45 protein-coding genes, 2 pseudogenes, 1 riboswitch and 1 other annotated feature (1 of these 49 only partly in view) are annotated in these 57,671 nt (G+C 29.7%); of the genes and pseudogenes, 39 read left to right on the top strand and 8 right to left on the bottom strand.

The window, feature by feature from the left end:
• The 3 genes from M4I33_RS07700 to M4I33_RS07710 form a co-directional block, all read left to right on the top strand.
• Positions 1-901, top strand: partial view of a hypothetical protein gene (locus M4I33_RS07700; RefSeq protein ID WP_257916242.1) — the 3' portion only. Its footprint begins 92 nt before the window's first position; the window shows 901 of its 993 coding nt (coding positions 93-993); its start codon lies beyond the left edge, outside the window; its stop codon occupies positions 899-901.
• A gap of 67 nt (positions 902-968) precedes the next feature.
• Positions 969-1,550, top strand: a complete 582-nt coding sequence (locus M4I33_RS07705) for a 5-formyltetrahydrofolate cyclo-ligase (RefSeq protein ID WP_257916243.1) — start codon at positions 969-971, stop codon at positions 1,548-1,550.
• An 18-nt stretch (positions 1,551-1,568) separates the two neighbouring features.
• On the top strand, positions 1,569-2,846 hold the full coding sequence (locus M4I33_RS07710; RefSeq protein ID WP_257916244.1) for an O-acetylhomoserine aminocarboxypropyltransferase/cysteine synthase family protein: 1,278 nt from the start codon (positions 1,569-1,571) through the stop codon (positions 2,844-2,846).
• 42 nt (positions 2,847-2,888) lie between these two features.
• Here the strand turns inward: M4I33_RS07710 and thrS are convergent, their stop codons facing one another.
• The gene (gene thrS, locus M4I33_RS07715; RefSeq protein WP_257916245.1) at positions 2,889-4,820 is read right to left on the bottom strand and encodes a threonine--tRNA ligase; all 1,932 of its coding nucleotides are present in this window, start codon (positions 4,818-4,820) and stop codon (positions 2,889-2,891) included.
• Positions 4,821-4,898: 78 nt separating this feature from the next.
• Positions 4,899-5,105, bottom strand: a binding site (T-box leader).
• A gap of 121 nt (positions 5,106-5,226) precedes the next feature.
• Positions 5,227-5,628, bottom strand: a complete 402-nt coding sequence (locus tag M4I33_RS07720) for an HNH endonuclease (RefSeq protein WP_257916246.1) — start codon at positions 5,626-5,628, stop codon at positions 5,227-5,229.
• Positions 5,629-5,825: 197 nt separating this feature from the next.
• Here M4I33_RS07720 and M4I33_RS07725 point away from each other — a divergent pair, with 197 nt between their 5' ends.
• A complete protein-coding gene (locus M4I33_RS07725; RefSeq protein ID WP_257916247.1) occupies positions 5,826-6,455 on the top strand; it encodes a hypothetical protein in 630 nt (209 codons plus the stop codon).
• A gap of 68 nt (positions 6,456-6,523) precedes the next feature.
• Positions 6,524-6,681: riboswitch (SAM riboswitch) on the top strand.
• 98 nt (positions 6,682-6,779) lie between these two features.
• Positions 6,780-8,081: a Na+/H+ antiporter NhaC family protein gene (locus tag M4I33_RS07730; RefSeq protein ID WP_257916248.1), complete on the top strand. Its 1,302-nt coding sequence runs from the start codon at positions 6,780-6,782 to the stop codon at positions 8,079-8,081.
• A 45-nt stretch (positions 8,082-8,126) separates the two neighbouring features.
• On the opposite strand, the gene ispF is transcribed toward M4I33_RS07730, so the two are convergent.
• Positions 8,127-8,600, bottom strand: a complete 474-nt coding sequence (ispF, locus tag M4I33_RS07735) for a 2-C-methyl-D-erythritol 2,4-cyclodiphosphate synthase (RefSeq protein WP_257916249.1) — start codon at positions 8,598-8,600, stop codon at positions 8,127-8,129.
• A 313-nt stretch (positions 8,601-8,913) separates the two neighbouring features.
• Here ispF and M4I33_RS07740 point away from each other — a divergent pair, with 313 nt between their 5' ends.
• The 6 genes from M4I33_RS07740 (at position 8,914) to M4I33_RS07765 (ending at position 14,233) form a co-directional block, all read left to right on the top strand.
• The gene (locus M4I33_RS07740) at positions 8,914-9,345 is read left to right on the top strand and encodes a hypothetical protein (protein ID WP_257916250.1); all 432 of its coding nucleotides are present in this window, start codon (positions 8,914-8,916) and stop codon (positions 9,343-9,345) included.
• A 183-nt stretch (positions 9,346-9,528) separates the two neighbouring features.
• On the top strand, positions 9,529-10,089 hold the full coding sequence (locus tag M4I33_RS07745) for an anti-sigma factor domain-containing protein (RefSeq protein WP_257916251.1): 561 nt from the start codon (positions 9,529-9,531) through the stop codon (positions 10,087-10,089).
• Between the two features lie 25 nt (positions 10,090-10,114).
• Complete coding sequence (gene rluF, locus M4I33_RS07750; RefSeq protein ID WP_257916252.1) at positions 10,115-10,945, top strand: 23S rRNA pseudouridine(2604) synthase RluF; 831 nt, start codon at positions 10,115-10,117, stop codon at positions 10,943-10,945.
• Positions 10,946-11,160: 215 nt separating this feature from the next.
• The gene (locus M4I33_RS07755) at positions 11,161-11,877 is read left to right on the top strand and encodes a DUF3298 and DUF4163 domain-containing protein (protein WP_257916253.1); all 717 of its coding nucleotides are present in this window, start codon (positions 11,161-11,163) and stop codon (positions 11,875-11,877) included.
• A 27-nt stretch (positions 11,878-11,904) separates the two neighbouring features.
• Entirely contained in the window at positions 11,905-13,281 is a 1,377-nt protein-coding gene (locus M4I33_RS07760; protein WP_257916254.1) for an aldehyde dehydrogenase, read from the top strand.
• Between the two features lie 49 nt (positions 13,282-13,330).
• Positions 13,331-14,233, top strand: a complete 903-nt coding sequence (locus M4I33_RS07765; protein WP_257916255.1) for an ROK family protein — start codon at positions 13,331-13,333, stop codon at positions 14,231-14,233.
• Between the two features lie 38 nt (positions 14,234-14,271).
• Here M4I33_RS07765 and M4I33_RS07770 read toward each other — a convergent pair whose 3' ends face one another.
• Positions 14,272-16,911 carry a cation-translocating P-type ATPase gene (locus M4I33_RS07770; protein WP_257916256.1) on the bottom strand — a complete coding sequence of 880 codons (2,640 nt, stop codon included), beginning with the start codon at positions 16,909-16,911 and terminating at the stop codon, positions 14,272-14,274.
• 375 nt (positions 16,912-17,286) lie between these two features.
• Between M4I33_RS07770 and M4I33_RS07775 the strand changes: the two genes are divergently transcribed.
• The 9 genes from M4I33_RS07775 to M4I33_RS07815 all read left to right on the top strand — a co-directional run bounded on the left by M4I33_RS07775 (position 17,287) and on the right by M4I33_RS07815 (position 29,771).
• Positions 17,287-17,958, top strand: a complete 672-nt coding sequence (locus M4I33_RS07775) for a response regulator transcription factor (RefSeq protein ID WP_257916257.1) — start codon at positions 17,287-17,289, stop codon at positions 17,956-17,958.
• A complete protein-coding gene (locus M4I33_RS07780; protein ID WP_257916258.1) occupies positions 17,948-19,363 on the top strand; it encodes a HAMP domain-containing sensor histidine kinase in 1,416 nt (471 codons plus the stop codon). The genes M4I33_RS07775 and M4I33_RS07780 overlap by 11 nt, the downstream gene beginning before the upstream one ends.
• Positions 19,353-20,132, top strand: coding sequence for a DUF3919 family protein (locus M4I33_RS07785; protein WP_257916259.1), 780 nt, complete (start codon positions 19,353-19,355; stop codon positions 20,130-20,132). The genes M4I33_RS07780 and M4I33_RS07785 overlap by 11 nt, the downstream gene beginning before the upstream one ends.
• A complete protein-coding gene (locus M4I33_RS07790; protein WP_257916260.1) occupies positions 20,122-21,090 on the top strand; it encodes an extracellular solute-binding protein in 969 nt (322 codons plus the stop codon). The genes M4I33_RS07785 and M4I33_RS07790 overlap by 11 nt, the downstream gene beginning before the upstream one ends.
• Positions 21,091-21,209: 119 nt before the next feature.
• Positions 21,210-22,535: an MFS transporter gene (locus M4I33_RS07795; protein ID WP_257916261.1), complete on the top strand. Its 1,326-nt coding sequence runs from the start codon at positions 21,210-21,212 to the stop codon at positions 22,533-22,535.
• A gap of 124 nt (positions 22,536-22,659) precedes the next feature.
• Complete coding sequence (pyk, locus tag M4I33_RS07800; RefSeq protein WP_257916262.1) at positions 22,660-24,078, top strand: pyruvate kinase; 1,419 nt, start codon at positions 22,660-22,662, stop codon at positions 24,076-24,078.
• Positions 24,079-24,422: 344 nt separating this feature from the next.
• Positions 24,423-26,102 (top strand): DUF6541 family protein, encoded by a 1,680-nt coding sequence (locus tag M4I33_RS07805; RefSeq protein WP_257916263.1) that lies wholly within the window; start codon positions 24,423-24,425, stop codon positions 26,100-26,102.
• 169 nt (positions 26,103-26,271) lie between these two features.
• Positions 26,272-27,345 (top strand): mannose-1-phosphate guanylyltransferase, encoded by a 1,074-nt coding sequence (locus M4I33_RS07810; protein WP_194191778.1) that lies wholly within the window; start codon positions 26,272-26,274, stop codon positions 27,343-27,345.
• Positions 27,346-27,527: 182 nt separating this feature from the next.
• Positions 27,528-29,771, top strand: a complete 2,244-nt coding sequence (locus M4I33_RS07815; RefSeq protein WP_257916264.1) for a glycoside hydrolase family 31 protein — start codon at positions 27,528-27,530, stop codon at positions 29,769-29,771.
• A 39-nt stretch (positions 29,772-29,810) separates the two neighbouring features.
• On the opposite strand, the gene M4I33_RS07820 is transcribed toward M4I33_RS07815, so the two are convergent.
• The gene (locus M4I33_RS07820) at positions 29,811-31,112 is read right to left on the bottom strand and encodes a glycoside hydrolase family 125 protein (RefSeq protein ID WP_257916265.1); all 1,302 of its coding nucleotides are present in this window, start codon (positions 31,110-31,112) and stop codon (positions 29,811-29,813) included.
• A gap of 21 nt (positions 31,113-31,133) precedes the next feature.
• A complete protein-coding gene (locus tag M4I33_RS07825; protein WP_257916266.1) occupies positions 31,134-31,814 on the bottom strand; it encodes a YesL family protein in 681 nt (226 codons plus the stop codon).
• Positions 31,815-32,019: 205 nt separating this feature from the next.
• Here M4I33_RS07825 and M4I33_RS07830 point away from each other — a divergent pair, with 205 nt between their 5' ends.
• The 11 genes from M4I33_RS07830 to M4I33_RS07880 all read left to right on the top strand — a co-directional run bounded on the left by M4I33_RS07830 (position 32,020) and on the right by M4I33_RS07880 (position 47,635).
• Positions 32,020-33,747, top strand: a complete 1,728-nt coding sequence (locus M4I33_RS07830; RefSeq protein WP_257916267.1) for a sensor histidine kinase — start codon at positions 32,020-32,022, stop codon at positions 33,745-33,747.
• Between the two features lie 5 nt (positions 33,748-33,752).
• A complete protein-coding gene (locus M4I33_RS07835; protein ID WP_257916268.1) occupies positions 33,753-35,273 on the top strand; it encodes a response regulator transcription factor in 1,521 nt (506 codons plus the stop codon).
• 219 nt (positions 35,274-35,492) lie between these two features.
• Positions 35,493-36,452 carry a sugar ABC transporter permease gene (locus M4I33_RS07840; RefSeq protein ID WP_257916269.1) on the top strand — a complete coding sequence of 320 codons (960 nt, stop codon included), beginning with the start codon at positions 35,493-35,495 and terminating at the stop codon, positions 36,450-36,452.
• A gap of 21 nt (positions 36,453-36,473) precedes the next feature.
• Positions 36,474-37,433 carry a carbohydrate ABC transporter permease gene (locus M4I33_RS07845; RefSeq protein ID WP_257916270.1) on the top strand — a complete coding sequence of 320 codons (960 nt, stop codon included), beginning with the start codon at positions 36,474-36,476 and terminating at the stop codon, positions 37,431-37,433.
• Between the two features lie 54 nt (positions 37,434-37,487).
• Positions 37,488-40,619 carry an alpha-mannosidase gene (locus M4I33_RS07850; protein WP_257916271.1) on the top strand — a complete coding sequence of 1,044 codons (3,132 nt, stop codon included), beginning with the start codon at positions 37,488-37,490 and terminating at the stop codon, positions 40,617-40,619.
• Positions 40,620-40,701: 82 nt separating this feature from the next.
• Positions 40,702-42,498: a glycoside hydrolase family 20 zincin-like fold domain-containing protein gene (locus M4I33_RS07855; RefSeq protein WP_257916272.1), complete on the top strand. Its 1,797-nt coding sequence runs from the start codon at positions 40,702-40,704 to the stop codon at positions 42,496-42,498.
• A 114-nt stretch (positions 42,499-42,612) separates the two neighbouring features.
• Entirely contained in the window at positions 42,613-44,061 is a 1,449-nt protein-coding gene (locus M4I33_RS07860) for an ABC transporter substrate-binding protein (RefSeq protein ID WP_257916273.1), read from the top strand.
• 150 nt (positions 44,062-44,211) lie between these two features.
• Positions 44,212-44,697 (top strand): hypothetical protein, encoded by a 486-nt coding sequence (locus M4I33_RS07865; RefSeq protein WP_257916274.1) that lies wholly within the window; start codon positions 44,212-44,214, stop codon positions 44,695-44,697.
• 16 nt (positions 44,698-44,713) lie between these two features.
• Positions 44,714-45,820, top strand: coding sequence for an ABC transporter ATP-binding protein (locus tag M4I33_RS07870; protein ID WP_257916275.1), 1,107 nt, complete (start codon positions 44,714-44,716; stop codon positions 45,818-45,820).
• A 16-nt stretch (positions 45,821-45,836) separates the two neighbouring features.
• On the top strand, positions 45,837-46,775 hold the full coding sequence (locus M4I33_RS07875; protein WP_257916276.1) for an ROK family protein: 939 nt from the start codon (positions 45,837-45,839) through the stop codon (positions 46,773-46,775).
• A gap of 272 nt (positions 46,776-47,047) precedes the next feature.
• Entirely contained in the window at positions 47,048-47,635 is a 588-nt protein-coding gene (locus tag M4I33_RS07880; RefSeq protein ID WP_257916277.1) for a zinc dependent phospholipase C family protein, read from the top strand.
• A gap of 87 nt (positions 47,636-47,722) precedes the next feature.
• On the opposite strand, the gene M4I33_RS07885 is transcribed toward M4I33_RS07880, so the two are convergent.
• On the bottom strand, positions 47,723-47,947 hold the full coding sequence (locus tag M4I33_RS07885) for a DUF3892 domain-containing protein (protein ID WP_257916278.1): 225 nt from the start codon (positions 47,945-47,947) through the stop codon (positions 47,723-47,725).
• Between the two features lie 178 nt (positions 47,948-48,125).
• Between M4I33_RS07885 and M4I33_RS07890 the strand changes: the two genes are divergently transcribed.
• Both M4I33_RS07890 and M4I33_RS07895 read left to right on the top strand, forming a co-directional pair.
• On the top strand, positions 48,126-48,479 hold the full coding sequence (locus M4I33_RS07890) for a metalloregulator ArsR/SmtB family transcription factor (RefSeq protein ID WP_257916279.1): 354 nt from the start codon (positions 48,126-48,128) through the stop codon (positions 48,477-48,479).
• 14 nt (positions 48,480-48,493) lie between these two features.
• Positions 48,494-50,881 (top strand): annotated as a pseudogene (locus M4I33_RS07895) (heavy metal translocating P-type ATPase).
• Positions 50,882-50,933: 52 nt separating this feature from the next.
• Here M4I33_RS07895 and M4I33_RS07900 read toward each other — a convergent pair.
• On the bottom strand, positions 50,934-51,764 hold the full coding sequence (locus M4I33_RS07900) for a phosphatase PAP2 family protein (RefSeq protein ID WP_257916280.1): 831 nt from the start codon (positions 51,762-51,764) through the stop codon (positions 50,934-50,936).
• A gap of 252 nt (positions 51,765-52,016) precedes the next feature.
• On the opposite strand from M4I33_RS07900, the gene M4I33_RS07905 reads away from it, so the two are divergent.
• The 6 genes and pseudogenes from M4I33_RS07905 to M4I33_RS07930 all read left to right on the top strand — a co-directional run bounded on the left by M4I33_RS07905 (position 52,017) and on the right by M4I33_RS07930 (position 57,666).
• Positions 52,017-52,658: a redox-sensing transcriptional repressor Rex gene (locus tag M4I33_RS07905; RefSeq protein WP_257916281.1), complete on the top strand. Its 642-nt coding sequence runs from the start codon at positions 52,017-52,019 to the stop codon at positions 52,656-52,658.
• Between the two features lie 257 nt (positions 52,659-52,915).
• Positions 52,916-53,698: a short-chain-enoyl-CoA hydratase gene (locus M4I33_RS07910; RefSeq protein WP_194191799.1), complete on the top strand. Its 783-nt coding sequence runs from the start codon at positions 52,916-52,918 to the stop codon at positions 53,696-53,698.
• Positions 53,699-53,743: 45 nt separating this feature from the next.
• On the top strand, positions 53,744-54,883 hold the full coding sequence (locus M4I33_RS07915; protein WP_257916282.1) for an acyl-CoA dehydrogenase: 1,140 nt from the start codon (positions 53,744-53,746) through the stop codon (positions 54,881-54,883).
• Between the two features lie 15 nt (positions 54,884-54,898).
• Positions 54,899-55,678, top strand: coding sequence for an electron transfer flavoprotein subunit beta/FixA family protein (locus M4I33_RS07920; RefSeq protein WP_257916283.1), 780 nt, complete (start codon positions 54,899-54,901; stop codon positions 55,676-55,678).
• Positions 55,679-55,702: 24 nt separating this feature from the next.
• Positions 55,703-56,704 carry an electron transfer flavoprotein subunit alpha/FixB family protein gene (locus M4I33_RS07925; RefSeq protein WP_194191802.1) on the top strand — a complete coding sequence of 334 codons (1,002 nt, stop codon included), beginning with the start codon at positions 55,703-55,705 and terminating at the stop codon, positions 56,702-56,704.
• Positions 56,705-56,817: 113 nt separating this feature from the next.
• Positions 56,818-57,666 (top strand): annotated as a pseudogene (locus tag M4I33_RS07930) (3-hydroxybutyryl-CoA dehydrogenase).
• Positions 57,667-57,671: the final 5 nt, after the last annotated feature.

The following is a 57,671-nucleotide window of genomic DNA, read 5'->3' on the forward strand; positions in this document are numbered from 1 at the left end:
TAAAGACGATATTTTAAGAGCGATTGAAGAATCACCTAAATTTAAAATTGTAGGTGATGTAGTAATGCTTAAAAGCGAAACAGAGATTTATGAAGAAGAACTTCAAAAGGAAGTTTTAAAAGAGTTAATGAATGAAAAAGAGGACGAAATTGATATTCTTGATGACTATGATGATATTGAACTTATAGAAATTCCACTTGAAACTTTAGAAGATTTGAATAACGACTTAGAAATAATAGAAGAAGTTAAAGAAACTGAAGAAATAGAGATAATCGAAGAAGAGATTGATATAGTAACCGAAGAAATAATTGAAGAAACTAAAGCAAATGAAGCTTTTAAAGAAGCTTGTGCAAGTAAAATTATTGAAGAGGTGGAAGATAAAGTGGAGCAAGTTGTTGAGAGGGTTATCGTAAAAGATACAGCATCTTTAAATGGTGCTGAAATTAAGTATGATGAATTAGTAAGATTAATTAGAGAATATAGTGCAAATACTTTAAACAAGTTATCATTATCAGATATTCATAAATTTGAGATGCAAGAAAAAGCTATTACTACTTTCTATAGTAGTAAATATAATGTTAGAATAAAGGAAAGAAACTTCTATGGAAGTGATACAAACATCTATGCTTTAATTCATAAAAAGAGAGGTATGGAAGTTGGGTATTTAGTTATATGTAACGTTTTAACAGAAGAAATATTAAATTATATGCTAGATAATTACGACGATGAAGTTGTATACTTCTTACCACTTGCAGGTTCTGAAGTTAGATTTGAAGTTGGATTAAATGAATTCTTCTTAAAAGATAGCGGAATAATATTAGATAAATATCTAGAGCATTACGAAATTTCAGATGAATGTGATTTCAATATTAAAAAAGTAGAAGTTGTAATAGGAAGATAATTTTAAGGGATGTTAAATAGAAGTATTTAGCATCCCTGATATTTTAATTAATTTTGGGGTGATACAAATGAATAAATCAAAAGAAACTATAAAATCAAACAAAAGAAATATTAGAAAAAGTATTATAGCTAAAAGAGATTTAAAAAAAGAAGAAAATAGTTTAAAAGATTCTAAAATATTTAAAAATTTAATAAGCTTAAATAGCTATAAGAGAGCAAAAAAAATATTTATTTATATTGGCTTTGGCTCAGAAATAAATACTAAAAGTCTTATAGAAATTATGCTTAGAGAAGGAAAAGAAGTTTTTGTTCCAAAAGTTTTAGAAGAAGAAATGATAGCTTTAAAAATAACTTCATTAAATAATTTAATAGAGAGTAAGTTTAAAATTTTAGAACCAATTGGGGAAAAGTCAGATATAGACGGAGAAGAGTTCGATTTAATTATAATGCCTGGGGTGGCATTTGATAGAAGTGGAAATAGAATAGGCTACGGCAAAGGATATTATGATAAATATTTAAAAGATATAAAATCTGATATAAAAAAGATAGCACTAGCTTATGAATTGCAACTTATAGAAGAGATAGAAACAGAGGAACATGATTTAAAGGTAGATTCAATTATTACTGAAAATGAAATAATAGATATATAATTTTAAGGGGGCTATATTATGATAAAAGATTGTAAAAAAGGTACTATCTGCGTGCAAGGAGGCTACGAACCTAAAGCTACAGAACCTAGGGTTTTACCTATAGTTCAAAGTACTACTTATAAGTATGATGATCCTGATTTTGTAGAAAGATTATTTAATTTAGAAGAAGAGGGGCATCTTTATTCTAGAATATCAAATCCTACAGTAGAAGCTTTAGAAAAGAAGTTTTGCATGCTTGAAGGAGGAGTTTCTGCTGTAGCTACATCTACAGGACAAGCTGCTATTTTAAATGCTGTTTTAAATATATGTAAAAATGGGGATCACATTATTTCAGCACAAACCTTATACGGAGGTACAGTAAATCTTTTTAAAATAAATTTAAAAAAGATGGGGATAGACGTAACATTTGTTAACCCTGAAGCTTCTAAAGAAGAAATATTAAGTGAAGCAAGAGAAAATACAAAGCTTATATACGGGGAAACTATAGGAAATCCAGGGTTAAATATTTTAGACTTTGAAAAGTTTAGTGAAGTTTCTAAAGCTCTAGATATACCTTTTGTAGTTGATAACACGGTAGCTACACCAATTCACTGTAATCCACTAAAACTTGGTGCAAATATCGTAGTTCATTCAACTTCAAAGTATGCAGACGGTCACGCTCAAGCTTTAGGTGGAATGATAGTAGATGGAGGTAATTTTAACTGGGAAAACGGAAAATTTAATGATTTAGTAGAAGAAGATCCTAGTTACCATGGACTTAGCTACACAAAAACCTTTAAAAATGCAGCTTATATAACTAAGTTAAGAGTTACATTAATAAGAGATTTAGGGAATGCACAGTCACCTTTTAATGCATACCTTACTAATTTAGGTCTTGAAACACTTCACTTAAGGATGATAAAACATTCTAATAATGCATTAGAGTTTTCTAAGTATTTAGAAAAACATCCTAAAATAGAGTGGGTTAATTATCCTTTGTTAGAAGGGAATAAAGAATATGAAAGAGCTAATAAATACTTAAAAGGTGGGGCATCTGGAATTATAACTTTTGGAGTAAAAGGGGGAGTAGCTTCTGCTAAAACTTTGATGAGAGAACTTAAGCTTTCTTCTTTAGTTGTACATTTAGGAGATGCAAGGTCATCGCTTTTACACCCAGCAACAACAACTCACAACCAACTAACAAAAGAAGAACAAATAAAGAGTGGAATAAGCGAAGATTTAATAAGATTTTCAATTGGGATAGAGGATTTAGAAGACTTAATAGTTGATATGGATGCGGCGCTATCTAGGATATAAAGAAAAAAGCAGTATCTGGTAACAGATACTGCTTTAATTTTATTATTTTTCTTTGTTTGCTATTTCTTTAAGGATTCTAGCTTTAAAGTCTTCGTAAGAAATTGAACCTTCGTCGTCGTTCTTTCTGCTTCTAACTGAAACAGTTTTGTCGTTCATTTCTTTTTCTCCAACTACTAAGATGTAAGGAGTTCTTTCAAGTCTAGCTTCTCTTATTTTGTAACCAAGCTTCTCAGCTCTGTAATCACCTTCGATTCTTACTCCGTATGCTTTTAAGTCGCTTACGATTGATTCAGCATATTCGTTGTATTTATCTGAAAGTGGAAGAACTTTTGCTTGAACTGGTGATAACCAAGTTGGGAATGCACCTGCATATTTTTCTATAAGCATTGCTAAAGTTCTTTCATAACATCCGATTGATGATCTGTGGATGATATAAGGTCTTTGTTTTTCACCGTTTTGATCGATGTAAGTCATATCGAATCTTTCAGCTAAAGCAAAGTCTATTTGAATTGTGATTATTGTATCTTCTTTTCCGTGGACATTTTTGAATTGAATATCAAGCTTTGGTCCGTAGAAAGCAGCTTCATCATCAGCTTCAATATAATCGATGTTTAAGTGGTCTAATATAGTTCTCATTATATCTTGAGTTTTGTTCCAAGCATCTGGATTATCTATATATTTTTCTCTGTTGTTTGGATCCCATTTTGAGAATCTGTAAGTAATGTCTTTTTCTATTCCTAGAGTAGTCATTACGTAATCTACTAAGCTAACTACGCCTTTAAATTCATCTTCTAATTGCTCTGGAGTTACAACTAAGTGACCATCAGCTAAAGTGAATTGTCTAACTCTTATAAGCCCGTGCATTTCTCCTGATGATTCGTTTCTAAATAAAGTTGAAGTCTCAGCATATCTTTTTGGAAGATCTCTATAACTGTGTTGTTCTGAGTTATAGATTGCGTATTGGAAAGGACAAGTCATAGGTCTTAAAGCAAGAACCTCGTCGTCTTTTTCTTCATCTCCAAGTACAAACATTCCGTCTTTATAGTGATCCCAGTGTCCTGAAATTTTGTAAAGATCGCTCTTAGCCATATAAGGAGTTTTAGTTAAAAGGTATCCACGTTTTTCTTCTTCGTCTTCAATCCATCTTTGAAGAACTTGGATTATTTTAGCTCCTTTTGGCATTATTAGAGGAAGACCTTGACCTACAGCTTCGTTAGTTGTGAATAATTTTAATTCTCTTCCTAATTTGTTGTGGTCTCTCTTTTTAGCTTCTTCTAAAGCTTCTAAATGATCGTCTAATTCTTTTTTCTTTAAGAATACAGTTCCGTAGATTCTTGAAAGCATAGGATTTTTTTCATCACCTTTAAAGTAAGCTCCAGCACTTCTAAGAAGTTTGATAGCTTTCATAGGTTTAAGTGACATTACGTGAGGTCCTGCGCAAAGGTCTGCGAAATCTCCTATTTTGTAAAATGAAATTACTTCATCAGAAGGTATATCTTTTATAAGTTCTACTTTGAAAGGCTCATCTTTCATAAGCTCTAAAGCTTCGTCTCTAGGTAATTCAAATCTTTCGATTTGAGGGTTTTCTTTTATTATTTTTTTCATTTCAGCTTCGATTTTTTCTAAATCTTCAGTTGAGAATGAACCCTCTTTATCAAAATCGTAGTAGAAGCCGTCTTCTATAGCAGGTCCTATAGCTATTTTAGCTTCAGGGAATAATCTTTTTACAGCGTAAGCTAAAACGTGAGAAGCTGTATGTCTTAAAGCATCTTTACCTTCTTTTGAATCGAAAGTACAGATTTCAACCTCGCTATCTTCGTTAACTTTGTGTCTTAAATCTACTACTTCGCCGTTTACTATACCGCAAAAAGCATTTCTAGCTAAACCTTCACTTATTCCTTTAGCTATATCTAAAACAGAAGCGCCAGCTTCGAATTCTTTAACTGATCCATCTTTTAAATTAATTTTTATCATTTTTAAAACTCCTTTCGTATATTTATATTTAAACATTTAAGTTCTTTACTAAAATAAAAAAACCCCGTCTCTAAAAAATATAGAGACGAGGATAATACCCGTGGTTCCACTCTAGTTATTCTTAAAAAATAAGAATCACTCAATTTGTCGTAACGTGACAAAGACGGACTTGATTAGAGTCACTCCGAGGTAGTTTTCAGGTAAGCTCAAATAAAGATAATTACAGCGATATATCTTCTCTCTGAAAGTGAGATTTCACCTTACTCTTCTCATCAACGTGTTATTTATAAGTTAATTTATATCTAATTATAGTTATTAGATTTTAAGATGTCAATAAATAAAAAAAATTTATTTTATATGCAAATAGTATAAAATTTCTTAAAATCATAAATAATAATTAAAGTAATTAAATGCTATCTAAAAGCAATTTTAATTTTATATCTTCTAATATTTCATCTGTATAAAAGGAGCCACCCATAAAAGATAGGATAATATCATCCCTGTTAAAGCCTTCTTTATACAGTTTTATATTACGCGTTAATTTTTTTATTTTATTAGAGGTTGTACTAAAAATAATCATTAGTTCTTTTATAGAATAGTATCTTTTAGTTAGAATTTTATAAAGCTTCTTTTGAAGATTAATTTTATAAAAAAGATCTGTCTCTAAAGAGTGATGGGGTCCGTTTTTACCTCTGTGATGTTCCTCGCAAAGATACATATAATTTAATTCTATATCTAAACCGCCTTCACTGCGGTGAACGATGTGATGAATATCAGCAGGTTTTTTACAAATTTCACAAAAATACAAGTTTTAGCCTCCTAAAATGCAAAATAAATAAGTATATTACAATTATAAGATAAAAATATATAAATGTATATTTTATAAATATTTTAGTAAAAAAGGGTAAAAATCAAAATAAATGGTATAATATATTATATAGATTATTTGAAAGAAAGGTGATATTTATGAGGGAATCTTACAACACATTCGATTATTGGAGTGAAATGGTCGAAAAGAACAAGACAATTAGAGGTCATATGTTCATGAACACATTACCGAGCGAAAAATCTATTTACATGCACTCATTATGCTTCTCTAATAATAACGGCATTGAAAACGTATACGCATATTTTCCTAGTGCAAAAGCTCTTTTAGGGTATATTCAGTATTCTTTCTTACAAGAATTTTTTTATAAATGGATATATGGCACAGAAAAAGTATTTACAGACGTTCCTTTTGATACTGTAAGTAATACTATAGCAGATGGTCTTAGTAAGAAAAAGATAACAAAAGAAGAAGCTGATGAAATGCTTAAAGAATACAACGAAGTAAGAGCACTTTGGGACTCTCAAGATAGTGATATCGTTAGAGGGCTTGTTAAGTTTTCAAGAAAATTCAACAAATTTTGGTTAGGTGACAGTACTAAATTCTTATATCTAAAAGTCTATAAAACAACAGACGAACTTTGTGATTTCATAGAAGATGCATTAAAAATAAATACTGATATTGAAGAAAAATTCGGTGGATTAACTGTAGAAGAGTGGAAAGAAGTTTGCTTAAAAGCTCCAAGAGACAGAATAAAAGCAGGCGAATTAAGGGAAATATTCCTTAAAAAACTTTCTGAAACTATGTAAAACTTATTCTAAAAAAGTTGACAACTATATATATCATTGTTAGAATGAAAATCATAGAAAATTTAAAAGTCTTATCAAGAGTGGTGGAGGGACTGGCCCGATGAAACCCAGCAACCTTTGTAGTTGAAAGATAGTTACGTGTAGTGAGAAATCATTATGCGCATTTAGTATATCTATCTCTATATATTGGTGCTAATTCCAGCAGGTTATACCTGATAGATAAGAGGAGTATATTGTATTGTTATTTAAGCTTCTGATTCTATCGGAAGCTTTTTTGTTTTATACAAACTCTTGATAGACTTAAACTATTTGGAGGAGATAACAATGAAAGAAAAAAAAGGAAACATTTTTGCACTTTTGCCCTTATTAGTATTTATATTATCGTACATAGGAATAGCATATCTTGCTAAAGATTTTTATGCTGTTTCAGTTATAGTACCATTTTTAATATCAGCTATCGTTGCACTTATTATGAATAAAAAGGTGAATTTCGATAAAAAGCTTGAGATATTTTGCAAAGGGGCTGGAGAGCCTAACATAATCTTAATGATATTAATATTTGTTTTAGCAGGTGCTTTTGCAACTGTTGCAAAGGCTATGGGAGCTGTTGATTCTACAGTAAACTTAGGATTATCAATACTTCCAGGTAACATATTAGTTTCAGGTATATTTATAATAGCTTGCTTTATAGCACTTTCTGTAGGAACATCTATGGGAACTATAGTTGCACTTGTTCCTATAGCAGTTGGAATTTCAGAAAAAACAGGGATTCCTGTAGCTATAATAGTTGGGGCTGTAGTAAGTGGTGCTATGTTTGGGGACAACCTTTCTATAATATCAGACACTACAATTGCAGCAACTAGAACTCAAGGTTGTGAGATGAAGGACAAGTTTAAAATGAACTTTAAAATAGTTCTTCCGGCTGCAATAATAACAGCTATAATATTTGCAGTTATAACAGCAGGTTATGACACTTATTCTATAGGGAATTTTGATTACAGTTTAATAAAGATAGTACCTTATATAGGAGTAATAGTTACAGCTCTTTTAGGAGTTAATGTAATATTTGTTTTACTTGGAGGTCTTATTTTATCAGGAGCTATAGGGATTTTTACAGGAAGCTTAGATTTAATAACATTCTTTAAGAGCGCATCAGAAGGTATAGGTGGAATGAGTGAACTTATAATTATTTCAATAATAATTGCAGGAACAATAGCACTTATAAAATATAATGGCGGAATAGAATTTATATTAGAAAAAGGCTTAAAGAAATTTAAAACAAGGATGGGAGCAGAACTTGGAATAGGTTTCTTATCTGCGATTGTAGACGCTTGTACAGCAAACAATACTATTGCAATAGTAACAGTAGGTCCTATAGCAAAAGAGATATCAGATGAAACAGGTTTAGAAGGAAAGAGAGTAGCTGGAATAATGGATATGTTTTCTTGTACAGTTCAAGGAATAATTCCATACGGAGCTCAGTTAATTTCAGCAGCGGGACTAGCCGGCTTATCACCTTTTGCTATTATGAAATATTTATACTATCCATATTTAATGGGAATATCAGCTATAATAGCTATAGTTATATATTGGAGTAGAAGAAAAGAAGAAAATAAAATTATATAAATTAAAAAGGTTTTTCACTTTTGTGAAAAACCTTTTGTTTTATGTTTAGATTTTTGTTAGTAAAGTTATACTTTGAGAAGAGATTCCAAGTCCTTCACCAGTAAAACCTAAGCCTTCTTCAGTCGTAGCTTTAACATTAATTTTATCTAAATCAATATCTAATGCTTTAGAGATATTTTCTCTCATACTTTGTATGTGAGGAGCCATTTTTGGTCTTTGTGCTATTATAGTTGCGTCTATGTTATTTATTGAGTAATTATTTTCTTTTAATAATTTACCTACATGTTCTAATAATTTAATACTAGAAATTCCTTTATATTTAGGATCAGTATCTGGGAAATGTTTTCCGATATCCCCAAGTGCAGAAGCTCCAAGTAAGGAATCCATAATAGCATGAACTAAAACATCAGCATCTGAATGACCTAAAAGACCAAGTTCGTAAGGAATTTTAACTCCTCCTAAGATAAGGTCTCTTTCTTTAACTAATTTGTGGACATCATACCCTTGACCTATACGCATATAATCACCTCTTATGTGTTAATTATTTCTTCTATAAGTTTAACATAAAAGAAAATTATAAATAAGTATAGGTAAGATACCTTTCGCCTTTTATATCTAAAATCAACATATATAATATTTGAATTCATATTAAACCTATAAAACATTGATTAATATATTATATAAATATTTCCAAAAAGTGATTATTATTTTATTTTTAATGTTAATTTATTTAAAATAAGAAGATATTTAAGGTATAATTATTACATAATAGCTTAATAAAAAATATAAAAATTTATATATAGACAACGTTTTTTGGGGGGAGGGTTTGTGCGTGGAAAAATTCGAAAAGAATAAATACAGTTTTAGCGAAGATTCACCGGCCTTATTTGCAGTTGGTGAATCTATAGACGCGGCTAGAAGAAAACAAATAAATGAAATAATAAACGAATTATATGATTATAAAGTTTTACTTAAAGACCTTGTAGTATTAGAGCCAAGCATTAAACAAAGAAATATAATTTTAAATTTAGCTCTTTATATAACAAGTAACTTAGAAATATTAGAAAAATTTCAAAAAGATAAAGAGTTACCTATAAGAGAATTAAGAAGAACTACCTTTATATCTAAAAGTTTTGTTGAAAGATGGAATGATTATTTAATTGCATATATAGTTATATTTGCAAATCCTTATTATAAATTAGTTCAAGACTATCTTAGAATAACGGAAAATGGACAAATCATAGAAATAGAAGAGGTAGAATAAGTAAAAGAAACATATGAAAGCGATAATAAAGTAGTTAGCTTAGATGTTGAAAAAAAAGAAGAAGATAAAGATAGTGAAGAATCTGAAGAATCTAAAGAAGAAATAGATGAAACTTTAGATAATGATACTTAAAGTGATTTTGATAATGTTATAAGTATTACAAAAGGAATAGAAAATAAAGGTATGGTTTTATCTCTAACTAAAAGAATTATGTATCTTTTAACTAGTGTTGGAGAATTCAAAAAAGTTAAAAGGGATAAAGATTCAAAAGTTGGAAGAGAAGGCTTTGGAACTAAGAAAAAGAGTTTAAAGGATTTTAAAATCCCTATAGCTATAGTTATTCTTTTAATAATAACTGGAGTTTCTGTTTTTTATCATCAATATAAAAAGATAGATAGCACGATTTTAATAAAAACTACATCACAAGTTAAGCTTGATGTTAATCCTTTTGGTAGAGTAATCTATATTTATTCTTCAACGGACAGAGGAAAAGAAATGTTAAATGAATTAGGAGGCTTAAACGAAGATTTTGATGAAGTTTTAAGAAATGTGCTTAAGTATTCTAAAGATAATGGTATGGTGCCAGAAGGAAGAATATTTGTATCTATTACTGGCGACCCTATAAAATATGGTATGCTTGAAAAAACAGGAAGGTATATTATAGATAATAAAATAGAATTAGTAATAAATAATGCAGGAACAGAGCACAAGCTAAATGAAATAATGCAAAAAGAAAATAGTTAAACTTAAAATTTATCGAGGTATATTAATGAGCAAAAGAAGATTTAAAAATAATAATAATTCAAATATTGAATATAAACCTAAAAAAACTAAAAAGCCTAAAGTAGATGCTAAAAAGATAATAGTTCACGAAGATAGAAGTGAAGAAATAAGGCTAAATAAATATATAAGTGAAACTGGAATTTGTTCTAGAAGAGAAGCAGATAAACTTATAGAGTCTGGAAGAGTTTATATAAATGGTGAGAAAGCATCTATGGGAACTAAAGTTAAATCTTCAGATAAGGTAAAAGTAGATGGAAAGCTTATTTCAAAAGAAGAGGAATTAGTTTATATAGTTTTAAATAAACCAGTTGGAATAACTTGTACTACAGAAAAGAAGATAAAAGGTAATATTGTTGATTTTATAAATCACGAAAAAAGAATATTTAATATAGGAAGGTTAGATAAAGATTCAGAAGGATTAATTTTTATGACTAATGACGGAGATATAGTCAATAAGATTTTAAGAGCTGGAAACAACCACGAAAAAGAATATATAGTAACAGTAGATAAAAAAATAGATGAAAATTTTATAAAGAGAATGGGTAATGGAATAAAGATTTTAGATAAAGTAACTAAAAAATGCCTTGTATCTAAAGAAAATGCATATACTTTTAGAATTATTTTAACAGAAGGAATGAATAGGCAGATAAGAAGGATGTGCGAAGCTTTAGGGTATGAAGTTAAAAAGCTTAAAAGAATTAGGATTATGAACGTAAAACTCGATGGTTTAAGAACTGGAGAGTGGAGATATATGACAGAGGGTGAACTTAAAGGAATAAATAAACTTATCAGAAGTTCATCTAAAGAAAAAGAATAATACGAACGAAAGCAACCACAAAAACTTAAATGTTTGTGGTTGTTTTTTTATTTATTGAAGAAAAGGAATAAAATTACTAACATTATTCACAATTGCCTGTGGATAACTTGTTTAAAACTTGTTGATACTGCTGTAGATAATATTTGGAAAATAGGGAATGATATAAGAAAAGATAATATTTCTAAAAAAAATGTAGAAAAAGGATAGTGGTGAAAATGAGAAAAAGGACATGTAAAGGGTTTTTGTTTTTGTGGATAAGTCTAATAACTTTACTTTTTGCACAGACCCTGTTGATAAGTGCAAATGCCCTTCAAACAGATGTGGAAATAGTTAAGACGAATGATATTGAAAGTTCTAATAAATGCTTAGAAGTTAAAGTTAAAATCCCGATTTTAGAGTCGGAAAATCTAAAACATACAAGTAACGAGATAGATATGTGGACTAAAGGGTGGATAAACGATACTAAAGTTGTTATAAATGAGTACAAAAAAACAGGTTATATCTGTAATTACCCATTTCAGCTTTACGCTGAATATTCTGTTACTGAAAACAAAAAAGATGTTTTAAGCTTTTTTATTGACTATTACCAATTCACAGGTGGAGCTCACGGTATAACTACTAAAAGAGCTTATACTTTAGATAGAAAAACAGGCTATTCATTAACTTTAGATAAATTATTTAAAAAGGGTTACGATTATAAAAAAGTAATAAATTCAGAAATTAAAAGTCAAATTTCAAAAGATAAAGAAAAGTATTTTGATAGCGGTGCTTTATTTAAAGGAGTAGATGAAAACACAAAATTTTATTTAAATGGAGAAAATTTAGTTATATATTACGGATCTTACGAAATAGCACCTTACGCGTCAGGCTTACCTGAGTTTAATATTCCTTTAAAGATGTTTAATACTAATTATTTATATTATAATAAATAATAAATCAAACTTAAGAGGTGAAAAACTATGGGGGATTTAGAAAGATCATTTAATATTCAAAAAGAATACTTTAAAAAAGGACACACAAAAGATTTAGATTTTAGAATAAATAAACTAAATCTTTTAAAAAAAATAATAAAAGAAAATGAAGAAAAAATATTAGAAGCTTTAAAAAAGGATTTAGCAAAGTCGTATTTTGAAGGATATATGGCTGAAATTGGAGTTGTTTACGACGAGATAAACCTTCACATAAAAAAGCTAAAAAGCTTTGCAAAAAGAAAGAGGGTAAAAAGTTCTATAGTTTACTTTCCATCAAGAAACTATATCTACAAAGAGCCTTACGGAGTAGTTTTAATAATAGGACCTTTTAATTATCCTTTTCAACTACTTATAGCTCCCCTTATAGGAGCGATTTCAGCTGGTAACTGTGCAATCTTAAAGCCTTCTGAAGCTTCTATAAACACAGCAAAAGCTTTAGAAGAAATAATAAATAAAAACTTTAAAGAAGAGTATATTAAAGTTGTTGCGCCTTCAGAAGGAAAAGAAGCAGTTTCTAAGCTTTTAAGCTTTAAATTCGACTACATCTTCTTTACAGGTAGTATAAAAGTCGGAAAGATTGTTATGAAAGAGGCCTCTAAAAACTTAATTCCTGTAACGTTAGAACTTGGAGGCAAAAGCCCCTGCATTATAGATAAAGATGCAAACTTAAAACTAGCTGCAAAAAGAATAGTTTGGGGAAAGCTTTTAAATGCAGGCCAAACTTGCGTAGCACCTGATTATTTAGCGGTTCATAAAGAAATAGAAGAGGAGTTTTTAAATCTTTTAGTAAAAGAAATAGAGCTTCAGTACGGTAAAAACCCTAAAGAAAGTCCAGACTTCCCTAGAATAATAAGAGAAAGTGATGTAAAAAGACTCTCTGATTATTTAAAATGCGGAGAACTTTTCTACGGAGGAGAAGTAAAGATAAAAGATAAATACGTTAGTCCAACTATCCTTAAAAACGTAGACTTAGAAAGTCCTATAATGCAAGAAGAGATATTTGGACCTATTTTTCCGACCCTAACTTTTGAAAAATTAGAAAGCATAATAGATTTCATAGAAGAAAAAGAAAAGCCTTTAGCTTTATATTATTTTTCTGAAAGTAGAGAAAAGATTGATTATATCCTAAGTAACACTTCTTCAGGGGGAGTAACTATTAACGACACTGTAATTCACGTAGCGACGCCGAGCCTTCCTTTTGGAGGAGTTGGTAATAGTGGTATGGGAGCTTATCACGGAGAAGAAAGCTATTTAACTTTTTCTCACAAAAAGTCAGTTTTAGTTAGAGGGACGTTTATTGAATTCCCTATAAGATTTGCACCTTTTAAAAACAAATTACAATTGCTTCGAAAAGTTATGAAATAAATAGAAGTTTTTAGAAGAATATGGTAATGTAAGGGTGGAGGGGATTATTATGAAAAATATATTAGCTTTTGATATAGGTGGAACAAAAGTAAAGTATGGGATAGTAAATACTGCAGGTAAAGTACTTAAAAAAGATACTTTTGATACTGATTGTTCCTCAGAAGAAGCATTCTTAAAGCCTATACTAGAAATTATAAACAAAGAAAAAGAAATACAAGAATTAGAAGGCGTTGGAATTAGTATGCCTGGATTTATAGATGCTGAAAAAGGTATTCCTACAGTTTGTTATGCAATTAAATGTATGGAAGGAAAAAGTATTACAGATATAATAGCACTTAAAACAGGTTTTAAAGCGAGTGTTGAAAATGACGGTAACTGCGCAGCTTTTGCAGAAAAGTTTAACGGAAACGCACTTAACTGTTCAGATTTCATATGTGTAACTATTGGAACTGGAATAGGTGGAGGTATTTACTTAAACGATAGGATAGTTAGGGGAAATAGCTTTAGAGCTGGAGAGTTTGGATTTATGGTTTGCGAAGGCTTAAACAAAGAAAAGATAGAAGATTCTATAATAAGTGCAAACGCTTCTACTAGATCCTTAGTTTTAGATTATATGAAATACAAAAATATGGACCCTAAAGATATAGTTGAAGGGTATGAAGTTTTTGAAAAAGCTAAAGAAGATCAAAACGTTAGAGAAATAATAAATAACTGGTATAGAAAAATAGCTTTAGGAGTTGTGAATCTATCAGCTACTTTAAACCCAGAGAAGATCTTAATAGGTGGAGGAGTTAGCGCTAGAGAAGATTTCATAAAAGAAATTGAAAGGTGCGCAAACGAAATCCCTTGGTGGAAAGATATAAGTTCTAAGATAGAAGTTTGTAAACACAGAAACGATGCAGGTCTTATAGGAGCTGCTTACAATTTTATAATAGAGTCATTAAACAGATAAAAACAAAAGGTGCCAAAATTTTGGCACCTTTATTTTTATTAGATTGAAGCTTTTTCTTCTTCTGAATCTTCTTTTTGGAAGAAATCTAAGAATACTTTAACACCTTGAATTATAACTGTAGGTAAGAATGCTAATAAGTAAATTAAGCCTATATTACCAATGTTTAAAGGTGCAACTTCAAATAATTTTTGAAGTGGTGGTACAAACAATACAGCATTTAAAAGTACAGCTCCTGTTAAGAAAGCATACCAGCTGAATTTGTTTGTAAATAAACCAATTTTAAATATAGACTTTTTACCACGACAGTTGAATCCGTGGAATAATCTAGCTAAACATAAAGTTGCAAATGCCATAGTACTTCCTACAGCTTCACCACCAACATTTAAGCCGATATGGAAAGCTACTAATGTAAATATAGCAATTACTAAGCCTTCAAGTGCGATTTCTTTTATGAAATCTTTTGTTAAGATAGATTCCTTACTATCTCTAGGCTTGTCTTTTAATAAGTCTTTAGAAGGCTTTTCAACACCTATAGCAATAGCAGGTAAACTATCTGTTAAAAGGTTAATAAATAATAAGTGTACAGGATGAAATGGTACTGGAAGTGCAGCAAGTGTTGCATATAAAACTGCGATTATTCCAGACGTATTACCTGAAAGTAAGAACTTAATTGAGTTCTTAATGTTAGAATACACATTTCTTCCATTAGTAACAGCTTTTACGATAGTTGCAAAGTTATCATCTGTAAGTATCATTGAAGCAGCATCTTTAGAAACTTCAGTTCCTGTAATACCCATAGCGATACCTATATCAGCTTGTTTAAGTGCTGGAGCATCATTAACTCCGTCACCTGTCATAGCAACGATTTTGCTCTTATTTTGCCAAGCGTTAACTATTCTTATTTTGTGTTCAGGTGAAACCCTAGCATAAACTGATATGTGTTCAAGTTTTCTATTTAATTCTTCATCTGACATTTTATCAAGTTCAAGACCTTCTATAGCCATATCGCCATCTTGTAAAATACCTATTTGTTTTGCAATAGCAGAAGCTGTGATTTTGTGGTCTCCTGTTATCATTATAGGTTTTATACCAGCTGTTATACAGTCACGAACAGCTTCAGCAGATTCAACTCTTGGAGGGTCAATCATAGAAATTAATCCTATAAAAGTATATCCATTTTCATCTTCTAATGATAAATCACGTATTTCAGGTATTTCTTTATAAGCAAAAGCTAATACTCTAAGTCCGTTTTGAGAAAGTTTCATATTTGTATTTATTATGTTTCTCTTATCTTCTTCTGTTATAGGACGTACCCCATCAGAAGTTAGTATATTTGTTATTCTATTAAGTAGTACATCAAAAGCACCTTTTGTAAATAATGTGTTTTTACCATCTATCTTATGAAGAGTACTCATAAGTTTTCTGTCTGAATCAAAAGGTATTTCTTTTAATCTTTCAAAGTTACTTATTAAATCAAGTTCTTTTACATTATATAGATGTGCTAAGTTAACAAGTGCAACTTCTGTTGGGTCACCAATCTCTTTTCCGTCTATAGAAGTAGAGTCGTTACAAAGAACAGCACTATCTAAAAGATATTTGCAAGGTTTACTATTTAAATCTAAATCTTTTGAATCTATAAGTTTTGAATCAACATATAATTCTTTAGTAGTCATTTTGTTTTGAGTTAAAGTACCAGTTTTATCTGAACATATAATTGAAACTGATCCTAAACCTTCAACAGCTTTTAAAGATTTAATAATAGCATTTTCTTTTGCCATTTTTTGAGTTCCAATAGCTAGTACAATTGTTACAATTGAACTTAAAGCTTCTGGAATAGCAGCAACAGCTAAAGCAACAGCAAACATTAATGAATCTAAAACTGGAGTGTTTCTGTAAACACTTAATCCAAAAACAACTGCACATATAACTAAGATTACAATAGCAAGCTTTTTAGAGAAATCATCCATACTTATTTGAAGTGGTGTTTTCTTTTCTTGAGTTTGTTCCATTAAAGTTGCGATTTTACCAAGTTCAGTATTCATACCAGTAGATGTGACTACAACAAGTGCACGTCCATAAGTTACAAGTGAACTTGAAAATACCATATTGATTTGATCTCCTAAAGCAACCTCGTCTTTATCTATTAAATCAGAAGTTTTAGTAACACTTTCTGACTCACCAGTTAAAGCACTTTCAGCTACTTGAAGAGAATAGTTTTCTATAATTCTTCCGTCAGCACAAACTAAATCTCCAGCTTCTAAAACTAAGATATCACCAGGGACAATGTCCTTAGATTCAATTTCAACTTTAATTCCGTTTCTCATAACTTTTGCATGAGGTGCAGAGAGTGCCTTAAGACTTCCAAGTGATTGTTCAGCCTTTACGTGTTGAACAGTTCCAAGTATTGCATTAAGAATAATTACTGCAAAAATTACTATAGTACTTTCAATTTCACCAGTTGCCATAGAAATTATTCCTGCAATGATAAGGATAATAACTAAAAGGTCTTTAAATTGTTCTAAAAATACAGTAACTAAGCTTTTCTTTTTCTTTTCGTTTAATGCATTAGGTCCATATTTTTCTTTATGCATTTCTAAAGTACTATTGTCTAGACCGTTTTTAGAAGTATTAAATTCTTTTAAAACGCTGTCTGTACTTTTATTAAAATAATTAGCCATAAAAACTCCTCCTAAATTAATTATTTATTTTAAATAGTTCATTTTAAAAAAGGGTAAATAAAAAGACTTTTAATATAAATATCCTAAAAAAAGATACTTATATTAAAAGTCTCGTAACCACTACGGTATATAACACCAGGCAAAAGCCGAGAATGTTGACGTTATATTTTTTACTACTCCCCTTTAAAAAAAGAAATATTTATTTTGTTTTACCTTTATATATTTAAGATATTCTTTTTGAATAAAAATGTCAATCGGTATAACATAAAATTAACAAAAAAACGCTTATAAATAATTTGTAAACATTTAAAATAAAAGATTTTTTTTTTATGACTTTATTGCATAATTAGAATGAAACTTACAGGAGGTTAATTTATGAAGGTATTAGTAGTAGATGATGAAGAAAGCATATTAAAAATGCTGAATATTACTTTGGAAGTTGCAGGATATGAGGTTTTATTAGCTAAAGATGCAGTTACAGCATTAGATATAATTTTAGAAAAATCACCTGATGTAATAGTATTAGATGCTATGCTTCCAGATATAAGTGGGTTTAATCTTATACCAAAAATAAAAAAAATAAAAGACATACCAATTATTATGTTAACAGCTAAATGTGATATTAATGATAAATTATTAGGTCTTAAGCTAGGTGCTGACGATTATATAACAAAGCCCTTTAATAGCACTGAACTTATACTTAGAATAAATGTAGTAAAAAAACGTATTGTTAAAAATAAAGATTTAGATAATGAAATAATAGAAGTTGGAAATATCAGAGTTTTAATAGATCAAAAGAAAGTTTTAATTAATGGAGAAGATATTAATTTAACTTATAAGGAATTCCAACTTTTAAATTATCTTTGTAAAAATAAAGGGAAGGTTTTTTCAAGAGATGAGCTTTTGATAAAGGTTTGGGGATATGATTTTGAAGGAACGACTAGAACAGTTGATATGCTAGTTAGAAGGATTAGAAAGAAACTAGGGGATGAGCAAGGTTACATAAAAACAATCTATGGATTAGGTTATAAGGTAGATGATAAATAAATTTATAAAATTAAACATAAAAAGAAAGATAATACTTATGAGTGCTGTAGTGATAATTCCTATAATTATTATAATGAGCATTTTAACTTTAAAGATTTTAAATTATAACCTTTTAAAAAGTTCTATAGATTCTCTTCTTGCAGAAAGTAAGTCAGCTCAAATCTACGCTCAAAATATTATAAATGAAAATAAAGAAGAGGATATAAATATAATAATTAAGGATTATTCGCCATTTATATGTAATGAACTTAAAGAAATGTTTGATTTAAGAGTTCAATTTTTTGATAATTCAGGTTCTTTAATTTATGACACTGATAACGGAAAAGATATTTCGAGGTATTTTGATGATATAGGGGAAGGCGTTAGTGGCAACAAAGCTTATATAGTTAAAAAGGATGAAGGAATACCTTATATATTTGTATCGTCACCCTTATTTTTTAAAGGAGAAGTTTGTGGCGCTATAAGATTTGTATATAAAGATATTGGAACCTTTAATGTAGTTAGAAACTCATTTTATGTTGTTCTTTTAGTTGCAATGATGTTTATAATTTTAGGAATATTTTTATTTAATAAGCTTGCAAGAAAAATAACAACACCCCTTGAAGAACTTACTGATTATTCAGGGGAAATATCTAAAGGCAATTATGATAAAAAGGTAAATATAAAAAGCGGGGATGAAATTGAAGTATTAGCAGATACTTTTAATGAAATGAGTGAAAATATAAAAATATATACAAGCGAGATAAAAAAGTCATATAGGAATCAAAAAGAGTTTTTTGATAATATATCTCATGAATTTAGAACTCCTTTAACATCTATAATTGGGTTTTCAGATATAATTCCAAAGCTTGAAAAAAAGGCTCAAATAGATGAAAGTTCTATGTATATAAAAAAAGAAGGGGAAAGGCTTCTAGATTTAGTTAATGAAATATTAGCTATTGCTAAAAATGAAAATGAAGCATTTCAAATAAAGAATGAGTTTATAAATATAAAAACAATTATAGAAGAAGTAGAAGGTTTACTTAGTAACAGGATAAATAATTATCATATAGTCCTTGAAGACAATTCTATTATTAATTTTGTTTATTGTGATTACAACAAAACTAAACAAGTATTTTTAAATATTTTAGATAATGCTATTAAATATAGCGGGTGTGAAGTTATTTCTATTTCTTCTGAAAAATTTAATGATAGATACGAAGTTATAATTAAGGATGATGGAGTAGGATTTGACACTGACAATCCTAAAAGTGAAAATAGTACAGGATTTGGTTTAAAGATTTGCAAAGATATAATGCAAAATCAAAATGGTGATTTTAAAATAGAGAGTGAACCTTATGAAGGAACTGTTTGTAGAGCTATATTTTATAAACATAATAAAATAAAGGAGAAATATGAAAAATAATATTAAAATAATAATAGCAAGTGGAGTTTTGATTTCTTTAATTGTAAGTATATATATTTTTGTAAGTTATAGTGAAAATTTTGATAAAGTTACTGTAGTTGAAAAGAAAGCAGACGCTTTAAAATCTATAAATACATCAATTCCAAAAGAAATAGTTATAAGCACAAAATTTTATAGGAAAACAGTTATAACAAGTAAACTTAAAATAGATGAGATTTTAGAATCAATAAATTCTATTATGAATTCAGACTATAAAAGTGATGACATATCAGAAAAAGATAGCTCAGCCTATACCGTTAAAGGAAAGATTTATTACAACAACAAAGTTGATGAATTTACATTAAATAATGTTTTAACGTTTAATGGTAAAGAATATAAGACAAGCTCCTATAAATTAAATACCTTGCATAGAAAACTATTTAATTATTTTAATACATATAAGCATATTATAGATATATTAAATACAGATAACTCGAGTGTTTATTTATTAAAGGGAGAGAAAGAGGAGCTACTTAATAAAGAAAGAAAAAATTCTCTTATAAAAAAGCTTAAAAGCTTAAAATCTATGAGTGATACAGATAAGCTTAATAATACTAGTATAAGAGATAAAAAGTTATATACATTAAAAATTAAAATTAATAACGATATAAAAAATAAAACAAATAATTTAGTTTTTATAGATATATATGAAAATTATGTAGTTGTACAGTTTTTAGCAGATGATAATGGTGAAAAAATATATATGGAGGGAAGAATAGGTGAAGTTTGAAAAATCTAAAATAATAATTATTATAGTTATCCTCTCTATATTTTTAGTTTTTTTTATAAGCAATAAAAATAAAGAAAATAATTTAAAAGATAACCATTTAGTAGTCTATTCTTGCTTAAGGGCAGAGGAAACTAAATCTATTTTAGAATTATTTAAAAAGCAAACGGGCTGTTCTTATGAGTACATACAGCTTCCAACAGAAGAAGCTGTTCGAAGAATTGAAGACGAAAAAGAAGATCCTAAAGCAGATTTGTTTTTAAGTGGTACCAGTTCAAGTTTAATAAGGCTTGCAAAATCCAAAGATATTGTAAATTATATAGCACAAGAAGATAAAAATATAGCAAGTGAATTAAAAGACCCTTACGGAAGATGGGTTGCATTTGAATTTCACCCTTTTGCTATAGTTATAAATAAAGATAGTAAGATAGATATTCCAAAAAGTTTTGAAGATTTAGGTGATGAAAAATATAAAGGAAAAATAATTATGCCAAACCCTTTAACATCAGGAACAGGGTATAGCTTTATAAATTATATTTATAATAGAAAAGAACCTAAGGAATCGGAGGATTTAATTAAAAATATAAGATCTAATGCAGACCTTTTGACAACTAGAGGTTATAATGTAGTTCAAAATGTAGCTTCAGGTGAGTACCCTATAGGAATAGCTTATTTAAGTAATATAAATCTAATGAAAAGAACAGTTTCTAATATAGAAGCTGTGGTTCCAAAAGACACAGGTATAGATATTCATGGAGTAGGAATAATAAATAAGAAAAATGTTTCTAAGGCATCAAAAGCTTTTGTTAATTTTATAATTTCTAAAGATACTCAAGAAGAACTTGAAAATATTTCTTCAGCAATACCAGCTGCCAAGTATAGTGAGTATAACAATATTTACAAATTTAAAATATTAGATGATTCTTCTGAGGGAATTGATATATGGAAACGTATAAAATAGATAAAAACATCACAAATGTTACATTTCTAATACATTTGTGATGTTTTTCTGTTATTTTGAGATATTAATATAAACGTGTAGAAAAGATTAAGTGAAAAAATTAATGAGGAGGTAATTAAATGATAAACTTTTTAAAACCTGCTAAACCTATTGCACGTTTACCAGAAGAGAAGGTAAAAAAGACATATACTAAATATCGTATTGAGATGTTTATTTTAATTATGATAGGATATATGCTTTATTATGTAGTTAGAAAAAACTTTAATATTGCATCGCCATTATTAGTAGAAAACCTACATTTCTCAAAAACAGAAATCGGATTTATAAGTAGTTCATTTGCAGTATCATACGGATTAAGTAAATTTGCACTAGGAACTTTAGCAGACAGATCAAATGTAAAAAGATTCTTATGCGTAGGACTTATAGGGTCAGCATTAGTAAACTTTGGACTTGCATTTTCAAAGTCTATTTGGTTATTTGCACTTTTAATGGTTCTTAACGGAATATTCCAAGCTATGGGGGCACCAGCATGTCACATAGTTATTGGTAAGTGGTTCCATAAAAAAGAACGTGGACTTAAAATGAGTGCATGGAACACAGCTCATAACTTAGGTGGTGGACTTGCAGGACCTTTAGGAACATTATCATTATTTATATTTGGTGCTAATTGTTATCAAAGTATATTTTTCTTCCCGGCTATAATAACTATAGTTGTAGCAGTTTGCCTTTTATTCTTAGGTGCGGATACACCAGAATCAGTAGGGCTTCCTTCAGTTCAAGAATATTATGGAGATGAAGTATTAGAAGAAGAGAAAAATGTAAATGCAAGCACATTAAGTGTTAAAGAAATAATATTTAAATATGTACTTACAAACAAGTTTATTTGGATATTAGCAATAACAAATATATTTATATACTTAGTTAGACAAGGTGTAGTTAACTGGATTCCTATATATTTAACAGAGGCCAAACACTTTACATTAGAAGATGCAAACTGGGCAATGATGGTCTTTGAGTACGCAGCAATACCATCAACTATATTAATAGGTTGGTTATCTGATGCGGTATTTAAAGGAAATAGAGCGCCACTTGGTATTATTTGTATGGTAGGTGTTATTGGAGCATTAATACTATATTGGAAAACTGATAGTTACCTATTCACAATGATTTCAATTGCAATAGTAGGTTGTTTAATTTATGGACCTGCAATGCTCATTAATATGAGTTTGGTAGACCTGGTGCCTAAATTTGCAGTGGGTTCCGCAGACGGATTTGCAGGACTTACAGCATATCTTATAGGACAAATGAATGCAGACCTTTTATTAGGATTCTTTGCTGATAAATTCGGCTGGAATGGTGCATTTATGTATATGTTAGCTGGTGCGGTTTGTGCACTAATCGGGTTAATAGTATTACAAGTTGCAGTTAAAAGAAGTAAAAAATAAAAAACATTTTAAAACTAAACAAAACCAATAATTACTTAAATTACTTTAAATTATATATTCTTAAATTGGAACTTAGCTTTAATAGTTAAGTTCCTTTTATAAAAACATGGTAGAGGTGAGAGGTATGCAAAAGTCTAAAATGATTTTTACTATAGGCCCTTCAAGTGATAATGAAGATACTATAAGAGAGTTTATAAAAAATGGGATGAGCACAGCTAGATTAAATTTTTCTCATGGAACTCATGAGAGCCACAAAAAAGTTATTGAAAAAATAAGTTCAATAAGAAAAGAATTAAGAAGATCTACAGGAATACTTGCAGATATAAAGGGACCTAAAATAAGACTTGGAGCATTTAGCTCTTTAAAAATAGAACTACATAAAGGTGATGTATTTTCTTTCTCTTGTGAAGATGATGAATTAATTGGAGATGAAGATATGTGCGTAGTTTCTTATAAGGAACTTTATAAAGAAGTAAAACCTTTTGATATTATATTAGTTGATGATGGCTTAATGGAATTTAGAGTTTTAGAGATAAAAGATAAAGATATTGTTTGCGAAGCATTAACAAACGGAGTTATATCAGACCACAAAGGGGTTAGTGTTCCTAATATAAAAATTGGACTTCCTGCAATAACTGAAAAAGATAAAAAAGATTTGGCGTTTATAGCCCAAAATGTAGTAGATTTTGTAGCAGCATCGTTTGTAAGAAAGCCTTCAGATATTTTAGAATATAAAGCTATACTTAAATCTCACGGAAGAGATGATATAAAAGTTATAGCTAAGATAGAAAGTACTGAAGGAATAGAAAATATAGATAAAATTATAGAAGTCTCTGACGGAATTATGATAGCAAGAGGCGATATGGGAGTGGAAATCCCAGTGGAAAAAGTACCTTTAGTTCAAAAAACTATAATAGAAAAATGTAATAAAGCTAATAAAATAGTTATTACAGCAACCCAAATGTTAGATTCAATGATAAGAAACCCAAGACCAACAAGAGCAGAAATCACAGATGTTGCAAATGCAATATTAGATGGAAGCGATGCGATAATGCTTTCGGGGGAGAGCGCTTCAGGTTTATATCCTATAGATGCAGTTAAAACTATGGGGAAAATAGCAAAAGATGCAGAAAAGTATTTAGACTTTCATAAGACTATGGAAAAGTTTAAAGATGAAGAGTTAAATAGTTTTAACGAACTAATAAGTTTTTCTGTTATTGAAGCTATTAGTAAATCAGATATAAAAGCAATTGTAGTTAAGATGACAAGTAGAGGGGATAAAGTTAAAAATATTTCAAAATATAGACCAAAGTCTCCGATTCTTGCTATAACAAGTGATGAAAGTTTAGCAAGGTCAATAAGTCTTGAGTTTGGAGTTATTCCAGTTGTGGAGTCTGGAGTAACTTTAGAAAACTTAGAAGAGTTCTCAAGAGATTTAGTACTTAAAAAAGGATTTGGCAAAAAGGGAGATTCTATTTTAGTTGTGAGCGAAGGTAAAGATAAACATGGAAACAATAGTACCCTAAAATTTGAAACAATATAGATTACTTATATTAAGAGAAGTTACATTTTATATGTAGCTTCTTTTTAAATTTACAAGAAATTATAAAATTATAGTTAAAATAAGTTTGAAATTTAATACGTAAATAAGGCTTTTAAATCAAAATTTAATATTTTTAATAGCAATTTTAACAAAAATGGTAGTAAAATATAATTTGTTTCTAAGGTTAAAGATAATAATGTGATTAAATAATTACCACTTTTATATTGTTATGGATATAAATATGAAATAATTTATAAGAGTAGGGGTATAATAAAATGTAGAGTTTTAAGACATTAAATCTTTAACTACAAATAAAAAATCAAAAATTTAGGAGGAAGACTTCTATGGAACAAAAGAAAAATAGTAAGGAAGGATTAATTATTTTATCTTTGATAATCCTTACTACTATTACAATCATTCCATTATTTAGTACACCTATTATAAGAGGGGATGATATATTTTTTCACCTTTTAAGAATAGAAGATATTAAAAATGGAATTTTAGGAGGCCAGTTTCCGGTACAGATAATGCCAGAATCGCTGTACGGGTATGGTTATGCAAATGGGATATTTTATCCTGATTTATTTTTATACTTTCCAGCACTTTTAAGAATTATGGGAGTAGACTTAAGAATTGCTTACGGGATATTTATGAGTCTTTGTACTTTTTTAGCTACTTTTTCTATGTATTTTTGTGTAAAGAAAATATTTAAAAATACAAACATAGCATTCTTTTCATCAGTGATTTATATTTTTGCACAATACAAAATAACAGACCTATACTTTAGGTCAGCTGTAGCTGAATATATCTCTTTTATATTTATTCCTATTATAATCTTAGGAGTTTACGAGCTTTTATATAGAGATTATAAAAAGTATTATATATTAGCTATAGGGATGAGCGCTGTAGTTTTAACTCACTTACTATCAGTTATAATGATAGCTTCTATGTGCGCACTTATTTACTTATTTAGTATCTTAAAAATAATAAAAGAGCCAAAGAGGCTAGGGTATTCTATAAGAGCTGCAGTTTTAACAGTTCTTTTAACAGCCTATTCTTGGATACCTATAATAGGGCAATTTTTAAATGGTAAGTTCAATTTAGAGGATGTAAAACCTTTTGCTTACGAAGACATAGTTAGTTTAAATGATATCTTTACTGTAAATAGAAATTCGAGATTTTTCGTTGGGATCATTTTCTCTTTATTAGTGCTACTTTATATAGGTGCAATTTTAAAGAAGAAAAATAATGGATTTGTATTTATACTTTTCTTAATAGGATTAGGTTCATTACTACTAACTATCGAAAACCCTATAGCAAAAGCGGTCTTTGAAAATATTAAAATTTTAGATAATGTACAATTTGCTTGGAGGTTTGGCCTTATAGCAACTCCACTTTTGGGGATTGTTTCAGGGTATAGTATAGGAGTTCTTATTCCAGATAGAACTAGAACTAAAACATTAATTTTAGTTTTATTAGTAATAACTTTAGGAGGAAACTTACTCCTTTATACTAAATACTACAAAAGAAAAAATATTGATTTTGATAACTTTACCTCTAAATACTCTAAGTATATAGGGGCAGGTGCAGAGTACCTTCCAGAGGGTGCTAGTGAAGACGATATAGCAAAAAAAGGTAACAAAGTAATAAGTAAAGATGCTACCTTTAAATACTCTAATTACAAGAAAAAAGGAGTTAAGATATCCTTTGACTTCAAAACAGAAAATGACAATACTATAGTAGATTTACCTCTGTTATATTATTACGGATACGATTATAAAATCATCCCAAAAGAAGGTAAAGCTATAAAAGGAAAAGTAGAAAAGAGCGAAGATTTATGCGTTAGAGTAGACCTTGGTAAAGTTAAATCAGGAACGCTTATAGTAGATTATAAAGGAACTTTCTATATGACTTTAGGAAACCTTATAACTTTAGCTACTATAATCTATATTATCTACTTTAGAATAAAAGATAAGAGAAATGGCAAGGTATCTTTTAAAAGAAATTCGAGAATATATAAGTAGATATATAATACAGGAAAAAATAAATTAAGTGATCTTAAAAAAATTCTATTAGCATTCTTAGCTAATAGAATTTTTTTTATAAATAAGACTTCTTATTTTAATATTTTGCACAAAGGGCAAAAAAGTAACATAGAATAAAGTGTAGTATTACATGGAGTTGAAAAAATACGTGATATACGGGCTTATTTTGGCTGGAGGGAAAGGGAGTAGACTCTATCCTTTATCAAGAGTAGAGAAACCAAAGCAATTTCTAAAAGTGATTAATGAGAAAAGCTTCCTTGTTAATACTGTAGAAAGAATAACTCCTTTAATTGAAAAAGAAAACATTTATGTAGTAACAAACAAAGATTACGAAGATCAAATCAAAGAGGATCTCAGTGATATTAATGAAAATAATATTATAACTGAGCCTATGAATAAGGAAACTGCAACATGTATAGGCTTATCTGCAGTTCGTCTTTTAAAAGAAGATAATGATGCTGTTATGGTTGTATTGCCATCAGATCATCATATAGAAAACGAGAAAGCTTATATCGAGACTCTATCACAAGCCGTAGATATGGCAAATAGGAGAAGATGTATAGTAACCTTAGGGATAGCCCCAACTAGACCCGAAACTGGGTATGGGTATATTGAGATGGGTGATAGAGTTAGTGGGATTCGAGCCGCTTATAAAGTTGCAAGGTTCACTGAAAAGCCAAACACAGATGTGGCAAAAGATTTCATTTATAAGGGAACTTATCTATGGAATTCAGGAATGTTTATATTTAGAGCTGATGTTATATTAAGAGAAATAGGAAAATATCTACCTGATATGTACAAATCTCTTATGGAAATATATAAACACATAGGGGAAGAGGATCAGGATGAAGTTATAGAAGAGGAATATAGAAAGATAAACGGTATATCTATAGACTTTGGAATTATGCAAAAAACTAGAAAAGCTTGTGTAATTCAATGTGACTTTGACTGGGATGATATAGGAAGCTTCTCAGCTTTAAGTAGATTTTTAGACAATAAAAAGGAGAGTAATAACGCAGTTTCAAATAATGTATATCTTGAAGAGTGTGAGAACTGTTCAGTTTTTGGAAACAAGAATCTGATTATAGGGCTCGGCATTAAAGATATCGTTGTTGTAGATGCAGGAGATGTTATTCTTGTTATGGATAGAAATAAAGACCAAGAGATAAAGCATTTGTTAAACAACTTAGAAAAGCAAGGAAAGTACTACAGATTTTTATAATGAGTGAAGATAAGGCTACTAAAACTTTAGTTTTAGTAGCCTTTCTTTTTGTGGTTTATTATAAGGAAAATGCAATAATTATATTTATAGTGGATAAAGTGTAGATACCCTTTTAAAGTGAGTGAAAGTGAGAGGTTTAGGTGCTAGAATAAGCTTGTAATTTAGTTAAAAGGAGAAGTGTTATGGGTGGGTTAAATTATAGAGAAACTCTAGATAAAAGGTATAAAAAATATAAAGGGGAACTTAGAATATTTGAAGGGTATGAAGCTTTAAATAACAAAGTTACCTTAAAGTTTAATGAAAAAGAATTAACTGTAGAATATATAAATAATTCTATAGTTAAGGTGTTTTTAGGTGAAAGAAATGAAGAGGAGATTTTAACTAATGCTGTTATATTAGATTCTTCAAAAAGAGAAATAATTAAAGTAGAAGAGACAAATGATAAAATAATTATTAAAGGAGAAAAGTTAGTCACAGAAGTGAACAAATTATCCACAGAAATCACCTTTTTAGATGTGAATAACAACATAATCTGTGAGGATTTTCAGCCTTCTTTTAAAGATGAAGAAGGAAATATATATATTTCAAAGGTTAATGATTCCCTTGCGTACTACGGTTTAGGTGAAAAAGGTGGAGAACTTAACAAAAAAGGAACTTATACAGAAAATTATAATACTGACGACCCTGAAACTACAGACGATTCAGTTATGTATTATAAAACTATTCCTTTTTACGTAGGGCTTAAAGAAAATAACTGTCACGGTATTTATTTTGATAATAGCTTTAGAAGCTATTATGATATGGGAAAAGAGTATGGAGATAGGATTTATTTTGGAGCAGTTGGAGGGCAGATAAGATATTATTTTATCTTAGGAGACGATATTAAAGATGTAGTAAAAGAGTATACAAGCCTTACAGGAAAGATGGATATGCCTCCTCTTTGGAGCTTAGGATATCAGCAAAATAGATTTAGTTATTTTTCTAAAGAAGAGGTTTATGATTTAGTTAATACTTTTAAAGAAAATGAAATTCCTTTAGATGTTATTTATTTAGATATAGATTATATGGATGGTTTTAGAGTTATGACTTTTAAAACTCCAAACTTTGAAAATGCAAAAAAACTTATAAAAGATTTAAAGGATATGGGGATTAAAACTGTAACTATATTAGACCCTGGAGTAAAGGTTGATGAAAATTATGATATCTACAAAAGTGGAAAACTTTTAAATCATTTTACTAAAAAATCAGACGGGGAAACTTTTGTTGGTGCAGTTTGGCCTGGAGATAGCGTTTTTCCTGATTTCTCTAATGAAAAATGCAGAACTTGGTGGAAAGAAAACCTTAAAAAGTTTATTAGTGAAAATGATATAGCTGGGATTTGGAACGATATGAACGAACCTTGCGTCTTTAATAACGATCACAAAACTATGCTTGAAAGCTGCATTCATAACAGTGACTTTGGAGTTATAGAACACAAGGAGTTTCATAATAGATACGGCTTTGAAATGAGTAGGTGCTCTTTTGAAGCTCAAAGAGAATTAGATAATAATAAGCGTGGATTTTCTATGACTCGTGCAACTTTTTCAGGGGGTCAGAGATACTCTTCAGTTTGGACTGGGGATAATATGAGCCTTTGGAGTCAGATGAGGATGTCTATAGTTATGAATTCTAACTTAGGGATAAGTGGTTTTTCTTTTGCTTCTAATGATGTAGGTGGATTTGGGTTAGATTGCGAGGAAGAGTTATTTATAAGGTGGATGGAGATAGGAGCATTTTTACCTATCTTTAGAAATCACTCTAATATGTATACAAGGCGTCAAGAACCGTGGGCTTTTGGAAAGAGAGCTTTAGATATATCTAAAAAGTTTATAAATTTAAGATACGAACTTATGCCTTATATTTATAACTTATTTTTTGAATCACATAAAGATGGTTTACCTGTGTTTAGACCTTTAGTTATGGAATATAAAGATGATATAAATGTTTATAATTTAAAAGAAGAGTTTATGCTAGGGGATAGCATATTAGTATCACCAGTTTTAGTAAAAGGTGAAAGAAGCAAAGTAGTATATTTACCTAAAGGTAATTGGTATAATTACTTTACAAATGAAAAGTTTGAAGGAAGTAAAAGATATAAGTTTAAATGTGATTTAGACGAAACTTTAGTCTTTGTGAGAGAAGGAAGTATAATACCAGTCTTTTTAGAAAAGTACACTACTACAGAAAAAAGACCAAGCAAAGTAACTTTTAAGGTTTATGGAGAAAACTCTAAAGGTTATTATTACTTTGATGACGGAGAAACTCTAGATTATAAAAAAGGTAAATACAACCTTTCTAAGATAAATATTAAAGGTGAAGAAATAAATATTGAATATTTAAATAAAGGATTAGAGGAAACGGAAAAAGAGTTTATCTTTATTAAATAAATTTAAAGAGGAATGCAAAAATTGCATTCCTCCTTTATTTTAAAGTTCTATTTTTTTAACTACTAATGTTTCGTATATAAAATGCGCAAATAGAGAGTTTGACCAAGCAAACCAATCACGAGTAAATTCATTTGAGTTATCTACGTTAAAACCTTCATGCATAAAGCCTGTACCTGCATCTGTAGAAATAAGAGTATTTACTAAATCTTTAATTTCTTCTTCATCGTTACTTGTAATTCCTTGCATTGATAAAGCTATATGCCAGATATATCTCTCTGGTGTATGAGGACTTCCGATTCCTTTAGCTACTTTTCCTTCGTAGTAAAAAGGATTATTTTTGCTTAAGATAAACTTCCTAGTGTTTTTATAAAGCTCACTATTTGAATCTTCAAATTCTATATAAGGAATTGATAAAAGGCTTGGAACGTTAGCATCATCCATAAAGTTATGATTACCTAAGCCATCTACTTCGTAAGCGTAAATAGCAGAAAACTCTTCATTTTTAACTACGCCATATTCTTTTATTCCTTTTAAAATTTCAGACCTTAGCTTTTTAGCACGGTTTTCTAACTCTTCGTCTTTGTAGATCTCTTTTGCTATTTCTTCAACGTATCTTAAAGCTACAGAAGCAAACATATTAGCTGGAACTAAGTAACCAAACTCACAAGCATCGTCGCTAGGTCTAAATCCTGACCAAGTCATACCAGTATAAGAAACAGGAGTTCCAAGTCCGTTATTACAAAGAGTATCTGTTTTAGAGCAGTTTAATCTTTGGAAAGAGTAGTCAGACTTTTTAGAGTGATCTTGTTCTACTATCCAAAGGTCTATTATCATATTTAAAACCTTTTTGATTTTGTCATTAAAAAATGATGAATCATTTGATTCTTTGTAGTATTTATATATTAAACGGATAGGGTAGCAAAGAGAATCTATTTCGTATTTTCTTTCCCAAACCCAAGGGCTGTCTTTTGTTATATCGTTGTCCCACTTTTGACCGTTAGGCTCTTTATTAAAAGCATTCGCATAAGGGTCTATTAAGATACAATCCATTTGTCTATTTATAAGTCCCTTAAAAAGTTCTTTTAAACAGTCATTATCTTTTACAAAAGGAAGGTAATGCTCTATTTGAGAAGTTGAATCTCTAAGCCACATTGCAGGGATATCTCCAGTTATTACAAATGTGTCGTCTTTTTCAATACTTACAGTAGTTTCTATAGTATTTATAAAGCAGTTATAAAATATATTTTTAAGCTTTTCATCTTTAATATTTGATGATATATCTTTTCCTATATTTCTTATAGTTTCTTTTATATTTGTAAGTTTAGTGTTTGTCTCGTTCATAAGTACCTCCAAAGTTTTATGTTAACTATTATTTTTTGAAATCTGTTCTAATTCATGAATTAAAGCTCTATTAAAAAATATTATTGCAAAAGCAAAAATGCTTATTATAAATAAAGACATAGTTGCAGGTGAAATCTCAAATAAGATAAGAGCTACAACAAAAAGTAGTATGTTTGTTATAGTTATTATCGGTCTAGTAAAGGTTAGTATAAATGAAGTCCTTAAAATATCTAAAGGTTTCATAGAAAACCTACTAATTAAGATATAGATATAAGGAGTAGCTGCAAAAACTAAAATTAAGATTGCAGAAAAAATACAAACTAAAATTATGCTCTTATAAATTGAAGTAAAGAACTGAATGTTTGAATAAAGAGCTAGTATTATTAAAAGCTCTGGTATCCAAATCTTTAAAGATGGAACAAAGTTAAGTTTTATTCCTTTTTTAAAGTCAGAAAAAGGTTCTAAATCCTTACTAAATACAAGCCTTCTCATGCAATATAAAAGTGCAGTGAAAGCTGGTGCAGCTGGAATTAAACAAAGTAAAAATAATGGAAAGTAGTTAAACATGTTGCTTATTCCAACAAATATGAAAAATAATATAACAGGTATATTAAAAATCATAAAAAATAAATTAAGTATAAAGAACCAAAAAATATAATTGAAAGTATCAAATATTTTATCTAAATTAAATATCTCTTGCATAAATTATCCCCTCGCCTTGAAAATGTTTACTTTTGATAACTATAGTATAAGTTATAATTCAAACTTTAATGAACTTTTTATACATAAAGTTAGAATAAATACACTAAAAATATAATATTTCCCATAAAAAAATCTTTTAACCTTAGGCTCGTTATGGTTAAATATAGGTGGTAAGGGAATAAAGGGACGGGGAGTTTAATTAAATATGAAAAAATCAATGATTTACAAAAGATTATTTTTAATCTATATGGGTGTAATTATTATACTTGTAGGAGCTTTAGATATATTTTTTATAGATAGAGTTAAAAGAAGTATATTACAAAGTAAGATGTATATTAATGAAAAGGTGACTTATGATGTTAACGATGAGCTAAATAAGATAGTGAATTCAACTAACTTTATAACTAAGATGATGTATAACGATTCATTTGTACTTAACGATATAATTCACTTTTTAAAGACTGATTTAGTTACTTATTCAAAAGATAAGCTTAATAAATTTTCAGAAAGTGAAGAGCATTTTTATAGGGGAATAGAATTCTTTACAATGAATGCGTTTACTTCGAATGAGAATTTAGAAACTATATCATTTATAAGTTACGGTAAAGAAGAAGTTAGAAATTTTAATAGAAGAAATCAAATTTCAGTAGAAAAGTTACCAAAGCTATTAAAAAATAATAGTGATAAATTATCAGATGCTTATTTTGATAAAAACACTATAAGCTTTGTTAGAAAGATAAGGGATTCTAGAAATTTAGAAGATAGAGGCTCTATAGTACTAACTTATAACTTAAATGAAATAGATAAAGTTATGAAAAAATATAATGGTGAGCATGATATTTTGATTTTAGACCCTAGTGGAAATTCAGTATATAACTCAAAAGGAGATTATAAGTACGAGCCTTATGAGTATTTTGAAAAGATAGAGGAAAGTGAGGATATTATTAATTTAGAACAAAAATATTATATAAGTAAAACTAAAGGAAATAGCGATTTACTTATAGTTTCTAAATTTAAAAAAAGTGGGGTTAAGGTTCCGACTCAATACATACATTCACTTATAATAGTAGATATTATATTACTAATTATTTCTATAGGAATAGTAATTTCAAAATTAAGAAAGTTTAGTGATAGAACAGATAGGATATTAATCGCTATGGAAAGCGTTAAAAGCGGAAAGCTAGACGTAGAGATACCGATTAGTTCAAAAGATGAAAATGATGAAATTAAATATATATCAAAAAACTTTAATGATATGTGTAAAGAGCTAAATGAAAATATAGAAAAGAGTTATAGGGCTGAACTTAATCAAAAGAAAGCTGAGATGGTAGCACTTCAAAACCAAATAAATCCGCACTTTTTATATAACACTTTAGAAGGTATAAGGATGAAAGCTATCTGTAATGGGGACAGAGAAGTTTCTAAGATGCTTTATACTTTAGCATTTTTATTTAGAAAGCAAGTAAAAGATAAGAGTGTAATTCTTTTAAAGGATGAACTTGAATATTGCACTAAATATATTGAAATCTTTAAATTTAGATATGAAGATAGTTTTGACTTTGAGATAGATTGTGATGAGGAAGTTTTAAATAATGAGGTAGTAAAATTTACTCTTCAGCCTATTATAGAGAATTATTTTGTTCACGGGATAAGGCTAGATAGGGAAGATAATTTACTGAAAATAGATATTAAAAGATATGGGGAAAACATTTTAATATCTGTTATAGATAATGGGAATGGGATAAGCGATGAGAAGCTTGAAGAACTAAATAATAGTTTAAGAAATAGAACTTACAAAGGGAAATCTATAGGACTTACAAACGCTAACGAAAGAATAGTTATAGCCTATGGAGAAGAATATGGTATAGGATTTGAAAAAAATAAGGGACAAGGGGTAATGGTAGTTGTAAAACTTCCATTTAGAGAGGAGTAAATTTTATGTATAAAGTTATGCTTGTTGATGATGAGAAATTAATAACAGAGGGACTTAAAAATTTAATCGATTGGGAAAAGTTAAATTTAGAGGTTGTAGCTACTGCAAATAATGGAGAGGAAGCTTTAAGAAAACTTAAAGAAGAAAAAGTACACATAGTTATAACAGATATTAATATGCCAGTTATGACAGGGCTTGATTTAATAAAGGAAGTTAAAGGGAAAGATAATAAAACAAACTTTATAATTTTAAGTGGATATGATGAATTTTCTTATGCAAAGAAAGCTATCGAGTATGGGGTTGATAGTTATATTTTAAAGCCAATTGACGAAGAGGAATTAGAAAAAACATTAATAAAACTTTTAGCTAGAATTGAAAAGAGCAAAAAAGAAAAGAAGGATGTTTTATATAAAAACACAAAATTACTTCAATTTATAAACGGAAAGATAAATAAAGAAGAGATTTTAAAAATTGAAGATGAATTAAATATTCCTTTAAGGGGTAAGAGCTATACAGTTAGTAGCATAATTTTAAACAAGAAAAACGAAGATGGAAAATATATAAATATAGATGAAATAATAGAAGAATATAGCGGTAAAAACTACGAACTGCTTCATAAGTTTGACGGGCAAACTATCCTTATAAATTCATGGGATTTAGATGTTAAAAATGAAGATATTTTAAAGTATTTTAATTTTATAAAGGATAAGCTTATAGAAAAGATAGAAGGTGATGTTTTTATAGCTGTAGGTGATGTAACAAAAGATATAGATCTACTAAAAAACAGCTTAAATTCATCTAACAAATTAAAAAAATATATCCTAACAGAAGGAACAAATATTTGTTTAACTTCAGAGGATGTAACAAATATAAAAGATTATAAAACTAATTTTTCAAAGGAAATAGAAAGATTAAACAAGATTATAATAGAGAAAGACGGAAGCGGGGCAAAGATGTTTTTAGAGGGGCTTATTGATGATATAGCTTTAACTCCTAAAAATATTTATGACTTATCTATAAGGGTAGTTATGCTTATAGATAAGATATCAGACGAATTTAAGGTAGATAAAAAATACGTAAAAGATAGCTTAAGTTCAAATATAGTAGAACTTTGCAGCGAAAGTACAAGAGATAGCATAAAAGCCTTTTTAGTATCAGAAATAGAAGAACTTATAAGCGTTATGTATTCTACTACAAAAAGGTACAGTCCTGTAGTTTCTCAAATAGTAAGCAATATAGAAGAGAGGTATTCAGAAGAACTTAGCCTTAAAACTTTAGCTTACCAGTATAATATAAACAGCTCTTACTTAGGTAGAATTTTTACAAAAGAAGTAGGGATGTCTTTTTCAGATTACTTAAACAAAGTAAAAAATACTAAGGCAAAAGAGCTTATTTTAGAGACAAATATGAAAATAAACGATATAGCAAAAGCTATAGGATACACTGATACTAGCTACTTCTACAGGAAGTTTAAAAAGTATTATGGTATCTGCCCGTCAACTCTTAGAGAAATGAAAAATTACTAATTATAAAGCTTTTTAAGATATTTAAAGGTATCTTAAAAAGCTTTTTTTTATTTATTAAAACAAATTATATAGAGTTTAAAGGGGAAATTTTAAGTGAAAAAATCATTTATGTAATTTGTACAGTAAATCTAGATTTATTCAACTTTCGAGGTAAATAGTGGGTATGATATATTTAAATTGACTTAGGGAACGTTTACAAGTGAAAGAGGGGGAGAATCTATGGAAAATGTAAAGAATTTAAATATTAAGAAAAAGCCTTCAAGGCTTCAAAGATTAAAAGCGAATAAAGAATTATTATTTTTAACATTACCAGGAACAATATGGTTTATATTATTTGCATATTTACCTATGTTTGGGGTTTTAATAGCATTTAAAGAGTGGAGAATCCACGGAGGGTTCTTTGAAAGTTTATTTAAAAGTGAGTGGGTTGGATTTAAGAACTTTGAATTCTTATTTCAAAGTAGTGACGCTTGGTTAATTACAAGAAATACTATCCTTTATAATATAGTATTTATTATTTTAGGAATAGTATTACCAGTAACTTTAGCACTTTTCTTAAAGGAATTATTAAATAAGAAGTTATCAAAATTCTATCAAAGTTCAATGTTTTTACCATACTTCTTATCTTGGGTTATAGTAAGTTATTGCTTATTTGCATTCTTAAGCCCAGATAAAGGTTATATGAATACAATCTTAGAGGCTTTAGGAAAAGAAAATGTGTCTTGGTACACAGAGCCTAAGTTTTGGCCATTTATAATAATCTTTATGAGTCAATGGAAGGGTGTAGGATATGGAACAGTAGTTTACCTTGCATCTATCTGCGGTATAGATAAATCTTACTACGAAGCAGCTATGATAGACGGTGCTACTAAGTGGCAACAAGTTAAATACATCACATTACCATTACTTAAACCAGTAATGATAATAATGTTTATAACAGCTGTCGGAGGAATGTTTAGATCAGACTTTGGATTATTCTATCAATTACCTAAAAATTCAGGAGCTTTATATCCAGTTACAAATGTTATAGATACTTACGTTTATAGAGGACTTACAAACCTTGGAAACATAGGAATGAGTTCAGCTGCAGCGTTATATCAATCGTTTGTAGGATTAATACTAATATTAGTTACTAATGGAATCGTTAGAAAAGTTGACAACGAAAATGCATTCTTCTAGGTTATGGGGGTTTAAAAAATTATGGAGAAACTAAAAAAACTATTTAAAAGTAAAAATAAAAACCAAAGTGATGCAGATGGAGTAAATAAATTTAACTCTATATCAAAGAAAACAAACTTTGGATTAAATATATTATTTGCAGCACTTGCAGCACTTTGTATATTACCGTTTATATTTGTTCTTATTATATCTCTTACAAGTGAGCAATCGCTTAGACTTAATGGATATAGATTTTGGCCAGACGAGTGGAGCTTAGAAGCGTATAGATATATCTTCACATCTGGAGACCAAATTTTAAGGTCTTACGGAATAACAATTACAGTTACTATTCTTGGAACATTAATAGGACTAGCTATTATGACAACTTATGCTTACGCATTATCTAGAAAAACATTTGCATATAGAAAGTTTTTTACAAAACTGATCTTTATACCGATGTTATTTTCAGGGGGAATGGTAGCGTCTTATATGGTTGTTACTAGATTCTTAGATTTAAAAAATACTATTTGGGCTCTTATAATTCCGATTTGTGTAAGCTCATTTAACATCATAATATTAAGAACGTTTTTTAAAACGACAGTACCAGACTCAATAGTAGAGTCAGCTAAGATAGATGGAGCATCAGAACTTAAGTTATTTTTAAAGATAATACGTCCGATATCACTTCCAGCTATAGCGACTATAGCACTATTTTTAACATTAGGATATTGGAACGATTGGTTTAACGCAATGCTTTATATAGATAAAGATAGCTTAATACCGCTTCAATATTTACTAATTAGGATAGAGACATCCATGGAGTTCTTAGTAAATAACGCATCTTCATTAGGATCAAGTGCGGCAGAAGCTGCATCAAAACTTCCAACTGAAACAGCAAAGATGGCGATAGTTGTAATAACTACACTTCCTATAATTTTTGCATATCCATTCTTCCAAAAATACTTTGTAAGTGGATTAACAGTTGGAGCTGTAAAAGAATAATAAATATTAAAAATAATATAGCTAATTGATTTATGAAAGGTAAGGGACAAAATTATGTATTATTTATTAGAAAGAATTGATAAAACTTGTGGGGAAATTGCAAAGCATGTTTATAGAGATGAGATATGCTTAGAAAATTATAAATATATAGATGGAAATTATCACAATATTGATTTAATTAAAGAAGTAGATGAAAGCGAATTTAGAGAATTTAAAACAGGGGATCTTTGGGGAGGAAAAGACTGCCACGGGTGGTTCAAATGCTCAGTTGAAGTTCCAGAAAGCTTTGAAGGGAAGACTATAGCTTTAAACTTCCACACTTTTGATGAAGGTTGGGATGCTACAAACCCTCAATTTATTCTTTATGTAAATGGAGAGCAAATCCAAGGAGTAGATATAAATCACAGAGAAATAATTTTAACTCATAACGCAAAAGCTAACGAGAAATACGAAATAGACTTACACGCTTACGCTGGAATGCTTGCAGACAAAAAGGCAACACTTCACGGAAAACTTGTAGTTATAGATATGCCTGCAAGAGAGTTATATTGGAATTTAAAAGTTCCAGTTGACGTTTGCAAAGAATTAGAAAAAGAAGATAAAAACAGAATAGATATGATAACTGTTTTAAACGACGCTATAAACTTAATCGATTTAAGAAGACCTAAATCAGAAGAATACGATGAAAGTGTAAGAATCGCAAACGAGTTTTTAAACGATAAGTTCTACGGAGAACTTTGTGGTCACGAAGATGTAGTTGCAACTTGCGTAGGTCACACTCATATAGACGTAGCTTGGCTTTGGACTGTAGCTCAAACTAGAGAAAAGGTTGCTAGAAGTTTCTCAACTGTCTTAAAGCTTATGGAAGAATACCCAGAGTATATCTTTATGTCAAGCCAACCTCAATTATATAAATTCTTAAAAGAGGACCACCCAGGAATTTATGAGAAGGTTAAAGAAAAGGTTAAAGAAGGAGTTTGGGAACCAGAAGGTGCTATGTGGCTAGAAGCTGACTGTAACGTAACTTCAGGTGAATCATTAGTAAGACAAATATTACACGGAAAAAGATTCTTTAAAGAAGAGTTTAATGTAGATAATAAGATTTTATGGTTACCAGATGTATTTGGATATTCAGCTGCACTTCCTCAAATCTTAAAAAAATCAGATGTAGATTACTTTATGACAACTAAGATAGCTTGGAACCAATTTAATAAGATTCCAAACGACACATTTATGTGGAGAGGGATTGATGGTTCAGAAGTATTAACTCACTTTATAACAACTACAGGACCAGGACAAGAAAAAGAATCACACTTTACAACTTATAACGGACACATCCAACCAGATGCAATAATGGGAGCTTGGAGAAGATACCAAAACAAAAATATAAATAACGACGTATTAGTTTCTTTCGGATGGGGAGACGGTGGCGGTGGAGCTACTTTAGAAATGCTTGAAAACGGAAGAAGACTTGCAAAAGGAATTCCAGGTGCGCCAAGAGTAAAAATGGGTACATCTTTAGATTACTTCAAAAGATTAGAAGAAAAAGTTTCAGGAAATAAGAAGTTACCAAAGTGGGTAGGAGAGCTATACCTTGAGTACCACAGAGGAACTTACACTTCAATGGCTAGAAATAAGAGAGATAATAGAATTTGTGAAAATGTATTTACAGCAGCAGAAAAATTAAACTCTATGTCTATGTTACTTGGAGGAGCATACCCTTACAAATGCATAAAAGATTCTTGGGAAACTATATTATTAAATCAATTCCACGATATAATCCCAGGTTCATCTATAAAAGAAGTTTATGATGTAACAGAGGTTGAATATAAAAAATTAATAGAAGACGGAAAAGAGTTAGTAGGGGAAGGTTTAGGAAATATCGCAAGAAATATAGACTTAAAAGACAGAAGCGTTGTAGTATCAAACACTCTAGGGTTTGAAAGAGACGATATAGCAACATTTGATATTCCAGAAGATATAGAAAACCCTGCAGTTTTAGATGAAGATTTAGAAGAATTAGTTTGTCAAAAGATAGAAGGAAATAAAGCTATATTCTTTGCAAAAGGAATACCAGCAAACGGACACAAATCATTTAAAATAATAGAAAAGACTAAGAATATAGCAGAAGATGTAGAACTTTCAAAAGATTTTGCAGAAAATAAATTCTTCAAAATAAAGTTTGATGAAAAAGGACAAATAAAATCATTTATAAATAAAAAAGCTAACAGAGAAATCTTAAAGCATTCTGAAGTTTTAAACGAGATCCAAGCTTTTGAAGATAAGCCAATGTGCTTTGATAACTGGGATATAGATATCTACTTTAAAGAAAAGATGTGGAAGATAGATGACGTTCAAAGTATGGAAGTTATAGAAAAAGGTCCTGTTAGAAGCACTTTAAAGATAGAAAGAAAGTTCTTAGAATCTAAAATCATTCAAAAAGTATATATCTATAACGATTTAGAAAGAGTAGATTTTGATACTTACGTAGATTGGAAAGAAAAAGACATAGTAGTTAAGGCTGCATTCCCAGTTGATGTAAACACTAAAGAAGCTACTTTTGAAATTCAATATGGAAACGTAACTAGACCTACTCACAACAACACTTCATGGGATGTTGCAAGCTTTGAAGTTTGTGGACACAAATGGGTAGATTTATCAGAAGGAGATTTTGGAGTTTCACTTTTAAATAACTCAAAATACGGTCACGATATAAAAGATGGAAATATGAGATTAACATTATTAAAATCATCTTGCGATCCAAACCCAGATGCTGATAAAGAAGAGCACTTCTTCACTTACTCACTTTATGCACACGAAGGGACATTTAAAGAAGCTAAAACAACTAACAAAGCATACGAGTTAAACACACCTTTATTTGCAACTGTTGAAGAAGCGCATGAAGGAAAATTAGAAAGTAAATTAAGCTTAGCTAAAGTTGATAAAGACAACGTTATGATAGAAGTAATCAAAAAAGCTGAGGATTCAGACCATTTAATTATTAGAATGTATGAATTCAATAACAAGAGAACAAACGTAAACTTAGAGTTCTTTAAAGATATAGAAGAAATTTTTGAATGTAACTTACTTGAAAGAGATTTAGAAGAGATCACTCCTTCTAAAAACAAGATTGGATTTACTATAAAACCTTATGAAATCAAAACATTCAAATTCAAATTAAAATAATATAGTTAAATTTTTAGAAGTATTTACTATTTTTGTAGTAAATACTTCTCTTTATATATAAAAGAAGGGAGATAAAAAAATTATGTATTTAATACCAAAACCTAAAAGTTATAAAGAGTTTAAAGGAAATTTTAAGATAAGAAGGGGGATGGATATAGTTATAAGTTCTAATTCTAGCTTTGAAGAACTAGATTCTGCAATCATTCTTCAAAAAGAGATATTAGAAAGGTTCGGATTTAAATTAAACATTAGAAAAAGCTTTAAGGAGTTTGAGAATTCTATAGCTTTAATAAGAGATGACTCTTTAAAAGATGAAAGCTATAAGCTAACTGTAGAGGAAGAAAAGATAAAGCTTATAGGAAAAGGCGGAAGTGGTGTATTTTACGGAGTTCAAACTTTAATTCAGTTAATAAGAAGAGATGGAGCTTTCTTAAAGTGCTTAGAGATTTTAGATGAGCCTTATTTTAAAAATAGAGGGTATTTTTACGACGTTACTAGAGGGAAGGTTCCAAAGCTTAAAACACTTAAGGAACTTATAGATAAAGCAGCATTTTATAAAATAAATCAAATCCAGCTTTATATAGAGCATAGCTTTGCCTTTAAGGGTATGAGTGAAGTTTGGTTAAACAAAGATCCTATAACTCCTGAAGAGATTTTATTATTAGATAGTTATGCAAGAAAGAGACACGTAGAATTAGTTCCAGCTCTTGCAACCTTTGGTCACCTTTACGAAGTTTTAAGAACAAAGACATATGAAAAGTTATGTGAACTAGAAAACAAAAATATAGACGAATTTTCGTTTTTTGAGAGGATGGCTCACCACACTTTAAACGTAAGTAATGAAGAAAGCATAAAATTAGTTGAAAATATGATAGAAGAATTTATTCCGCTATTTACATCAGAAAAGTTTAATATCTGCTGTGATGAAACTTTTGATTTAGGAAAAGGAAGAAGCAAAGATCTAGCTAGCAATAGTGAAGAAGGAAGGCTGTATGTTGACTTTTTAAATAAAGTTATATATATAGTTAAAAAGCATAATAAGAAAGTCTTGTTTTGGGGTGATGTTATAGTAAATCACAAAGAACTTTTAAGTGAAATACCAGAAGATGTTGTTTGTTTAAATTGGAATTATTCAAAAGATGCTACAGAAGATAGCACAAAGGTTATAGCAGAAAGTAATAGAGAACTTTATTTATGCCCTGGAGTTTGTGGTTGGAATAAGCTTATGAATTTAATAGATAATAGCTTAGAAAATATTTATAAAATGGTAAGTTACGCGAAAAAGTATAAAGGTATAGGGGTTTTGAATACAGACTGGGGAGACTTTGGTCACATAAACCTTTTTGCAAATTCTATAGTAGGACTTGCCTATGGGGGAAGCTTATCTTGGAACCCTAATGTAGATAGAGAATTTAATAAATTCTATGAAGAGATATCTTTAATAGAGTTTGGAGATAAAACTAAAACCTTAGTAAAACTTTTAGAGACGCTTTCAAAATGTCAAAAGGTAAGCTTTGAAGAAATAGTTAGGTTTAAAGAATTTAATAATGAAATAGTAAATATTGATATAGAATTTTTAAAAGAAGATTTTAAAAATTCTAAGTTAATAGGTGAAAAAATTCAAGATTTAGCTTTAGAAGTTTCAAGTAAAAGGGATATGCAAGAATTTATTATTTCTTCAAGAGGTGTAGTTTTAATAAACGAATTCTTTATAAAGATTAAAGAAGATAGTAGTGATAAAAAAGAATTAGCTTTAAAGATTGAAGAGTGGTTTTATGATTATATGAGGGTTTGGAGAGATAGAAATAAGGAGAGTGAACTATACAGATTAAGGGAAGTTATAGAGTATTTGTGCAGTTATTTAAGGAGTGATAATTAGAAAGTGGATTTATTTAAGTAAATGTTGAAAATGTCCACTATAAAAGAAAATTACCATAATCTATAATTAAATTGTAAACGTTATTAATAAAGATTGGGAAGGGGAATTATAGATATGAAATTTAAAAAGATTGTTGCTATTGCAGCTTGTGCAATGCTTACTGCTACAACTATTTTAACAGGATGCGGAAACTCAAATTCTGCTGCTGGAAAAGGAAAAGACGATGTAACTACTTTAACTTGGTACTCAATAGGGAAAGAGCCAACAGATTTAAAATTAGTAGTTGACGAAGCTAATAAATATTTAGAAGAAAAGATAAATGTAAATTTAGACATGAAATTTATAGACTTTGGAGATTACAACCAAAAGATGTCTGTAATAATAAACTCAGGAGAAGATTACGATTTAGCATTCACTTGCTCTTGGGCTGGAGATTACTTAGGAAATGCTAGAAAAGGAGCATTCTTAGAATTAGATTCATATTTAGATAATCAAGGAAAAGATATGAAAACTGCAATAGACCAAAGATTCTGGGATGGAGCTAAAGTAGATGGAAAAACATATGCAGTTCCAAACCAAAAAGAACTTGGGGTTGCACCTATGTGGGTATTTACTAAGGAATATGTTGATAAATACAAAATACCTTATGAAGACCTTCATACTTTAGAAGACTTAGAGCCATGGCTAAAAGTAATAAAAGAAAAAGAGCCAGGAGTTACACCTTTATATATAACTAAAGGATTCTCATTTACAACATTCTTCGATCAATTAGTAGACCCAGCTGGTATCTTATTAACAGATAAAGGCTTAAAGATTCAAAACATGTTCGAAACTGAAGAAATGAAAAAGACTTTAGAAACTTTAAGAAGATTCTACAAAGAAGGATATATAAACGCTGACTCAGCAACAGCTCAAGATGATAAGACAGTTAAAAGATTTGTAACTAAAGGGGATGGACAACCTTATGCAGATACTCTTTGGTCAAAGACTTTAGGTAAAAAAGTTGTTTCATCAACTATAACTGATACTTGGATAACTAACGGTTCAACTACAGGTTCAATGATAGCTGTTTCAAAGAACTCTAAAAATCCAGAAAAAGCAGTTGAATTCTTAAATCTTTTAAATACAGATGCAAAATTAAGAAATCTTTTAAACTACGGTATTGAAGGAACTCACTATGAAAAAGTTTCTGATAACCAAATCAAATTAATCGATGCAGAAAAGAAAAAATATGATGTTCCATACTTTGCTATGGGTAACTTATTTATAACTGATGTTTTACATGAAGAGCCTAAAGACAAATGGGCAGCTTTTGAAAAATTCAATGATGATGCTAAGGTTTCACCAGCATTAGGATTTAAATTTAATACTGAAAAAGTAACTAACGAAATAGCAGCTATAAACAATGTTTTAGAAGAGTTTAAAGCTACACTTTACAGTGGATCAGTAGATGTTGATGATTATTTAGGTAAATTAAACGCTAAGTTAAAAGAGCAAGGATTAGATAAAGTATTACAAGAGATGCAATCTCAACTTGATGAGTGGAAAAAGACTCAAAAATAATTTTTAAATTAAAGGGATGCTTAGCTTAAAGGTTAAGCATCCCATTATAAAAAGATAATACATAAACAAAAATATAAATTTGGAAATAAACTTTTATTTAAAGTTATATATAGATCTTAAAACTAAGGTAAAAGGGAGAAGGGGTAGAGTATGGATATTTTCTATGAGCAATTTATTACTAAGGATTACGGGGATATACAAAAAAAGTTTCAAAGTGTTAGAAATACTTTAGTAGTTCTAGCTATGATTTCAGCAATTTTTGTTGGAACGTTTGGAGTTGTAACTTTCTTAATGGGATATGTAATACTTGGGCTTATAGCAAGAAATCTTTTTTTAGAGTATGAATACGAGATAACTGAAAATGAATTAGTTATAACAAAGATAATGAATAAGAAAAAAAGAAAAGTTATAACTACATTAAATATAGAAAAACTAGTAAATGCTTATAGTTTAGAAGAAGCAAATAATAAAAATATAAGGGTAGTAAATGCTTGTATAGAAGATGATAAAAGATTAAAAGAAAAAATTTTAGTTATAAATAGAGACTCAAAGCTTGTGGGGTTTAGAGTAGCTATGGATAAAAAACTATTATCTATATGCAGAAAGTTAAATCCGGTGTGTTTTAACAGTTTATAAAAGGGAGGAAGCAAAAATGGCAGGTTTAGTATTAAAAAATATCGATAAAATGTATGAGAATGGGTTTAAAGCAGTAAATGATTTTAACTTAGAAATAGAGGATAAGGAATTTATAGTATTTGTAGGACCATCAGGGTGTGGGAAATCTACTACTTTAAGAATGATAGCAGGACTTGAAGAAATTTCAGGGGGAGAGTTATATATAGGTGATAGATTAGTTAATGATGTAGCACCAAAGGATAGAGATATAGCTATGGTATTCCAAAACTATGCATTATATCCTCATATGACAGTATATGATAATATGGCATTTGGTTTAAAACTTAGAAAAATGCCAAAAGAAGAAATAGAGAAAAAGGTAAGAAATGCAGCAAGAATTCTTGATATAGAACATCTTTTAGATAGAAAACCTAAAGCATTATCAGGAGGACAAAGACAAAGGGTTGCTATGGGAAGAGCTATAGTTAGACATCCTAAAGTATTCTTAATGGATGAACCTTTATCAAACTTAGATGCAAAACTTAGAGTTCAAATGAGAACAGAGATAGCAAAGCTTTATAAAGAACTTAAAACTACATTTATATATGTAACTCACGACCAAACAGAAGCTATGACTCTTGGAACTAGAATAGTAGTTATGAGAGATGGACTTATTCAACAAGTTGCAAGTCCTAAAGAAATATATGAAAACCCAGCTAATATGTTTGTTGCAGGATTTATAGGAAGTCCTCAAATGAATACTTTCTATGGAACAACTTACGAAAAAGAAGGAAAAGTTTTCTTAAAAATGTTAGATAAAGAAGTTGAGGTTCCTAAAGATAAGGCAGATATTCTTAGAGAAAAGGATCATGCAAACGCTGAAGTTATAGTAGGGATAAGACCTGAAAACATAAGCTGTAAAAAAGCAGATGTAGATAAGGCTGATGTAGTATTTGAATCAGAAATAGAAGTATCAGAAAACTTAGGTGCAGAAACTTTCCTTTACTTAAAAGCAGAAGGAAGACAACTTATAATTAAAACTGCAACAGCAGAGAATTTAAATACTAAAGGTAGCCTAAGATATATAATGGATTTAAATAAATTACACATCTTTAATAAAGAAGAGCAATATACAGTTTTCTAAATAAAGGGGATTAAACATGGAAAAGTTATTTATAGGGATAGATTTAGGTGGAACTAAAATATATTCAGCCCTTGCAGATAAGTCAGGAGAAATACTAAAAGAAATAGTAGTTAAAACTGAAGCTTTTAAGGGAGCTGATTCGATAGTTGGAAAAATTAAAGATAGTATAAGCTACTTACTAGAAGATATAGATAAAGAAAGAGTAGTAGCTATAGGGATAGGTTCTCCAGGGCCTTTAGATGTAAAAAATGGTCTTATTGCAGAACCAGCTAATTTGCCTTTTAAAAATTATAATATAGTAAAAGAATTAGAAGATGCTTTTAAAATTTCAGTTTATTTAGATAACGATGCAAACGTAGCTACTTTAGCAGAGCACAGGTTTGGAGCTGGAATAAACACTGAAAATATGGTATACGTAACTGTAAGTACTGGAATTGGGGGAGGTGCTATATTAAATGGTAAAATATATAGAGGTAGCACTTCAAACGCTTTAGAAGTAGGACATACAACTGTAAGCACTAGAGGAAGAAGGTGTGGCTGTGGAAACAGAGGCTGCGTAGAATCTTTATCTTCAGGAACTGCAATTTCAAATTTAGCAAATGAAGCTCTAAAAAGCAGAGTAAAAACTTCTTTAAGAGAATATGATGAAGTAACAGCAAAAGTCTTTAAAGAAGCTAAAAATGGTGATAGATTATCAAAAGAAATCTTAAAAGAATCTCTTTCTTACTTAGGAGTAGCTGTTTCAAATTATGCAAATATATTTGATCCAGATATGATAGTAATAGGTGGCGGTATTTCAAATGAGTGGGATATCCTATCTGAAAGTATAAAAGAAGAGATGGAAAAGAGATGCTTAAGTACTATTTTAAATAACTGTAAGATAGTTAAAGCAAAGCTTGACGGAAAGTCAGGAGTGCTTGGTGCTATTGCACTTGCAATAACAAAAATGGATTAAAAATTATTTAAATAAAAATTGGGCTATACTAAATATGTATAGTCCAATTTTATTAATTTGAAGTCATATGTAAAATTTATTTATTAATTTGGTTAATTTAATAAAAATAATTTGAAAAATTCAAATATAAGACTATAATTAATTTATTGGAATAAATTTAAAGATATAGGCAAAAAATTTAAATTAGCCAAGAAAACAAACTACTTTAAAAATTAAGTTTATAGTAGAATTATTATAAATTCACTTAAATATTATAAGGAAGTGATGTTAAGATGATGGCAGGCACACATAAGCTTATCGCTACAAACATCTATAACAATTTTGATATTGATAAGCAAATGTTTGTAAGCAAGAGATCTTATATATGGGGCAATATAAAGCCAGATTATATATCAAAATACAAGTTAAAAAAGCATTATTTTAATGAAAGTATAGATATGATTATTGAAATAATAGAAACTTTATCAGAACTTTCAATAGACGAGATTAGAAATGATATAGGAATTGGGAAATTTAGTGCAGCACTAGGAGTAGCAACTCATTTTATATGTGATTATTACTGCTTAGCTCATTATGAGAGATGGGAATTTAAAAACGCTATTAAAAAGCACGTGACGTATGAAAGAGAATTATCTAAAATAGCTAAAAGCTACGAACTTAAAAACCTTTCTTGTTTAACGCATAAAGGAATCGAGATAAATAGAATTAGAGATTTTATAGATACGACTTTAGAACTTTATTCAAAAGATCCTGGAACAGAAAGTGATTTAAACTTTGCATATTACGTAAGTAACACAATAATAAACGTTATATTAGATAATATAATTGAAAACAGTGTAAAAATAGCAGAAGCTATTTAAAAAGATGTTGAACTTTTAAAGTTCAACATCTTTTTTTATAAAATAAGAAATTAAATTATATAGAGCAGAGTGCTAAAAAGCTATCTATTATGAATGTATAACAACAACAGGCAAGTCTTTTAAGTTTTTATCGTAAGGTGCAAGGCCTACGCTTCCATCAAAGTTATTTATAAGTGTTACGTTAGTGATTTCGCCAGACTTAGTCATATCAACAGCAGCGGTCTTATCGATTTGGTGACCGTTTGATAATTCATAACCTACGATTCTTCCCCCTTGTTTAACAAGCTTAGTTATTTTAAGATTTTTTTCCATTAAAAAGACCTCCAAAAGAATATTTAATATAAATAATTAATAATATGTTTAGTAAACATAATTTCAATATTATCATTCGTAAAATAATTATAAATTATTCAGATTTAAAGTTGACAAAATTACTAAACAATCATACAATGAACATATGAACAATCATTCATATGAAAAGAGGGATTTTATGAAAGAAGCAGATAGATGTAACTGTAATGTCATTCACGAAGAAGTAGTGAATGAAGTTAAAGATAAACTTCCAAAAGAAGAAACATTATACGATTTAGCAGAACTTTTTAAAGTTTTTGGAGATACAACTAGAATTAAAATTATTTGCGCACTTTACGAAGCTGAGATGTGCGTTTGTGATTTAGCAGTACTTTTAAATATGACTCAATCAGCTATATCACATCAGTTAAGAACGTTAAAAGCTAACAGGTTAGTTAAATTTAGAAGAGCTGGAAAAGTAGTATATTACTCACTTGATGACGAGCATATCATGAAAATATTTAATCAAGGATTAGACCACGTAAGTGAATAAAGGGGGACAAGAATATGGATGCTAAACTTAAACTATTATTAGAAGGTTTAGATTGTGCAAACTGTGCAGGTAAAATTGAAAATATAGTTAATAACTTCGATGAAGTAAAAGAAGCTAGTATAAACTTTTCATTTAAGCTATTAATTATATCTTATGATGAAGAAAAGATTACAGAAAAAGAACTTATAGATAAAGTAACTAAGGTAGTAAACGAACTTGAGCCTCAAGTTAAAGTAATGAAATATAAAATAGCATCAAACAAAAAAGTAAATAACGAACCAAAATCTAAAATTAAATTAACTTTAGAAGGATTAGACTGCGCTCACTGTGCGAGTAAGATTGAAGAAAAGGTAAATAACTTAAATAACGTAGAAAGCGCAAGTTTAAATTTTCCTATGAAGCTTCTTATAATTAATTATGATAAAGATAAAGCTTCAGAAGATAATATTATAAAATCAGCAAAAACTATAGTAAATGATTTAGAACCAGAAGTAAAAGTTAATAAGTATAAAGGTAGCGTATCTAAAACTAATACTTTATAACCTACAGAAAAAGAAAATAAAATAATCCAAGTTATAAAAGAAAACTATGGATTATTCGCAGGTACAATATTCTTTATTTTAGCTATGGCTTTAGATAAAAACGTTTGGTTATTTTTAATATCTTATGTTTTAGTAGGAAAAGGAGTATTACTAACTGCTTTTAATAATATCAGAAAAGGAAAAGTGTTTGATGAAAACTTCTTAATGTCAGTTGCAACTATAGGTGCATTTGCTGTAGGGGAGTACCCTGAAGGTGTTGCAGTTATGATTTTCTACGAAATAGGAGAATTATTTCAAAGCTACGCTGTTAATAGGTCAAGAAAATCAATATCAGCCCTTATGGATATAAAAGCAGAATATGCAAACCTAATTACAAGCAAAGGTGAAATTAAAGAAGTAAATCCAGAAGACGTAAAAGTTAATGATATAATCCTAATAAAATCAGGGGAAAGAGTTCCTTTAGATGGTGAGATAATCGAAGGAAGTACAAGCGTTGATTCTTCTGCTTTAACAGGTGAATCACTTCCAGTATCTAAAAAGCCTAAAGATGAACTTTTAGCAGGTTCTATAAACTTAGGTGGCGTTATAAAGGTTAAGGTTTTAAAAGAGTTTGAAGATTCAACTGTTGCAAGAATACTAGAGTTAGTTCAAAATGCTAGTTCTAAAAAGGCAGAAACTGAAAAATTCATAACTAAATTTGCAAAATACTATACACCAATAGTAGTATTTTCAGCTTTAGCACTTGCAATAATCCCACCACTTGTAATTCCAAACACTACTTTTGATGAGTGGATATATAGAGCGTTAATATTCTTAGTAGTTTCTTGTCCTTGTGCTTTAGTAGTATCAGTTCCTTTAGGACTTTTTGCAGGGATAGGAGGAGCTTCTAAAAAAGGAATATTAATTAAAGGTGGAAACTATCTAGAAGCTTTAAAAGACGTAGATACAGTAGTATTTGATAAAACAGGTACTTTAACTAAAGGTACTTTTAAAGTAACAAAGATAATATCAGATGATTCTAGTAAAAGCGAAGTATTAAGATATGCAGCTTTAGGAGAGCAATACTCAACTCACCCTATAGCTACTTCAATACTTGAAGAATTTAAATTATCTAAAAAAGAAGAAATAGGAAAAGTTAAAATAGATAAACATGAAGAAGTAAGTGGTAAAGGGATAGTTTACTATATAGATTCAAAAGAAGTTTTAGTTGGTAATAGCAAGCTTATGGCACTTAAAAACGTTAAAACTCCTGAAATTTTAGAGATAGGAACTATAATACACGTTGCTTTAGATTCAAGATATATAGGAAGTATCGTAATTTCAGATCAAATAAAAGAAAATTCAAAAGAAGCTATAGAAGAACTTAAGGCTTTAGGAATTAAAAATGTAGTAATGCTTACAGGTGATAACAAAAATGCAGCAGAAAAAGTTTCAAAAGAACTAGGCATTGATAACGTGTATGCAGAATTATTACCTCAAGATAAAGTTACAAAGATTGAAGAATTACTAGAAGGAGAAAATAAAGGCAAAGTTGCCTTTGTTGGAGATGGTATAAATGATGCCCCAGTTTTAGCTAGAGCGGATGTTGGAGTAGCTATGGGAGGAATAGGTTCAGATGCAGCTATAGAAGCCGCAGACGTAGTTTTAATGAAGGATGAACCTACAGCATTACCAGAATCAATTAAAATAGCAAGAAAAACAAGCAAAATCTTATGGCAAAATATATATTTCTCTCTAGGAGTAAAATTAATAGTATTAGTTTTAGCAACACTTGGAGATGCAAATATGTGGGAAGCTGTTTTTGCAGATGTTGGAGTAACATTAATCGCAGTTTTAAATTCGATGAGAGCCCTTAAATAATAAATTTTAAGAAAAGAAAAACTAGGCGTTGCCTAGTTTTTCTGAATTTATATTAAGAATGTATTTTAAATTTCATAAATATATATGGCGAAATAGTAAGGCCATAAAAGCATAAAGAAAAATATTTTAAAAATTCTATGATTAAAGTCTTATTAAAAAGGTTAAAAATAGAGTATATAAGAATTAATCCTATAGCTAAGATTAAAAGTTTTAAAATATTTTGTTTTACATCAGCCTTAGGGTTAAAGTTAATACTTTTTTGGTCGATTAATAAAGATAGATTAAGACCTAAAAAAGACCCTATAGCTTTAGTAAGGTCAGAACTTTTAAAAATTACTCCTAAAATTAAGAAAATAACTAAAGTTATTAAAAATAGTTTTTTAGGCTTATCGTAGGATAAATCAAAAATTCTATTTGAAACAAACACAGATACTATTCCAAAGATAGTTCCAAAAATAACATCTATAGGCCAATGCACACCTAAATAAAGTCTTGATAGTGGAACGAGCACCATCATCACTATACCAAGGGCTAAAATCCACCTCCTTTTAAATTGAGTTATTAAAAAGGTAAAGGCGGTAGCATTACCTTGTGAGTGGCCGGAAGGAAAGGAGCTTCCAGTAGCAGTATTAATTTCGCTACTTTTAATTCCAGGGGTTCCTATAGGACGAGATTCGTTAAAAATTCCTTTTAATATGTTATTTAAACAAAAAGAAAAAAGCATAGCATATATAAATTTAAACCCAATCTTTTTATTTAAAAATAAAAAGAAGATTATACCTAAAATCACACCGAGAGTTTGACCTCCTAGATTTGTTATGATTTTAAAGAAGGTATCTAAGGAAGGGTTTGCATAGCTTTGAATAAATTGTATTACTTCCATTATATGTCCTCCATAAATTATGTAGTTTGAAAATAATTATAACAGAAAAAAATAGATTTAAAACTACAGTATATAAAATATATCAATATACTATATAAATGAAAAATATAATTAGAAAACTTAAAAAAAATAGATTATTTTTATTGATTTATGGTAATATAAAATAGATAGTTAAAAAATTCACCCAGTTTTAAGGGAATTTGGTAGTAATATAACTTAAAAGACAAATAAAAGCAATTAAAGGAGAGCAGTATGGAAAAGAAAAAGAATATTTCAATGGCTGTAATTAAAAGATTGCCTAAGTATCATAGATATTTAAATGAATTATTAAATAATGATGTAGATAGAATTTCTTCAAAAGAATTAGGGGAGAAGATAGGCTTTACAGCTTCTCAAATAAGACAGGATTTAAATTGTTTTGGTGACTTCGGGCAACAAGGTTATGGTTATAACGTTAGAGCATTAAGTAATGAGATAAGTAAGATTTTAGGGCTAGATAGAGACTATGATGCAGTTATAGTTGGTGCTGGTAATATAGGGCAAGCGATTGCAAACTATACTAGATTTGGTCAAATGAAAATGAACTTTACAGCAATTTTTGATGCAAATCCAAAATTAGTAGGGTTAAGAATAAGAGATGTAGAGATCAGAGAGATTGATAATTTAAATACATACTTAGAAGGCAAGAATACAGATGTTGGTGTTATTTGTGTTCCTAGAATCAACGCTCAAAAGGTATGTGATTCACTAGTAAATGGTGGAGTTAAAGCAATATGGAACTTCGCACCTGTAGATTTAGTAGTGCCAGATGACGTAATAGTTGAGAATGTTCACTTAAGTGAAAGTTTATTAACTTTAATTTATCTTTTACACGATAAAGAATCAAACAAATAAAAATTAGAATAAAATAAGATTGTTAAAAATTTTACACAAAGTTACTAAAAAATATTGCAAAATTTTTAACAAAGTTATATAATAATAATTGAAGTTGAGAGACTTCAATTATTTTTTTGCCGTTATTTGTGAAACAAATAACAAAGAGAGAAATTTTATAATAGATTACAAGTTTAGGTATAAAATGAAAATTTATAATATAAAAGGGTTAATTTTACTCTAATAACCTTTTGATTGTGTTTTAGGAGGATTCAGTGATGGAATTAAACAACGTACTTCTTGAAAAAGAAGGAAACTTAGCTATTGTAACTATCAATAGACCAAAGGCATTAAATGCTTTAAACTCAGAAACTCTTAAAGAGTTAAACATGGTAGTTGAAGATCTTGAAAAAGATAATAACATCTATGCAGTAATTCTTACAGGTGCTGGAGAAAAATCTTTTGTAGCTGGAGCTGATATTTCAGAAATGAAAGATTTAGATGAAAAAGGTGGAGAAGAATTTGGTGCTTTAGGAAATAAAGTATTCAGAAGACTTGAAACTTTAGACAAGCCAGTTATAGCAGCAATCTCAGGATTCGCTTTAGGTGGAGGATGCGAGCTTGCAATGGCATGTGATATAAGAATAGCTTCAGAAAAAGCTAGATTTGCACAACCAGAAGCAGGACTTGGAATAACACCAGGATTTGGGGGAACTCAAAGATTAGCTAGAATCGTTGGAGAAGGTAAAGCTAAGGAGCTTATCTACACTTGCGATATGATTAAAGCTGATGAAGCTTTAAGAATAGGATTAGTTAATAAAGTAGTAGCTTTAGAAGAATTAATGGCAGAAGCTAGAAAAATGGCTTCAAAAATCATGGCAAACGCTCCGATAGCAGTTAGATTATGTAAAGATGCAATTGGAAGAGGAATGCAAGTTGATATGGATAGAGCTATAATGATAGAAGCTGAAGACTTCGGAAAATGTTTCGCGACAGAAGACCAAGTTGAAGGTATGACAGCATTCATGGAAAGAAGAGAAAAGAATTTCCAAAACAAATAGTTAATATATAAAATTTAGGGTGTATTGAACAGGAGGGTAATTTAAATGAATTTCCAATTAACTAGAGAACAAGAATTAGTAAGACAAATGGTTAGAGAATTTGCTAACAACGAAGTTAAGCCAATAGCAGCAGAGATTGATGAAACTGAAAGATTCCCAATGGAAAATGTTAAGAAAATGGCTGAATTAGGAATGATGGGTATCCCATTCCCTAAAGAGTACGAAGGAGCAGGTGGAGACACTTTATCATATATCTTAGCAGTTGAAGAATTATCAAAAGTATGTGGTACTACAGGAGTTATTCTTTCAGCTCACACTTCACTTTGTGGAGCAGTTATAAACCAATTTGGTAAACCAGATCAAAAAGCTAAATACTTACCAGACTTAGCAAGCGGAAGAAAAGTTGGTGCTTTCGGACTAACTGAACCAGGAGCTGGTACTGATGCTGCAGGACAACAAACTACAGCAGTTTTAGATGGAGATAACTACATCCTTAACGGATCAAAAATATTCATAACAAATGGTGGAGTTGCTGAAACTTTCATAATATTTGCTATGACAGATAAATCTAAAGGAACAAAAGGAATTTCAGCTTTCATAGTTGAAAAAGCATTCCCAGGGTTCTCAATAGGTAAAGTAGAAGATAAGCTTGGAATCAGAGCATCATCAACTACAGAGTTAATAATGGAAAACTGTATCGTACCAAAAGAAAACCTACTTGGACAAGAAGGTAGAGGATTTGGTATAGCAATGAAAACTCTTGACGGAGGAAGAATTGGTATAGCAGCTCAAGCTTTAGGTATCGCAGAAGGAGCTTTAGAAGAAGCTGTTAACTACATGAAAGAAAGAAAACAATTCGGTAGACCACTTTCAGCATTCCAAGGATTACAATGGATGATAGCTGAAATGGATACAAAAGTAGAAGCTGCAAGATACTTAGTTTACAAAGCTGCTACTTTAAAAGAAGCAGGTCTTCCATACTCAGTAGAAGCTGCAAGAGCTAAATTATACGCAGCAGAAGTTGCTATGGATGTAACTACTAAAGCAGTTCAAATCTTCGGTGGATATGGTTACACTAAAGAATACCCAGTTGAAAGAATGATGAGAGATGCTAAAATCACAGAAATTTACGAAGGAACTTCAGAAGTTCAAAAAATGGTTATAGCAGGAAGTAAGTTAAGATAGGGAGGTCAATAAAAAATGAATATATTAGTTTGTTTAAAACAAGTTCCAGATACTACAGCAGTTAAAATAGATCCTAAAACAGGAACACTTATAAGAGATGGAGTTCCATCAATAATTAACCCAGAAGATAAGCATGCTTTAGAAGCAGCACTTCAAATAAAAGACAAGAGTGGGGCAAAAATTACAGTAATAAGTATGGGACCTCCACAAGCACAAAACGCATTAAGAGAAGCTTTATGTATGGGAGCTGACGATGCAATCCTTATAACTGATAGAGCATTTGCAGGAGCTGATACTTTAGCTACATCAAAAGCTTTAGCAGGAGCAATCAAAAAATTAGAGTATGATATAGTTTTCGCTGGAAGACAAGCTATCGATGGAGATACAGCACAAGTTGGACCAGAAATAGCAGAACACTTAAATATACCTCAAGTAACTTACGTTCAAGGTGTAGAAGTTAAAGAAAACGGATTATTAGTAAATAGAGCATTAGAAGACGGACACGAAATGATAGAAGTTCAAACTCCATGTCTTTTAACAGCGATCGAAGAGTTAAATCACCCAAGATATATGAACTGTGGATTAATCTTTGATACAGTAGATAAAGAAATAACTATATGGTCAGCAGACGATATAGATGTAGATAAAGCAGAATTAGGACTAAAAGGTTCACCAACTAAAGTTAAAAAGTCAATGACTAAAGAAGCTAAGGGAGCTGGAGAATTAGTTAAAGAAGGTCCAAAAGACTCTGTTGCATACGTAATCGGAAAATTAAAAGAAAAGCACTACATCTAAGGAAAGTTTGGGAGGTAATTGAAAATGAATATAGCAGATTTCAAAGGTGTTTGGGTATTCGCTGAACAAAGAGAAGGCGAATTACAAAAAGTATCATTAGAATTATTAGGCGAAGGTAGAAGAATAGCAGACGAATTAGGAGTAGAGCTTACAGCTTTATTATTAGGACATAACATATCAGATTTAGCTGAAACTTTAGGAAACCACGGTGCAGATAAAGTTATCGTTTGTGATCACAAAGATTTAGAGCACTATACTACAGATGGATATACAAAAGTTATCTGTGACTTAGCTAAAGAAAGAAAACCTGGAATATTATTCGTAGGAGCAACTTTCATAGGAAGAGACTTAGGTCCAAGAGTTGCAGCTAGATTAGAAACAGGATTAACAGCTGACTGTACTCAATTAGCTGTAGAAGTTGAAAATGGAGATTTATTAGCTACAAGACCAGCATTCGGTGGAAACTTAATGGCTACAATCGCATGCCCAGATCACAGACCACAAATGGCTACTGTAAGACCTGGAGTTTTCTCAAAAATCGATGAGAGAAAACCTAACTTAGAAATTGAAAATGTTGAAGTTAAATTAGCAGATTCAGATATCAGAACAAAAGTAGTTGAAATAGTTAAAGAAACTAAAGATGTTGTTGATATAAGTGAAGCAAACTTCTTAGTTGCAGGTGGTAGAGGAGTAGGAAGCAAAGAAAACTTTGATAAACTACAAGAACTTGCAGACGTACTTGGTGGAGCAGTTGCAGCATCAAGAGGAGCTATAGATAAAGGATGGGTTGAAAGAGATTACCAAGTAGGTCAAACAGGAAAAACAGTTAGACCTAACATCTACATTGCATGTGGTATTTCAGGAGCTATCCAACATACAGCTGGTATGCAAGAATCAGATATGATCATTGCTATAAATAAAGATGAAACAGCTCCAATCATGAAATTAGCTGACTACGCTATCGTTGGTGATGTTAATAAAGTATTACCAGAAATGATCGCTCAATTCAAAGCAGCAAAAAACTAATTTAGAAATTTTAAATTAAATGCATTTTACTAGAGATTCTAGTAAAATGCATAAATGTAAATAGATATCGGAAAATATATAATCTTCGACTAGAAGTTTAGGAGGGTAAAATTATGAAAAAGATATTTGTATTAGGTGCAGGAACTATGGGAGCTGGAATCGTTCAAGCTTTCGCACAAAAAGGGTATGAAGTAATAGTAAGAGATATTAAACAAGAGTTCGTTGAAAAAGGAATCGCAGGAATAGATAAAGGTCTTTCAAGATTAGTTTCAAAAGGGAAAATGACTGAAGAAACTAGAGAAGAAATATTAAGCAGAATTTCAGGAACTACTGATATGAATTTAGCAGCTGATTGTGACTTAGTAGTAGAAGCAGCTGTAGAGAATATGAAAATCAAAAAAGAAATATTCGCAGAATTAGATAGAATCTGTAAACCAGAAACTATCTTAGCTTCAAATACTTAATCATTATCAATAACTGAAGTTGCTTCAGCTACAAACAGAGTTGATAAAGTTATAGGAATGCACTTCTTTAACCCAGCTCCAGTAATGAAGTTAGTTGAAATAATAAGAGGAATAGCTACAAGCCAAGAAACTTTTGATGCAGTTAAAGATTTATCAGTAGCTATAGGAAAAGAGCCTGTAGAAGTTGCAGAAGCTCCAGGATTCGTTGTAAACAGAATCTTAATCCCAATGATAAACGAAGCTACATTCATACTTCAAGAAGGAATCGCTTCAGTTGAAGATATAGATGCAGCTATGAAATATGGTGCTAACCACCCAATGGGACCTTTAGCATTAGGAGATCTTATAGGATTAGATGTATGTCTTGCAATCATGGACGTATTATATAGCGAAACTGGTGATAGCAAATACAGAGCATCAAGCTTATTAAGAAAATACGTAAGAGCTGGATGGCTTGGAAGAAAGTCAGGAAAAGGTTTCTACGACTACAGCAGATAATAAAT

Origin of the sequence: Clostridium sp. LY3-2 (genome assembly GCF_024705715.1) — a bacterium.
Taxonomy (GTDB): Bacteria; Bacillota; Clostridia; order Clostridiales; family Clostridiaceae; genus Clostridium.

Coding starts and splice junctions, on each gene's coding strand:
- M4I33_RS07705 (WP_257916243.1), top strand. CDS start 969: ATGAATAAATCAAAAGAAACTATAAAATCAAACAAAAGAAATATTAGA.
- M4I33_RS07710 (WP_257916244.1), top strand. CDS start 1,569: ATGATAAAAGATTGTAAAAAAGGTACTATCTGCGTGCAAGGAGGCTAC.
- thrS (WP_257916245.1), bottom strand. CDS start 4,820: ATGATAAAAATTAATTTAAAAGATGGATCAGTTAAAGAATTCGAAGCT.
- M4I33_RS07725 (WP_257916247.1), top strand. CDS start 5,826: ATGGTCGAAAAGAACAAGACAATTAGAGGTCATATGTTCATGAACACA.
- M4I33_RS07730 (WP_257916248.1), top strand. CDS start 6,780: ATGAAAGAAAAAAAAGGAAACATTTTTGCACTTTTGCCCTTATTAGTA.
- ispF (WP_257916249.1), bottom strand. CDS start 8,600: ATGCGTATAGGTCAAGGGTATGATGTCCACAAATTAGTTAAAGAAAGA.
- M4I33_RS07745 (WP_257916251.1), top strand. CDS start 9,529: ATGGTTTTATCTCTAACTAAAAGAATTATGTATCTTTTAACTAGTGTT.
- rluF (WP_257916252.1), top strand. CDS start 10,115: ATGAGCAAAAGAAGATTTAAAAATAATAATAATTCAAATATTGAATAT.
- M4I33_RS07755 (WP_257916253.1), top strand. CDS start 11,161: ATGAGAAAAAGGACATGTAAAGGGTTTTTGTTTTTGTGGATAAGTCTA.
- M4I33_RS07760 (WP_257916254.1), top strand. CDS start 11,905: ATGGGGGATTTAGAAAGATCATTTAATATTCAAAAAGAATACTTTAAA.
- M4I33_RS07765 (WP_257916255.1), top strand. CDS start 13,331: ATGAAAAATATATTAGCTTTTGATATAGGTGGAACAAAAGTAAAGTAT.
- M4I33_RS07770 (WP_257916256.1), bottom strand. CDS start 16,911: ATGGCTAATTATTTTAATAAAAGTACAGACAGCGTTTTAAAAGAATTT.
- M4I33_RS07775 (WP_257916257.1), top strand. CDS start 17,287: ATGAAGGTATTAGTAGTAGATGATGAAGAAAGCATATTAAAAATGCTG.
- M4I33_RS07780 (WP_257916258.1), top strand. CDS start 17,948: ATGATAAATAAATTTATAAAATTAAACATAAAAAGAAAGATAATACTT.
- M4I33_RS07785 (WP_257916259.1), top strand. CDS start 19,353: ATGAAAAATAATATTAAAATAATAATAGCAAGTGGAGTTTTGATTTCT.
- M4I33_RS07795 (WP_257916261.1), top strand. CDS start 21,210: ATGATAAACTTTTTAAAACCTGCTAAACCTATTGCACGTTTACCAGAA.
- pyk (WP_257916262.1), top strand. CDS start 22,660: ATGCAAAAGTCTAAAATGATTTTTACTATAGGCCCTTCAAGTGATAAT.
- M4I33_RS07805 (WP_257916263.1), top strand. CDS start 24,423: ATGGAACAAAAGAAAAATAGTAAGGAAGGATTAATTATTTTATCTTTG.
- M4I33_RS07815 (WP_257916264.1), top strand. CDS start 27,528: ATGGGTGGGTTAAATTATAGAGAAACTCTAGATAAAAGGTATAAAAAA.
- M4I33_RS07820 (WP_257916265.1), bottom strand. CDS start 31,112: ATGAACGAGACAAACACTAAACTTACAAATATAAAAGAAACTATAAGA.
- M4I33_RS07825 (WP_257916266.1), bottom strand. CDS start 31,814: ATGCAAGAGATATTTAATTTAGATAAAATATTTGATACTTTCAATTAT.
- M4I33_RS07830 (WP_257916267.1), top strand. CDS start 32,020: ATGAAAAAATCAATGATTTACAAAAGATTATTTTTAATCTATATGGGT.
- M4I33_RS07835 (WP_257916268.1), top strand. CDS start 33,753: ATGTATAAAGTTATGCTTGTTGATGATGAGAAATTAATAACAGAGGGA.
- M4I33_RS07840 (WP_257916269.1), top strand. CDS start 35,493: ATGGAAAATGTAAAGAATTTAAATATTAAGAAAAAGCCTTCAAGGCTT.
- M4I33_RS07845 (WP_257916270.1), top strand. CDS start 36,474: ATGGAGAAACTAAAAAAACTATTTAAAAGTAAAAATAAAAACCAAAGT.
- M4I33_RS07850 (WP_257916271.1), top strand. CDS start 37,488: ATGTATTATTTATTAGAAAGAATTGATAAAACTTGTGGGGAAATTGCA.
- M4I33_RS07855 (WP_257916272.1), top strand. CDS start 40,702: ATGTATTTAATACCAAAACCTAAAAGTTATAAAGAGTTTAAAGGAAAT.
- M4I33_RS07860 (WP_257916273.1), top strand. CDS start 42,613: ATGAAATTTAAAAAGATTGTTGCTATTGCAGCTTGTGCAATGCTTACT.
- M4I33_RS07865 (WP_257916274.1), top strand. CDS start 44,212: ATGGATATTTTCTATGAGCAATTTATTACTAAGGATTACGGGGATATA.
- M4I33_RS07870 (WP_257916275.1), top strand. CDS start 44,714: ATGGCAGGTTTAGTATTAAAAAATATCGATAAAATGTATGAGAATGGG.
- M4I33_RS07875 (WP_257916276.1), top strand. CDS start 45,837: ATGGAAAAGTTATTTATAGGGATAGATTTAGGTGGAACTAAAATATAT.
- M4I33_RS07880 (WP_257916277.1), top strand. CDS start 47,048: ATGATGGCAGGCACACATAAGCTTATCGCTACAAACATCTATAACAAT.
- M4I33_RS07885 (WP_257916278.1), bottom strand. CDS start 47,947: ATGGAAAAAAATCTTAAAATAACTAAGCTTGTTAAACAAGGGGGAAGA.
- M4I33_RS07890 (WP_257916279.1), top strand. CDS start 48,126: ATGAAAGAAGCAGATAGATGTAACTGTAATGTCATTCACGAAGAAGTA.
- M4I33_RS07900 (WP_257916280.1), bottom strand. CDS start 51,764: ATGGAAGTAATACAATTTATTCAAAGCTATGCAAACCCTTCCTTAGAT.
- M4I33_RS07905 (WP_257916281.1), top strand. CDS start 52,017: ATGGAAAAGAAAAAGAATATTTCAATGGCTGTAATTAAAAGATTGCCT.
- M4I33_RS07910 (WP_194191799.1), top strand. CDS start 52,916: ATGGAATTAAACAACGTACTTCTTGAAAAAGAAGGAAACTTAGCTATT.
- M4I33_RS07915 (WP_257916282.1), top strand. CDS start 53,744: ATGAATTTCCAATTAACTAGAGAACAAGAATTAGTAAGACAAATGGTT.
- M4I33_RS07920 (WP_257916283.1), top strand. CDS start 54,899: ATGAATATATTAGTTTGTTTAAAACAAGTTCCAGATACTACAGCAGTT.
- M4I33_RS07925 (WP_194191802.1), top strand. CDS start 55,703: ATGAATATAGCAGATTTCAAAGGTGTTTGGGTATTCGCTGAACAAAGA.